This is a genomic window from Vibrio sp. Hep-1b-8, from assembly GCF_006124995.1.
Classification (GTDB): Bacteria; Pseudomonadota; Gammaproteobacteria; order Enterobacterales; family Vibrionaceae; genus Vibrio.
Genome location: NZ_QEWN01000003.1, coordinates 56,279 through 102,298 on the forward strand (window position 1 = coordinate 56,279; position 46,020 = coordinate 102,298).

Here is a 46,020-nt window from a genome sequence, read left to right on the forward strand (position 1 = left end):
GACCTGCAAATTACGTGCGTGGCGAGCAATTTCAGAGATTAAGACAAAGTAACCATCCTGATTCTGCACATAAGGGGCGTAACTCACATTCGGACGCCCATTTTCGTCGACGGTGGCGAGTTGCAATGTACGTCGCGCTTGACGAAACTCTTTAATTTCCGGTTCTAGACGACCTTGCAAACGCTCTTGTTTTACTTGTTGGTCCATTTGAGGCTCCTCAATCTGTTCTCTTTTTCTGTATTTGTTATTGGCTCAACTCGTGCTGCCAGCGTTTGAATGTCTCGACTTGAGAAGCAAACAGTTGATGTTTGTCATCACGTCCCAAATAGACTTTAAAGATATTATTACCTTGTGAGCAAAAAAATCCAAAATAATGACTTTCTCGTCCTCTAAAAGGCTTACTTACCAAAGCAATATCCTTAATATTTTCTAGCTTGAGATGACCATGTAATTCACCTTCTTTCCCCATGAGATTGTAGTAACCTCTGGCCTCTTTCCCTCTAGGAAAGGGGGCTTTGACTTCAAAAATTGAGCCAAATGAATGAACGATAGTCGTCACAGGGCCAAAACCAACCAATTGCTCCAAAACCCATTGCGCTTGTTCCCCAGAGACAAGAGTCACCATGCCATCAGGCAAAGAAGCAACAATTTGAAATTCTGATACGTTGAGTTTTTCCGCCAAATCCGCAGGCAGCAAAGCCGGCTCTTGCTCCAATAGCTGAACCACTTGTTGTTTTAATGAGGGCATACTCTTTCCATACTGTTGCTTATTCCACTGATGATTGGGATCATAAATTGTCAAAAATGAGAATGCAATTGATAATTGATCTTATTTACATTGTGAGTAATAATCTCGCCATAACTGAGTAGCGAGATTGGATAAGGAGATAAAGTGAACATTAAACGATACGTTGTTGCCGCAGGTCTATCTGTTGCTGTGCATGCTGCGTTAGTTGTTGTTACACAAGAACCCAAAGCCATGGCTATGCCTGCGGGCAGTCCCTCCAATTCAGTCTCTCTCAATCTAAAAGTGACGGCTCCACCAAGCTCGGTTCAACCTGTTGTTGAACAAAAAGCTCAAATCAAAACGCAACCTAAGTTAGTCGAATCAAGCGCAGTTAAACAAGAAAAACACTTCGCCAAGCCAAAGCCAGTGGATACCGTCAAAACTCCAGTTTCAAAGCAACAAGCTGCACAAAAAAAGCCTGAGCACACAGCAGAGAATCGACGCGTGGCAAAGCAAGAGAAAAAGCCTCTCGCTGAGCCACAACCAGAGCAGGCGTCCGATGATGCCCTACCGCAGGACGTTAACAACGGCGTAAATGCGCAGCCCGTAATGGTCACCAAGGCGTCATTTTTGACTAAACCTACTGCACCTAAATATCCGCGATTGGCGAAAAAGCGCCGCTTAGAAGGCGTGGTTTTGTATGAGGTCTGGCTTGATAAAAACGGTAATCAAGTTAAGCAAGTCCTAATCTCCTCTTCAGGAGCGACGATACTTGATCAGTCCGCTTTAGACGCCATCAAAACGTGGCAGTTCACTCCACAATCTGTTGACGGTCAGCAAATTGCACACCGCATTCAAATCCCTGTTCGTTTTAAGTTGGACCAATAATGGAACAAATAAATCAGTTGCAACAACAGCTCGGCCTGATGACTTGGCCGCTAATTCTTTGCTCTGGGCTCACCCTAATGATCATCGCCGAGCGTATTTTCCATGTCATCCTCAGTTTAGGGGCTGGCAAACACGCTATTCGCGCTGAACTAGAGCAAATCACACCAACAGACTCTCAACAGATAGAAGCACTATCAAAGGCACTGGTTGTGCGTAGACCTCTCCTTTACAAGGGCGTCGCTATGCTACTCGCACACCACTCGTTTGATAAAACACTGCGTGAAGATGCGGCAGGTATGTGGCTACAAGAGAAGCGTCACCAACTTCAATTTGGTCTGCGTTTGCTCTCTCTAATCGGTGTGATTAGCCCTCTGATTGGGCTACTTGGTACCGTACTAGGTTTGATAGAGATGTTTAAAGGCGTTGCCGCCTCAACAGGTAACATTACACCCAATGATCTTGCTGACGGTCTTGGAATCGCAATGCGGACAACCGCCGCAGGGTTGATTATTGCTCTGCCTGCCATCGCCGGAGCTCAATTGCTTGGGCTATGGGCAGATCGTGTTATCGCGAAGCTTGAGCACACCTTGAACTACGTAAATCTATGGCTTGAAGGGCTACGCCTCGGAGAGACTTCATCCAGCAAGGGCTGCGCGAGTGAAAAAGTCTCTAAACTAGAAATTCAGGCCAACTAATGATTAAAGTCTCACAGCAAGCAAACCACAACGGATTGGTACCAGACTTAACGCCCTTACTCGATATTATTTTTATCGTCATGGTGTTTTTGATGCTCACAGCAGCCGTCAAACTGGACTCCCTCGAAGTCGACCTACCTAGCGTCGATTCCCCTGTGGTTTCAGTGGTGGAAAATACCTCTCTGACCATCAATATTCTTGAACAAGCGCCCCATTGGGCCATTGATGGTAAACAGTATATCGACTGGAATAACTTCACTCTCGCCTTGCTCGAAGAGCACCGAACCAACAAACAGCCGATAGTGGTTGGTGCTGAAAAAACCGCCGATGTTCAACATTTGGTCAAATTGCTCGCTTTCTTGCAGCAAAACGGTATTCAAGCAACTCAACTACTCACGCAAGATTCTAAATAGCCGAGTCAACTATGTATAAAAATGCCTTCATTCAGCGCTTCGCCACACTTTCCCTGCTTCTCATTGCCGCTCACTCTTTCGCCGATGAAAAAGTCATCAGTGCAGGCAGTGCTGTCACCGAACTGGTCGTGGCGCTGGGACAACAAGATAAGCTCGTTGCGGTTGATGTCACGAGTGAACGTCCAACCAATTTATCGTTAGCCAATATAGGTTATCACCGACAACTATCCACAGAAGGTCTGCTTGCACTCGGTGCAACTCGTTTAATCGGTTCTGACGAGATGGGACCAGACACGACATTAAACCAACTTCGTGCAGCAGGGGTGACGGTGGATATTGTTAACACAAAACCAACCGCTGAGGGTCTGCTGCAGCGCGTAGACCAAATTGCTTCTTTACTCGATGCTCAGCAACAAGCCTCAAACTTGAAGCAAAGTATTACTAAACAGATCCATACTTTGCAAGCCAACAAAAACAATCAAGTTTCAGCGAAAAAAGTCCTGTTCTTGCTCATTCATGAAGGGCGCCCCGCCAATGTCGCTGGCCGAGATACCACGCCAAATGCAATCATAGAGTTAGCGGGAGCTCGCAATCCTGCAGCGGAGAGTGTGACGTCATACAAACCTCTTTCAACGGAAGCCCTTGTAGAGATGCAACCGGATGTGATTCTAGTCAGTGGACGTAGCTACAAACAGCTAGGGGGGGTGGACGCCATTCTCGCCAGTATGCCTATGCTGGCAGCAACACCCGCTGGACAAAATGGACAAATAATTCAAATTGATGGTCGTGCTTTGGTTGGGGGACTTGGATTGAAGAGTCTTTCAGAAGCCGAGCGGCTAAGTACAATATTGAGATAAGAGCACTACAACCATGTTTCTTCGTCGACTGGGTAATACGACAATTTGGGCACTGGGTGGACTTACACTGTTTGTGACTGCCATCAGTTCAGTGACCGTGGGGCCAATGCATATTGGCTTTTGGCAAAGTGTTCAAAGCCTGATGTTCCAATCGCAAGATCTCGCTCCTCACATCAATCTCGTCATTCATGAAATCCGTTTTCCACGCACACTTCTGTGTATGTTAGTGGGAGCGATTCTGGCACTGTGTGGCAGCGTCATGCAGGGGCTATTTCGCAATCCACTTGCCGAACCCGGAATCATAGGTGTTTCGGCAGGGGCCTCCCTCGGCGCCGCGACTGCGATAGTCCTGTTCTCAAGCGTCAGTCACAATCACCCTCAATTTATGAACTTAGCGGCCGTCCCACTGTTCGCTTTTCTGGGTGGAGCACTAACAACGGTGTTGGTCTACAGGTTAGGCACAACCAAGATGGGAACCTCTGTCACCATCATGCTACTAGCAGGAGTGGCTATCAGTGCGCTTTCAGGAGCTGGAATTGGTTACATGAGCTTTGTCGCTGACGATCAGATGCTACGTGATCTCTCCTTGTGGTCGATGGGGTCTATGGCGGGGGCAAACTGGTCTAGCATTCTGCTGTGCGCGACCACGCTGACTTTACTGATGGCGGTGTTCACTTATAAAGCGATGGCACTCAATGCTCTACTGCTTGGTGAGGCAGAGGCCGCACACCTTGGGATTCCTGTACAAAAACTAAAGCGCCAGCTGATCCTGCTTAGCGCGATCGGTGTTGGTGTGACTGTCAGTGTATCTGGCATGATCGGCTTTATTGGTTTGGTGATTCCTCACTTGGGTAGGATGATCTCAGGGCCTGATCATCGAACCTTATTGCCGCTTTCTGCATTAATGGGCGCACTGCTACTCACTCTAGCCGATATGTTTTCTCGAGTGGCCGTTGCCCCCGCTGAACTGCCTGTCGGCATTGTGACTGCCCTTATCGGCGCTCCTTTCTTTATCTATCTTCTCTTCAAGCAAAAAGGGGCAATCCTATGATCAATGACATCGTGTTGTCTGCCCAACAAGTTTCTATGTCCTATGGTCAACGTAAAGTGCTCGATAATATCAGTATCGATATCCGAGCCGGAGAAGTTACCACGCTTTTGGGACCCAATGGGGCGGGTAAAAGCAGTTTACTCAAATTGTTGTGTGGAGAGATCCCATCACGATGCAATATAAGCTATTTTGGACGGAGTAAAGAGCAGTGGCAGCCAGGTGATTTGGCACAGCACTTAGGTATGCTACCTCAACACAGTACACTCAGTTTTCCATTTTTGGTTCACGAGGTTGTTGAGCTTGGTGGGATCCCGTTAAATCTACCAAATAAGCAAGTAAAACTGTTGGCGCAAAAATATATGGAGATGACCGATGTTGGTCATCTAAGCGAACGTCTCTACCCTTCTTTATCGGGTGGCGAAAAGCAACGTGTCCACTTAGCTCGAGTATTGGTTCAACTCGCACATTCAGAGCGCGAAAAAATCCTGATGCTTGATGAGCCGACCTCGGCATTGGATTTGGCCCACCAGCACAACACGTTAAAAATTGCCCGCAGACTGGCAGATGAACATTGTGCCGTAGTAGTGGTTTTGCATGATTTAAACTTAGCTGCACAATATTCAGATCGTCTGGTTGTTTTGCATCAGGGAAAAATTGCATGTGATGAAGCACCTTGGCATGCATTAGATGTCGATTTGATTAAGCAAGTCTATGGCTACGACGCTCTTATCACGTCACACCCAACACTAGACTTTCCATTGATTTTTCCTGCATCCTAATCTGGTTCGATAGGTTAGAAAACCTTAGCTATACTCAGGTTATTGCGCTTGAGGAAATTGTATAATGCTTCGGTTTACTGACATCATTATCGCCTGTGTCATCACGTTTGTGAGCTTCGCTAGTTACGCTCATAACACTGAATTGACCCATGTAAGAGTCTGTGGTGATGCAATTGACTGGTCCCCTTATACTTACGTTGTAAATGATGCCGCTTACGGTTCCGATGTTGTCATTCTCGATAGGGTGTTAGTTCAAAATGGCGTTAGCTATGACATCACAATGACCTCCTGGTCTCGATGCTTGAGGGGCACCAAAAGTGGAGAATTTGACTTAGCGCTTAGTGCCTCATTCAGCGATACCCGAACAAAGGACTTTCTCTACACAGAGTGGTACTACAGCATAACCCCATACTATATCTACTCTTCCACTCGATTTCCGCAGGGTCTAGAGATAACCAGTGTGCAAGACCTATCCGCTTACAAAGTATGTGGTAACCATGGCTACAATTACACTGACTTTGAACTTAATAATATTGTCCGTGAAGGAAACTCGGTTAAGGACGTCCTCACCAAACTAAGACAAGGTGAATGTGAAGTTTATTTAAACTGGCTGGAAATCATTGATGGTTTAAAATCGGTGTGGGGGATCGAATACATTACTGATGACTTAGTCGCTAAAGCGATACCCAACATGCCCCCACACAAGTTCTATATGCTGATTTCGAAGCAATTTCCCGCACAAACCAAACTCAAACAGGTGCTTGATAACTATTTAATCAGTTTACAAGTCAACCAGACTGCACCATAGCCGAGCACCACTGACAAGACGATGAGAATATCATGAGCACGGTCATCGGCATGGTCATAGTCCTCGGCCATCATTTTTGACAATTACAGAAGGCGACGACGTAGTCCTGAACGCTCTAGAACACGGGTCGAGATCTCTTCTACCGATAAAGAAGAGGTATTGATATAAGGAATCGCTTCGCGACGAAATAGCGCCTCAACGGTTTGCAGTTCATGTAAACACTGTTCGTTACTCGCATAGTCACTTCCTGCTAGACGGTTTTCTCGAATCTCTGTCAATCGTTCAGGATTGATGGTCAAACCAAACAACTTATGACGATGAATTGCAAATTCAGGCAGTAATCTTAAGCGTTTCAAATCATCATCAATAAATGGATAGTTAACGACTCGCAGGCCAAACTGCATCGCCATATAAAGGCTGGTTGGCGTTTTACCACTGCGCGATACGCCAAGTAAGATGATATCCGCCTCTTCATGGGGTCTGGGCGAAATGGTCGTACAGGGCGCAGTTAACCCAGATGAGTTTTACGTTCACAAGCCGATGCTGGAAGCGGGTCAACAAGCCATTGTGAAAAAGACGTTTGGCTCAAAGCTGATCAAAATGATCTACTCGACTAACCAAGAAATTGGAAAACAAGTTGAGATCATCGATACCAGCGAACAGGAGCAAAACCAGTTTTCTCTGAGTGATGAAGAGATCAAAGAACTGGCCAAGCAAGCGATGATCATTGAAAAGCACTACCAACGTCCAATGGATATCGAGTGGGCTAAAGATGGCATCGACGGCCAACTATACATTGTTCAGGCGCGTCCAGAGACGGTTTGCTCTCAGAGCGAGCAGAATGTTATTGAGCGTTACGAGTTAAACGATAAAGCGCAGGTTCTGATTGAAGGTCGTGCCATCGGTCAGCGTATCGGTTCTGGTCCAGTACGTCTGGTCGATTCATTAGACCAAATGTCACTGGTACAAGAAGGCGATGTATTAGTCACAGACATGACTGACCCTGACTGGGAACCAGTGATGAAGAAAGCCTCTGCAATCGTGACTAACCGTGGCGGCCGTACTTGTCACGCAGCAATCATTGCCCGTGAGCTTGGTATTCCGGCTATTGTTGGCTGTGGTAACGCAACGAGTGCTCTCACTGATGGTTCTACCGTCACCGTATCTTGTGCAGAAGGTGAAACAGGTTATGTCTACCAAGGTGAGCTAGCGTTCGAAATCAAGCGCTCTTCTGTGGATGAATTGCCGATGCTGCCGACCAAGGTGATGATGAACGTTGGTAACCCAGATCGTGCTTTCGATTTTGCGCAGATTCCTAACGAAGGTGTCGGTCTGGCTCGTCTGGAATTCATCATCAACAAGATGATCGGAATTCACCCGAAAGCACTGCTCAACTTTGATGCGCAGAGCGACGAATTGAAAACCGAGATCACCCAACGAATTCGTGGCTACAAAGATCCTATCGACTTCTATGTAAGCAAACTGACTGAAGGAATCGCGACAATCGCAGCGGCTTTCTGGCCTCAACGTGTTATCGTTCGTATGTCTGACTTCAAGTCGAACGAATACAGCAACCTAGTTGGTGGACAAAGTTACGAACCTCATGAGGAGAACCCTATGTTAGGTTTCCGTGGCGCTTCACGCTATATCTCTCCAGTCTTTGAAGACTGCTTCGAGTTAGAGACACAAGCGATTAAGCGTGTTCGTAACGAAATGGGGCTGAAGAACGTAGAAATCATGATCCCATTCGTGCGCACGCCAAGCGAAGCGGCTTCGGTAATCGACTTGCTGGCTAAATTCGACTTACGCCGTGGCGATCAGGGTCTGAAAGTGATCATGATGTGCGAACTGCCATCCAACGCGATTTTGGCAGACGAATTCTTGAAGTACTTCGATGGTTTCTCTATCGGTTCCAACGACATGACTCAGCTTACACTTGGTCTTGACCGTGATTCAGGCGATGTTGCTCACCTATTTGATGAACGTAACCCGGCGGTAAAAGCGATGCTTAAAATGGCTATTGACGCGGCCACGAAAGCGGGTAAATACGTCGGCATTTGTGGGCAAGGACCATCAGATCACGAAGACTTAGCCGAATGGTTAATGGAACAAGGCATCAGCTCAGTATCCCTCAACCCAGATACGGTTATCGATACTTGGCTACAGCTTGGAAAAGCCAATAAGTAATCGTTCGTAAATGTTAAAAGGCTTCCCATGGGAAGCCTTTTTATATTCGGGTACAACTAGAACTTGTAACCGCCGCCAATCATAAATACCCATGGGTCGATGGTTACGTCAGTAGAGTACTCTTGACCACCCGCTGTGTATTTTGCTGTCGTATCGATATCGGCATACCAAACTGATGCGTTTAAGAACCAGTCATCGTTAAGCATGTAGTCAACACCTACGTTCGCAGCCAGACCCCAAGAATCATCCAGTGACAGGTTGCTTAATCCATTCGTTGTTGCGGTGCTATTTAGCTCTTCATCGAAGAAGACAGTGTAGTTGATACCGGCACCTACATACGGGCGGATAGCGCTTCCTGCTTCACCGAAGTAGTATTGCAGCATAAAGGTTGGTGGTAGATGTTTGGTCTCTGCTACTTCTCCAAGGTTAAGTAGGTTAGTAGAGATACTGTGTGAAAACGGCGTTGCCGCTAGCACTTCAAAACTGATGTTATCAGTAATCATATAACCAAGAGTCAAACCAAGCTGTACGTTTGAGTCAACTGAAAAAGAGCTTCCAGGAGTATCCAGCACATTGCCACTGCTGTCATTTGGTACAACGGCTGCTAATCCACCACGGACCACAAACTCACCTTCTTTGTGAGCAAACGCGTTAGCAGAAGCGAGAGTGGCCAGAACGGCAAGGCTTAAAAGTGTTTTTTTCATTATTGTTTCCTTTTGTAGGGTGTTGTTTTATTGAAATATTTGCGCTGGAAAGTAGCACATAAAAACCCTACAAAATTGAGGGAAATCAATTTGTGAAAGTTATTGAGTATTGATTTATCTTTTTTATTTCAGCGATCACTAAAATTTGCAACATTAATGACATTTATGTAATGCAACTTTTATGTTCATCACACGTAAAAAAAGCTCCCTAAGGAGCTTCTTGTTATGTGGTGGTCTTCGATTTAGGCTGACTTGCCAACTCAATTTCTCTTTGTTTAAGCATCGCATCCCACTCATCTCGTCTGGCTTTAAAACTCGCCATCTGATTTTTCGGCACTGAATTCGCCATGGGGATGTTTGCTTTCATCGCATTTACTGGACGGCCACGATCAATCAATTCGTAGTGAATATGTGGACCCGTCACTCGACCTGTCGCCCCTGATAAGCCAATTCGTTGCCCACGAGACACCTTCTGACCTTTACGTACGAGAATTTTACTCAAGTGTAGGTAACGAGTTTTGTAACGACTGCCGTGCTGAATAACAACATAATTACCCGCATAAGGGTGTTTACGCGTCATCACCACCACACCATCTCCCGTCGACACAATCGGTGTACCAATAGGTACGGCCCAGTCGGTACCATTGTGAGGAGAGACTCGCCCTGTCACTGGGTGCTTACGATTAGGGTTAAATTGAGAACTTAATCGGTAACGCCCGGTAATTGGTTCGCGTTGGAAAGCTCTCTGTAGGCTATCACCATTGAAATCATAATACTGACCATCACTATGCAGATAAGCCGAAAGCACACGCCCGCGGTTGTAGATTCTGATAGCCTGGATTTCGCGATTTCCCGTCAGTTGCTCATCGACGAATTGGCGTGATTGGACAACTTCAAACTTATCTCCTGCACGTAAATCACGCGCGAAGTTTACTTTGTCTTTAAGTAGATTCACGACCTGTTCAATCTCACTCTTACCCAAGCCAAGGGCATTGACTGACTGAGAAAAACTGCCGTTGATTTCACCTACTAATGCAAAAGACTTCCACTCACCTGGAATTTTTACATCCGTGAACTCGTATTCACCATCATCAACTCGTGTATAAACTGCACGCTCCACCAAGCTGAACTCTAGCTCCATTTTTGCCAGATGCTTACTCTCCTCGTCTCGCCAGAAACGTAAGGTGTTTCCTGGTTTGAGCGTATCCAGAGCAAGATAGTTGAGGTCGGTTTCCATGATTTTCATCAGTTCGCTGTAACCAAAGCCTAACTGATTAAATATGCTACTCAAGTTATCACCAGCTTGAATAACATACTCGTAATCCGGCACATCACGTGCAATATCCGTATCGATCAGCAAGCGATCAACCAAAGTTGACTCAGGTAGGGAGAGATCAATGGTGCGTTGGTATCGACCATGTTGCGAAGTACTTGCTACCGCAATTGCCGCGAGGATCGGCAAACTCAATACCATCAGCTTTTTCGGCCTCGATAGCTCTTGGAAGCGAGACTTCAAACTTCTAGTTTGCACAATTTGACCTATAAATCGAAATAAACAAAGCCCTAAGAGTACAAATTTGTCTCAGGCTTGTCACCTGTCAATTGTCAGGTTTACAACAAAAGGCGCGCTATGCGCCTTGTTGTTTTTTTGTACAAAACTTATTTTTTCCTGTCAGAACTTACTGATAAGTAGAAATTAGCCCGTTATCTTCACCGAAACCATTTGGACGATAAAGATCGGCAGCAGGATCGTTCACCCACCGTTCTTCATCGATCAAATACCGAAACTCGAATTCTTGGTCTTTAGGTAGACGAGTTTTGAATTTATATGACTTAGATTTGGCCACTTTTTTCATGGCGAGCGGCTGCCAATCAAGAAAATCCGCGACAATCGCCACACTATGCCCAACCTCATCCGCCGCAAACTCAAAAGTTACTTCAACTTCATCCTTGGTTTTAAAGAAACGCTTATTGATCATATATCACTCCATTAACACAATTAAAATCCATCTCATAACGGGTTAGGCAGTTCAATGTCTTTGATAGCACGCTTAACAAATTGATTGGTTTAGCGCAGTTCTAAGCTATCTTGCTCAGTTAACTTGAACAGTATAGTGGTTATTTGTGACGGTTCCTCAGCCATAGACTGATTCGCTTCACGTTCCAATAGCTTAATAGTAATCAATCTATCAACAGCGGAAATTTCAGCCACTTTAATTCGATCACCTAACAATGCTCCGCCGTTGATGATCATGCGTTGTCTAAACTCGTCATACTTTGAAACTGCAAGATAATAGAACACCCCTGACCCCTGATTGCTAACCGCAAGAATCACAGCATAGGTGGTGTCATTTAACTTAACGATTTGTTCTGTGTTTATCGCAACGCGACCTCGGACTGCGCCATCCTCATAACTACCTGCCGCGATTGGTCGATGTTCTAGATCTTCTATGAAGGTAAACGCATTGCTGTCAGGCACTTTGACTGTCCATGGATTGGTTGTCTTAATGCCAAAAACTTGCGCCATAATGGCATTATTTTGCGGCCCTTGATTGGGAAATTTGGCTAGAATTTCTTCATCTGTAAGGCTGAAACGATAGATGCCTGCAACCGTGACTATAATTAGCAATACAACAGGAATCAAAAGGATGAGGGGAATCGGTAATAAGCGTTTTTTCATCGGGTTATCAATTTTATTGGAATCATAGAATAATCAAACAGCATGTTAGCAGGCTACCGCAAGGAGATAAAATGGAACAACAGCATAAAATTAGAATAGCTGACTGTAGCTGTGGTCAAGATAATTTGGTTTGTCGTGGAGAACCTGAGCGTAGTTCAGTTTGTCATTGTTTTGAATGCCAGATGGAACGCTATCTTTAGTTATCTTTGATCAACTTTTGACTTCGATTTTTCCTATCGACAAACGCGAACTCGCTCTATAATTGCGCCTTAGATCTAAGGAGCAACTTTTGATTTCCAAACTTCCACGCTGGGTAGAATATGGAGCGTTTCTACTCGCCTTACTCGCAGGCATTGTAAACGCAATAGGATTGCTAGGTTTTCAACATCAGGCTGTATCGCATATTTCTGGTACCGTCACCCTGCTTGGCACCTCAATCGAAGCCTTTGATCAGCAAACAGGCCACCTTTTACTTATCTTACTGAGCTTTCTGATTGGCGCGGTGCTAAGTGGTATTTTTATTGAGAGTACGGCACTCAAACTCGGGCGACGCTATGGCGTGGCACTCTGCTTTGAAAGCTTGCTGCTTTTTGGCGCTTACATTCTGTTGCAAGAAAACATCACCGCAGGGCAATACTTAGCTTCCGCTGCTTGTGGTTTACAAAACGCGATGATCACAACGTTTAGCGGAGCAGTGGTACGCACGACGCACATGACCGGCATCATCACTGACCTTGGCATCATGATTGGCGCGAAGCTTCGGGGTGAATCATTCGATTATCGCAAAGCGAAACTCTTCATGTTTATCTTCTGTGGATTTTTATCCGGTGGCATCATCGGTGCCAAGCTGTTCGCATATTATGCAATCGGTGCCCTTGCTGCTCCAATCATACTGGCTCTATGCCTTGCAATAGCTTACTGGGTCTTTATTTCAAGCCATCCAACTCGAGCTCAACCCTAACTGACACTTGAAACATTAGAGTAAACAATTTAACATCCGCAACACATTTAGCCATCAACGGTAAAATTATTGACATTTTTCGTTGAATATTTAGCGATTTTTATTGAATAGTATTGCAAGAACTATGGAAAGCCATTAACCTTGCTCAGATTTGATAATATATGGATGTTTAGTGAATAACTATGCCAACAAGGTTGGTTTAGGTATTACACTAGTTGTAACTCGAGAAACTTATGCAAGACAGCGCACAAACGATGAAGCAAGTGAATAGTAAAGGCAATTTTTGGATGTTTTTTATTCCATCCCTACTTGGCCTTTTTGTTTTTATGGCACCGATTAGCTATCAGGGTGATATTACCATCCCTGTGGCTGTATTAGCTAAATCCATCCAAGCCGTATTTGGCGATTACCTAGTTGCTATGGTCACAACGATCATCGCATTTATGGCTGCAGCCTCAGCTTTATGTCGAATTAAGACACCCGCTTTTATTGCCAAGAGTAATTTCTTAAACAGCTTGTTTAACCCAAGCCCATTGTGGCTGGCGGTACGCTTGATTGGCGGTGCAGCTGTTGTAATGACGTTTTTCCAAATTGGTCCTAAAGCAATTTGGGAAGAGAATACTGGCGGCTTAGTACTTGAAGGTTTGCTTCCTACTCTATTTTCAGTGTTCATTTTCGCAGGCTTACTCCTTCCTCTACTCCTTAATTTTGGCCTGTTAGAGCTATTCGGCACTCTTCTTAGCAAAGTTATGCGTCCTGTGTTCAACCTACCGGGTCGCAGTGCTATCGACTGTATGGCTTCATGGCTAGGCGATGGTTCAGTAGGTATTCTTCTGACCAGCAAGCAGTACGAAAACAAATTCTACACCCAACGCGAAGCGGCAGTTGTAGGTACAACTTTTTCTGCGGTTTCCATTACCTTTAGCCTTGTTGTTATTGCTCAAGTGGAGTTGGAACATCTGTTCTTGCCTTTCTATGGCGCTATCTGTTTGGCTGGTATCGTCGCAGCGGTGATCATCCCTCGCCTTCCACCACTTAGCTACAAAAAAGATGCCTTCATCGATGGCTCTAAGCCAAGTGAAGATGCAGATGCAATCCCTGAAGGTCACACAAGTTTTTCTTGGGGTATGGAACTGGCACTTAACAAAGCGAGCCAAGTTAAGTCAGTTAAAAGTGTATTCCAAGAAGGCGTCCACAATGCTATCGATATGGTATTTGGCGTACTGCCTGTTGTTATGGGCTTGGGCACTATCGCACTAATTATCGCTGAATACACTTCGGTATTTAGCTTCTTAGGCCAACCTTTTATCCCATTCCTTGAGCTACTCGGTATTCCTGAAGCAGCCGCGGCATCCGAAACCATGGTTGTAGGCTTTGCTGACATGTTTATCCCTGCAATCCTAGCAGCATCAATAGACAACGAGATGACTCGATTTGTTATCGCAGCGATGTCTGTTACTCAGTTAATTTACATGTCTGAAGTGGGTGCTCTGCTGCTAGGTAGCCGTATCCCTGTGAATATCTTTGAGCTGTTCGCAATCTTCATTTTGCGCACTCTTATCACATTACCTGTTATTGCAGCGGTTGCTCACCTGATTTTCTAATCCGCACCGTTTCTGTCGTAATGAACAAAGCCCCTTTTAGGGGCTTTGTTGTTCATCATATCCAACAGCACCCTCGTCATCTCTCACTGTTCGCCTAAAAGCTTTCTAATTCATCAGTTCTCATAATATAATTAATGACATTTATCTAAATAGATAATCCAAGGAGAGCTTATGAGGTGGTATTGGGCTGCATTGTTGTCCTCGATTTTGAGTTTCCAAACATTGGGCTCTCAGTTGGTCATTCGTGCAGCAGATCAACAACCTATTGTTCTTACCCATGAACAAGTCACATCTCTCTTTCCACCAACGAGCTTTACCACCAGCCTCCCTTGGTTCGAAGATAAGAAAGACATTACTGGATTCAAGGTTTCTGATCTCCTAACACACCTTGGAATTAACGACGCTTTTTCTGTCTCTTTCCTTGCACTCAATGACTACGCGGCTAGCTCACAAATCAAAGATATCAAAAAGTATCAGCCTATTGTGGCGTATCAGATAGACGATCAACCCATTAAAGTTAGAAATAAAGGTCCTTATTGGCTGGTCTTTAATTTAGACCAATACCCAGAAATTGATAATGCTGTTTTCCACGCTCAAATGGTGTGGCAAATAGACGAGATACTCATACATAGAAACCAAGATGTGGCAGCGCAATAATTACAACCAATCATCCGCTATTCTCAAAAGGGCCAAGTATTTACTGCTCTTGCTCAGTCTTGTGGTCATCATCGCGAATCTCTACTTTCTTAGTGCGACTCGACAACACGCTCAGTCCTACAGCGAACAGCAAAATCAAGCTACATGGTTTTTATTCCAACTGAGTAAGGAGTTTTCGGAGCTCAATTCCATTCTTCCTTTTGCGGCAACGGATGAGGATTATCATCAACGAGCCCTGCTTAAGTACGAGCTCACTTGGAGTCGTTTTGATCTCCTTCTGACCAGTAGAGAAGCGGATACCTACATTGCGTTACCGGGAGCAAGAGTTTTCTTTTTGACACTATTTAGCCAATTCAAAGCACTCGAATCCCGTCTGGAACTTCTTAATCATCCTGATTACGTAGAGAAGGTCAGTGACGAGTTCAACATTCTTTACATGTCTATGATTCAGTATGTAAACACCAATTTTCGCATCAAGAGTCCGCTCTATCGCGATCAGATGAAGCAAGCACAGAATCTTAACGATATCCAGTTTGCCTCCTTGATGTTGCTTGTGTTGTGCGTCTGTCTAGCAATGTACATCTTCCATAAAGAGTCGGAGTACCATAAGCAACTCTCTCTCACAGATTCGCTAACAGGTATTGCTAATCGTTTGGCGATGTTTAGTGAATTAAAACGGAGAACAGATTCTGATACACCATTCAGTATTTTGCTACTTGACCTAAATAAATTTAAGCAAATCAACGATTATCATGGACACTATGCTGGGGATCAGGTACTTAAAGCAGTCACTAGGCGCTTAAGTCGTCTCGGGCTAGAATGCTACCGAATTGGTGGTGATGAATTTGCCGTCATATCAAATCAAACTGATCTGGCTGTAATAAATAAGACAATCGATACAATCCATCAAAACGTATTCAAACCAATTAAAATCAAAGATGGCACGCAATTCGAATTAACCACTAGCATCGGTATCGCTCGATATCCAGAAGATTCACTTAATGTCGCTGAGTTGTTAACCCATGCAGACCTAAGCATGTATTCCGACAAACGATCACACGAAATACATGCCGTCAGCAATCACTAATTGAGGCCTCTCGCCCTAACCAATGCTGATCTTAGGTCGTACTTTTCTATAATCCGGTAGGCGGTCGCTCTTGATATTCCTAAATATTTCGAGGCTTCTAGGACATTACCTTCATAAAGGAGTAAGGCATCACGTAAGCTTTCACCTTTATGACCGTTGTTAGGTGTAGAAAACTCCACATTGGCGGATATATCAAGATCTTGTGCTGAAATCACTCCAATGTCGTTCATCAGCACGGCACGCTTAACAATATTGATTAGTTCCCTTACATTTCCCGGCCAATGGTACCCAAGCAATCTTTGCCTTGCTCCCTCATTAAAATGAGAGACGTTACAATTATATTCAGCACTAAACTTTTTCATAAAAAATTCAGCCAAGACTAATATGTCCTGATCTCGCTCTCTTAACGCTGGTACATTAACCCGAAGCACATTCAATCTAAAGTAGAGATCTTGTCGGAAACGGCCTTCCCTAATCGCTTGTTCCAAATCAACGTGAGTTGCCGCAACCACCCGCACATTTACCCTGACCGGCTCATGACCTCCTAGTACGTCGATCGTTCCTTCTTGAAGAAACCGCAGCAAATTGGCTTGCTGAGTTAGGGGCAAGTCACCAATTTCATCCAAAAATAGTGTGCCATTATGTGCTAGCGCAATTTTACCCGTCCGGCTTGTGCTGGCTCCTGTGAAAGCCCCCTTTTCATGACCAAATAACTCAGAATGAACTAACTGTTCATTCAAAGCACCACAGTTCACCGCTACAAATGCCTCATTCGCTCGTGAGGATGCATCATGAATAGCTCTAGCAACTAATTCTTTACCTGTACCACTTTCACCACAAATTAGCGTGTTAACGTCCGTTGGCGCAACTTTGCCTATTTGTCGTTTCAGACGATGTACAACAGGAGAATCACCAATCAACGCTGTCGTCTTAACTTCAACAACATTTACTTTCGATTTTGTCAGTGAGTTGCTCTTCAAATCGAGCATTCCTAATTGATGACCTAGAGTTTTCACTACCATTTCTTTAGGCAAAGGACTGGTGTAATAATCAACACAATAGTATGAAATATAGTTGAGATCTTCACAGGTCATCAGCTCTCTTTGAGATTTGTCCAAGTAAGCAATAGTGCGAACTCCCAAGCCGATTCCATGGAGTACTTCTAATTGTTTACATTGGTATCGACCACATGAAAAGTCGAATACAACCACAAGTCTGTGTACATTCTTTAATATCTCTTTCGCAGTATCAACCGATGCTACAATTCGATAACTCCATCCCTGAGCAGACAAAATTCCTGACCATAGTTGATGATCACGCGAAATAACTAATATCGATACCGCTTGTTCTTCTCGCATAATAATACCTTCATCACCTTTAGAATCGGTAAGGGAAGCGAATGCTGATTGCGTAATCAGCAGCATCATCACTTAAACCAGAACTTACTTGTGTCACCATACTCAAGTTCTTGGTCAAAGCCATGGTTGAACCAATACCCAAAGTGGCACTATTGCCATCGCTGCCGATAACTTCTACCCAATCTCCTCCATCAAGTCTTTGTTTAGAGGTATTGCTCATAGATTGACTAAAGTTAATTGCGAGGCTCATCCGTTCGCTTATAGCAAAAGCCACTCCCAGACCATAATCCCAGCTATCACCAAGCTTAACGCTGCCAGACTGATTACCTGCTGCACTGCTGATGTCGTCAAACTGTTCTTCTAACTGGTGAGTATAATTAAGGTTTAAGAATACGATGGCAGGGTCGTAGGTTTTAACAATCGAGATCCCGGTACCTAACCCCCACACTCCATTACCCGTTGGCAGGTCATCGGGAACGTTAAGGTTGCCAGACTGGGATGATGAGGTCGCGATACCATATGGATCTTTACCGGTTGGTGCGGTCACCCGAAAGTTCCATACTAAATCAGGCGAGTCTGTGGTCTCTTTTAGAACACGGTAGTATATACCTGCACTGATATCCCCAATGCCCGAACTCGATACCTTGCCTGATTCTAAACCGTCGCTAGAGTTATTCTGACCCACAGTTTCATAATCTGACCAGCGGTAAACCGTCGGAATACTGAGTTCAGCCTGCCAGCGATCATCGATAGTGTAACGTCCAGAAAAGTCTAAGTTGAAGGTGTTAGAACGAACTCTATCTAAGTTGATGTCGCCAAGGAAAATCGAATCCAGCGCCAGAAAGCCACTTAATGCAAGATCCTTTCGATCAAAATAGCTGTAACGAAAAGCGGTTTCCAGAGTGAACTTACGTGTAAAGACATTACCCGCTTCTTGGTATACATCTTCTGCACTGCGGCTTTTCTGGCTCGACTCTTGAGGCTTAGTGGCATTAGTCGGCTTAGCTTTCGGAGTTTGAGTGTTGGCAGTCTGAGTCTCTGGGCGGGCTACCTGGGAAGAGCCAGCTGTTGCATCGATAGCAACTTTCTCAGGACGTGATAGGACGTTTTGTTGCTTATCACCATTAAGTTGAGATTTCATTTCCGCAGAAACGCGCTGGTTCTTTTTGACTAGGCTATCAATATTTCCCTGATGATTGATAAGCACTTGTTGATGGTTATTAACTGCCTGAATAACCTGCTGCATCACTTGCTGCTGTTGCTGCAACTGAGCTTTTAATGCTTCATTCGCCGCTTTTTGTTCAGCCAGTTGCTGAGATAAAGCGTCCACTTGATCATTGGCATGCAGATGCATGACAGGGCTGCTAGTTGCGATCAGGCAACTTATCGTAAGCGAGCTCCTTTTCATATTCACCTCCCGGATATGAACTCGCTTGATGTTAAGTTAATTTATGATTATTTACTGTTTCAAAAGTGAGATATCAATTAGAAGCATATGCGGTTTGCTTATAATCCCTTTAATAATGAATGAGATACCATCAAGTCTCGACTTTGCTTCCACGAGTCGGGAATCTTCACCTCCATTAACATTTGGTTCTGAACCACCAAATCGTCACCTTTGAGTTTTATACCTTGATAGGCTCCATGTGCCGATTTCAAGCTACGAATTTCTTGGATTGCTATGCTTTCTCCGATGGTCACTTTATATCCGACACGGTTCTCACCACCAGAGACTTGATAGTATTCAACTTGCGAGGAACCCGATAACGACGTTGAGGTTAACCCGCCACTATCCACCAACTTCAGCTCAGAGTCATTGCTTGCCGAGTTGCCATTCCCTGCAATTTGAACCAATTGAACCATTCCCGAACCATTGCCATGGATTCCGTTGTCATTAATGCTGTTTTGTAAATCACTGCCATCTAATGGAGTAACACTAACATTGTTGCCATTTACGACAACATCCATGCCAGCTGAACCTGATGAATTCGAATCACTCCAATGGGTGATCATTCGTACCCCAAAATAGAGATCCTCTCCAGAACGCGCGACTCGATACTTACCCCGCATCGTCGATAGTTGCTGCTCATCTACCAAGGTTGCTTGCATTGATTGCCAGTCAACCGCCGCATTAGCCTGAAAGCAGGTAAACAGACAAGCTGCCAAACATTTGATCTTCATTGTATTTCCCTTTTAGAACAACTCCGATGCATTGAAGCCAAAATCCATTAAGTTAAAGGCCGTTACCGGAGCAAACTGATCCTCCAGGGAACGTACCGTGAGCGGTGGAGAAGGCATGGCTAAAGGTGAGCTTTGATCATACCCCTGACCAACCACGGCCAGAACGACTCCTTGCCAACCCTGAGTAAACTGTTCAACAGACATAGTCAGGTTGCCGAGTGCAGGGTCTGCAATATAGACATTGCCACTCTTATCCACTCTTTTTAGCACGACAAAATGACGGTATCCTTTAATGTCTAGCAAGACGATGGTTGGAATAGGCAAGGCACTAAGCTTATCCGCCGGAATATTGTAACCTTGAACCCTCATGCCCAATCCTTGTTCGACATAGTTTTTGATGTCCAACATTGAAAAACCAAGCTTTCTCGCCGCTGTCGCATCCGATACCTGAAACATTCCGTTCATTACCTTTTGTTCATCGGTATCGATGTTGTATCCATAACGAAGCAAGGTAGCGAGTGAGGCGGCACCACAAGAAAAGTCGGTTTGTTGTCGTACGATATTTAGAAACTTTCTCTCTTTGATGCTGACCACTTCCTTCTGCATCGAACCTACCCCAGGTACCAAACCATCAAGGTAAACCGTGGCCGCTTGAGTCAGGGTCGACAGACATAATCCAACAGTCAAAAGACAAAATTTCATACTTATCCTTAAGCTTAAAAGGATGCCCTCCGAAGAGGGCATTTCGATATTTACACCATGTCGTTAGTTGCCGCGTGAAGCGACAAGCGTAACATTGTTGCTTTGCAAGTTGCCTAAGCCTGATGCTACGTTAACGCCGATAACACCTTTAGCACCTTTATAGCTGTTTGTGATTGTCGCTGTATTGCCTACGCTGACCAGGTCACTGTTACTACCAGTACCATTATCAGACACTGCAAACTTACTTAGCTGTACACTCTCAACAGCAAGACCTGCGAATTCAGCCATGCCGTCCACATTGACTGCGCCAGTTGTTGTTCTGGTTGCTGCTCCATTGGCAAACGAACCTTGAATGTTAGCTGCTACAGCCGGACCAGAGGTATTGCCATCAGCGATTTGCATTGCAACGTTATTGCTTTGACCATTCGCAACACCGACCGCCATGTTGGTACCAATCACACCCGTCGCACCGTTGAATGCATTGCTACCAAGTACTGCTGTATAAGCACCTGTGGCGTTGTAGTTCACTTCATTAATAACCGCAGCCTGGACGTTGATTGCACCAGTAGGAGCACCAGCATCGGTACCAGTTACTGAAGCCGCAACATTGTTTGCCTGAGCATTTAACTGGCCTGAAGCTATATTGACACCTAGGATACCTTTCGCGTCTTTAAATGAGTTCGACAGAGTCGCTTCACTTGCAAACAGCTTATTAGTCACAGTCATTGGATTGTTGGTACCTGTATTACCAGTACCTGAGCCATTTAGCTGCGCACCGATAACCTGAGCACTACCCGCAACCGCTACTGAGGGCTGACCATCATTTGAAGAAAGTGCTACGTTGTTGGTTTGAGCGTTTGCCTGACCAGAAGACACGTTCGCGCCAACAATGCCTTCAGTACCATTATTGAACGATTCGGTTAGTGTCGCGCTATTTTCGAAACCACTTCCTAGCGATACATCCACTTCATCGAACTCTTGCAGACTAACTGCCGCCGCTGCTAATGTGCCATCTTGCGCACCGGATTGACCGTCAGCCGCCATCGCCACATTGTTCGATTGCGCGTTAGCCTGCCCAGCAGTAACGTTAGCACCAATTACACCACTTACTTTAGCAAACGAACCTGTAAGTGTTGCAACATTTTCCGAAACCGTATCACTCGCTCCTAACGTCACATCACTACCATCAATCTCTTGAATGCTTGCCGCTAGCACACCACTAAAGCTTGATGTCGTGTCAATACCGTCCTGTTTAGAGAATGGGTTAGTTTCACCACCGCCAGAGCCATTACTAATCGCCACATTGTTAGCTTGCGCGTTAGTTTGGCCTGAAGACAGGTTAACTCCAACAACACCCGACACATCTGTGAATGAGCCTGCTAGCGTTGCTTGGTTCGAAACGGAAATGCCTTGTTGGATATCCGAAATGGTATTATTACTGATGACATCCTGATTTGATGCGGCAATAACTGAACCAGCGCCAGCACCGTCATCTGATGATTCATCTAAGGCAATCGCTACGTTATTAGCCTGAGCGTTACCTTGACCAGCCGCGTTATTCACGCCAACCACGCCAGATGCTCCATTAGTGAATGAGCTCTTAATTGACGCGGTATTACTGATAGGAGCTTCGCTACCTTGATCGATGTTATTAGTATTCCCAACAACCGATTGTTCTGAGCTAGCTTTGGCTTTGATTAAATCGCCCTGAGAGTCATCTTGCTGATTGCTTGCATATAAACCAAGTGCAACGTTGTTACTTGCTGCATTAGCTTGGCCCGACGTGACGTTCACGCCAACCACACCACTGACTCCACCCTTAAACGAACCATCAATCGATGCATTGTTATCGATATAGCCATTACCACTTGCAAAGACATCATTTGAAGTCACTGCTTGCTGACTGGTTGCTTCAACTTGAAGTGCATCTGCTGTAGATTCATTCTGGTCGTTATACGAAGCCAAGGCGACGTTATTAGATTGCACATTCGACTGACCTGACGCCACATTGACACCCATGATGCCTGAAATGTCACTCGAGAAGTTAGAACTAATAGTTGCGCTTGACGTTAAGTCCGATTCACTGTCCGGTGAAATGTTTGACTGAGTGACGTTTTGTGTACTCTCCGCCACTACTTCAGAAGAGTCGACATCACCGTATGCACTGCTCATTGCAACATTGTTGGTTTGAGCATTGCCTTGACCTGCTGCGATATTCGCGCCAGTAATACCGGTAATATTATCTAGTGCATTACCAGTTAATGTCGCGTTTGAAGTTACTTCGTAGTTCTCCTCTCCCTCTGTCGCCATGGCGTTGCCTGAAACTGTTTGTTCAGAATTAGCCTTAACAACTCCACTAGTTCCAGACTGTGAGTCTACCCAACCAGCAACGGAGGCAACACTCACCTGGTTAGACTGGGCATTGAACTGACCAGCTGCAGCGTTAGCGCCTACTATGCCTTGTGAACCAGAGAAAGAACCTTTATTAATAGTGGCATTGTTGGTCACCTGACCAAGGCTATCGTCTTGCGTCTGAGTTAATGTATTAGATGTGACAGATTGAGTTGACGATGCAACCACACTGACAGCATCAACAGGCCCGTTACCATTAGGCTCAGTCACCGCTACCGCAACGTTGTTGGTTTGAGCATTATTTTGTCCCGCGGCAGCGTTAGCACCAACGATACCATTCGCACCAACAAAACTCTTTGAAATAGTGGCATCATTGGTTGATGGGTTATTGTTGTTACCATCGTTATTGGTATAGCTTACAGAGTTGTTTTGTACACTTTGCTCGGCAAGGGCATTGACGTTAACTGTACTACCAGTATCTGGATCAGGTAGCGCCGTCACACCTAGCGATACATTGTTACTTTGTGCATTAAGATCGCCGGAAGCCACGTTAAGACCGAAAATGCCTTTCACAGCGTTAAACACATTATCGATCAGTGAAGTGTTGTTTTGGAATTGATGCGGGTCGCCATCAACAGTTACACTATTTCCATCCAGAGTCTGTTTACCTTTCGATGTCAGAGTAACGCTTGTCACTTCAGTCTGGTTATCTAAAGGTTGCTTGTTGTTAGTGTTAGCAGGTAGTCCGTCAACACCTAATGTCTCACCAATATTTGCAGCTGGATTTCCTTCAGACGGATCACCTGAACCAACAGTAACAAAGTTGGCTAAAGCGACAGAGTTCGCTTGTTGGTTAGCCATTCCTGAAGTAACGTTAGCCCCACCAATGCCATTAGCACCTTTAAACGCGTCACCCTGAACTTTTGCGACATTGTCCGCACCCAGTGAGTTCACCGTGTTTCCTTCAACCTCACCACCATCAGTGCGGGCAAGTCCAAGGTATTGTTCAGAGGCTGCTGTCAATGTTAGTTCGCTAGCATCTTCGGCATTACCCATAGCAACATTATTGGTCTGCAAGTTTGATACACCCGCGGCAACGTTTGTGCCGATAACGCCTTTGGCACCCTTAAATGCACCGTCTAAAGTTGCACTGTTGTCATTATCGCCACCAAAGTCTTTTTTCATCGACAGGTTTTCACCACTGCTCGCTTGCGCAGAACCAGCTCTAACTGAAGCAGCCTCATCTAAATTACCTTCAGCACGTGTACCCATAGAGGCTTGGTTGCTACCTTGGTTATAAAATCCCGCAGCAACGTTTGAATGCACAACCCCTGTTGCATCATCAAATGCACCACTGCTTAATGAGGCGTTATTTGTGATTCCCGTATCGGAAACAACTGGAGCATCAAATGTTACATCCACCCAGTTGTCCGCAGAGACCTGTAAATTATTGGCCTCTACTTCAAGCCCATCTGCATAGGCAGGCGCAGATAGGATCGTTCCGATGATTACCGCTAACGGTACCTTATTCCATTGTTTTTCCATGGTGTTTTTTCCTCATTTCATTGAGATTAATTTATGGTTGTTGGCATTTGGAATGTATTGCGCACGGTATTGCCACTACCGGCGATTTGGCTCATTTGAATAACTCCGCTAGCTCCGTTTAGAGCAAGTGGAGCGATGTCGACTGAAAGGTCATCACCTTTCTCTGAATATCCTCTATCAGAGATCGCTACTGACTGAGAGCTGAGATCAGCCACTTCCCAGCTCACTTCAGAACTAGGGGCGAAAATGATGATGTTGTGCTGTTGATTACTGTTACCAGCCGCTAGGTTGGCACTGATATAGCCACCAGCACTATCGAATGCAGCTGATTCAATAGACGCCGAAGCAGAAGAAGCGATCTTTGAACTTTGTGTTGAAGAGATGATAGTTAACTCATAGTCACCCTGAGCTGAGTAGACAAAGTTACTGCTTTGAACATTGTGCTCGCCAGCAGCGATATTGACGGCAATAGCCCCTTCCGCCCCTTGAAACGTAGACGGACCTAAAGTGACTAACTCTTGTGCTGAGAGTTGAAGGCTAAATAAACTTGTTATTATCAGAATTACTTTTTGCATTATCCCTAACCTGAAGCCAATTCGGATTCACATTAGGTAGAGCAACGCTCATGCCAAAAAATAAACAACTAAAAATCAACGCCTTATGATAAAAAGTTAGATATATCAGTCTCACATGAGACAGTGTAGTGAGACAGGTGAGACACATGTGAAACAGCCATTTCTTTCTTAAAGACATAAAAAAGCCCCTCAAATGAGGGGCAAAGTTCCATCGCTTATAGTTATAATTTTTGTGCCAGTAACTGGTTAGCCGAAGTCACCATTGACATAACCTCTTGTGCGGTCGTCTTTTGGCTCACTGAAAATAATCTGCGTATCATTGTGTTCTACAAGTTCACCCATGAGGAAGAAGGCCGTGCGATCTGAGATTCGACGCGCTTGTTGCATTGAGTGAGTCACGATGACAATGGTGTAGTTCTTTTTCAGCTCTTCCATCAACTCTTCTATTTTGTGCGTCGCGATTGGGTCTAAGGCTGAAGTAGGTTCATCCATCAGAATAACATCAGGTTCCATCGCAATGGTACGTGCGATACAAAGACGTTGCTGCTGACCACCAGACAAGCCAAACGCATGGGACTTAAGACGATCTTTCACTTCATCCCACAACGCCGCGCCGCGCAATGAACGTTCGACCACTTCATCAATATGCTTTTTGTCTTTAATCCCCTGAGCTCGTAAGCCATAAGCGACATTTTCGTAGATGCTCATTGGGAATGGGTTTGGCTTTTGGAACACCATTCCTACTTTTATACGTAGGTCTGCAACATCGATATTACCGTAGATATCGTCGCCATCCATCTCTAGACGACCGGTAATCTTAACCCCTTCAATCAGATCGTTCATACGGTTAAGGCAGCGTAATAATGTTGACTTACCACAGCCAGAAGGGCCAATCAGCGCCGTTACCTGACGTTCTGGTACAGGTAAGTTAATCGATTTCAGGGCTTGGTTTTCACCATAAAAAAGATCTAGGTTTTCAATATTAAATTTGTTCATTTTCTTAATCTCTTAAATTCTGTAATTCGTGTTTAACTTGTGCTGAAAGGGTTAGTACGTCGCTTTATTAAAGTAGCTCGCAATAAATTTCGTTGCCGTATTGATCAGTAAGACCACAACAATCAGCACTGTCGCTGTACCGTATGCCTGATTCCACTCATCAATAGTGAACAGCTCGGTAGTTAGCTTATAAAGGTGAACCGTCAGCGTGCGTCCCGAATCCAGTAAAGAATCAGGGATTCGCGCAACCATACCTGCGGTTAAGAAAACAGGCGCAGATTCACCAATTACACGACCAATACTCAGAATGACCGAAGTTAAGATACCTGGTGTCGCACTTGGTAAGATAAGACGCCAAATAGTGTAAATTTTTGAAGATCCCAATGCATAAGAACCTTCACGATAAGTTTGAGGCACTGCCATGAGTGCTTCTTCCGTCGTACGGATAATCACCGGAAGAATAAGAATACTTAGAGTCAAAGCACCCGATAGAATCGAGAAACCCAAGCCAAGGATCGCCACAAAGAATGTCATACCAAATAGACCAAAGATGATCGATGGAATACCTGCTAATGACTCGGTACAGAAACGAATTACTTTAACTAGACGACTTCCGACTTTGGCATACTCAGTTAGGTAGATTGCCGTCATAATGCCAAGTGGTGCAGCTACAGCGATCGATGCGATAACCATATATATGGTCGACACAATCATAGGAAAAATACCTTTCTCCTCACCCGTTGCGGTGTAGCTATCGGTAATGAATGCCCAATCTACGTGCTTTAGCCCGTTCGACAGAATGTACCAAATAATCCAAAACAGGAATCCAACGGTAAGTGCGGCAGAAGCCCAAACAAAAGCATTCAAGATATTATCTTTTGTCTGACGCGCCTTTTTCAGCTTTGCAGTGTCCATTTGCGAGACCTTTGACTGATTAGGTGATGATTTAATAGCAGACATGATTATTACCTCGCCTTCTCACGGTTCAGGTAAAGCAGAACGGCATTAAGAGACATAATAAATACCAGTAGAACAACACCTGTAGCGTATAGAGCGTTGGCGTGAACACCACTTGCGTAAGACATTTCGATTGCAATATTAGCAGTCAGTGTACGTGCTGAATCGAGGATACCTTCTGGCATCGCAGGGGCGTTACCCATCACCATAATGATCGCCATTGTTTCACCTAACGCTCGGCCGATACCTAATATCACACCTGTCATAATACCGCTACGCGCAGCTGGAACTAGTAGTTTGAAAATCGTAAATATTTTCGAGGCACCAAGTGCTAATGAGCCTTCTTTGTAGGTACGTGGAACCGCACGAATGGACGTTTCAGATACGGTGATAACTGTAGGAAGAATCATCACACCAAGTACGATAATACCCGCCAAAATCGTGTTACCCGCAGGCACATCAAAGATTTCTTGAATCAGCGGAACAATGATGACCAAACCAAAGAAACCATAAACCACAGAAGGGATGCCCGCGAGTAGCTCTACCGCAGGGCGAATAATATCCGCCACACGCTTTGGTGCGATTTCAGCAATATAGATTGCCGTTAAAACACCGATAGGAACCCCTACCACAACCGCACCTAAGGTGGAAACCACAGAGGCGACAATCATGGTTGCCACACCATACAGTGCAGGTGGTAACCAATCTTGTCCAAGCACGATGCCAGAAACACCAGCTTCCTGAAATGCTGGGATACTTTCTTTAACAATGAAGTAAGCGATAACCGCCAGAGAGACAATACCGATAACCGCACTGGTTAAAAATAAGCCGTGAAAGATACGCTCTTTCCAATCTACACGCTTTTGTGCACGCAGACCTGACTTATTAACTTGAGTCGCTTCAGTATTCATAAGCTTTTCACTATTTGCGATGGTCATATGAAAATCTCACAGTTCGAGCTGCAGAGCAGAGTCGAAATGGATTGAAAACGCTCAGCCCGAAAAGGTGGGCTGAGCAAACTTGTTAGATGGTCAACTAAGATTAGTTAACTGAGATGTAGCCTTTCTGGTCTACAAGAGTTTGTGCTTCAGGCGTTACCATCCAATCTAGAAACTTCTGAGTTTCAGCAGATGGTTTGCCTTCTTTGTAAAGCACTAGGAATGGGCGAGCGACTTTGTAAGAACCGTTCTTAACGTTCTCAACGTTTGCTTCAACACCGTCAATAGATAGCGCATTTACTGAGTTGTCTACGGTACCCAGAGAGATGTAGCCGATAGCATAAGGGTTTGAAGCAACCATTGTTTTCAGAGCGCCGTTACCGTTTGCAACTTGAGCACGTTGTGAGATTGCAGAAACTTTCTTACCAGAGATTTTCTTTTTCAGCTTCATGATGTCTTCAAAAGCACCACGAGTACCTGAAGCTGTATCACGAGTGATAGCAACGATTGGCTTATCTGCACCACCAACATCTTTCCAGTTAGTGATGTCGCCTTTGTAGATTGCTGTTACTTGCTCAGCGGTCAGTTTACCTAGCTTGTTCTTAGGGTTTACAACAACTGCGATACCGTCTAGTGCAACTGTTAGTTCTTTAAGAGCCGGCTCTTTTTCAGAATCTTTTAGGTTACGCGAAGACATGCCTAAATCCGCGCTGCCATTTTTGGCCGCTTTAACACCCGCAGAAGAACCAGGTCCTTGTACTTCAATAAAGATGTTTGGGTTTGTTTTCATATATGTTTCAGAGAAAACTTCCATCAGTGGAGTTACGCTGCTAGAACCTACAGCAGAGATCGTTTCCTTAGCAGAAACTGAAGTCACTGCCATTGCGCCTAGAAGTGCGATTGCACCGATTACTGTCTTTTTCATCACATTATCCTTAAGTGGCGTTATTGCCGTTGTGTTTAACTTGAACGCTGCCCACTTTAGGACTCAAATATGACAGTTGTGTTTCACTTAGTTGAAGCCTCTATGACAAAGGTGAAAATCTTTCAATACTCAAAATAAAATTGTAAACCTAGGTTAGCCAAACATAAGTACCCTCTCACACAAACCAAGCAACATCCTGTAAGACTATGTTAAATAATATAATTCCTTAGTGACCGTGCAGTGTTTTACAATAGCGCGAATTATTGATTGCATTATCGATACAAATCTTGGCAACATCTATGAATTAGTAAGCCAAAACGTGACATTTTCTTGTTATCTGACGGCTTATTCGTCGTCTGTTTTCGGTGCGACTTTCTTTTTCGGAATGAATACCGTATCACCCACAGCAACATTCTGATGGAAACTCTTATCGCGTTTAACGGGTTTCTTGGCTGCTTTCTTGGCTTGTGGTGCCGCTTTCTTCGCAGACTTACCTTTACCACGATAATCGGGTTTATTAGGACGTAAGCCTTTAAATTTACCTTTCAGCCCTTCAAGCTCAGAGAATGCTAAATCTTGCTGTAAAAACGCCTCTACACGCTTAAAGCTATCCCAGTCTTTTGGCCCAACCAAAGAAACTGCGTCACCTTTATTACCTGCTCGACCAGTACGGCCGACTCGGTGAACATATTCTTCAGTATGTTTCGGCATATCAAAGTTAACCACGTGCGTAACGCTAGCAATATCCAAACCGCGAGAAGCAATATCGGTTGTGACAAGAATCTTAAACACAGCACGTTCAAACTGACTCATAATCGTATTGCGCTGAGTCTGAGTTAAGCCACCGCTAAGCGCAATCGCTTTCAGCTTTTTCTCATTCAGCTTGGCGGTCAGTCTTTCCGTATCGGCACGGGTCGCCGTAAAGATAATCAGCTGCTTGTAGTTCTCTTGCTCTAAGATGCGTTCTAAAATCGCTTCTTTGTGATCTAAGTGATCACACAAGTAAAACTTCTGAGTGATATCTGTGTGCTCTGCGCTACCTGCACCAATCGCAATACGTTTTGGCGCATCAAGCATTTCGAAAGCGATGTCATTCACTTCAGCATGATCAAGTGTGGCAGAGAACATGAGAGTTTGACGACGGCGATGCTTAGCAGCGAGGTGAATACGGCGCAGTTCAGGAGCAAAGCCCAAGTCAAGCATGCGGTCTGCTTCATCAAGAACAAGTGTTTCAAGTCCATCTAAGAACAGTGAACGATGTTCTAAGTGGTCGGCTAAACGTCCTGGCGTCGCAACAATGAACTTAGGGTAGCGGCGTAGTGCTTTCACCTGATCATTAAAGTTCTCACCACCAACAATCAGAGTCGCGTCGTACGTCAGGCCACCGAGCATAGAACGTAGTTCGCCGTAAACCTGTTTTGCCAACTCACGCGTTGGTGCAAGAATCAATGCGCGAGGATCTTTTGCAGAGAATGCTTTGTTTTTTAATGACTTGTGCAACATAGGCAAAACAAAAGCCAACGTCTTACCAGAACCTGTTTTCGAAGAAGCCAACAGATCTTTACCTGCAATCGCGACCGGGATCGCTTGTTGCTGTATTTCTGTCGCCTTCTTAAAGTCAAAATGCTTTAAGTTCTTGAGTAAGCGATTGTCTAAACCTAAATCTTTAAATTGCAAAGTATTCTCCATTTGATCATTAAGTGTCGCAGGCGAAGCTTATGATGGAGCCTTACAACACGGGAATTAATAAAAACAGGCTATGATAACTGGATTCGCTCAAGGAGGATAGAGATCACATAAAATAATATCGAATGTCACTAATGCGATAAAAGTATCACTTTTATTGCCTTACATTCATTGCTCTCACCAATGAGACGTGGGTCAACTAATTCGATAATTACCTAAAATCTTGGGTTTTTTTGACTTTTTCTGACTTTTGGAAGCGTAAGATTAGGGCTACACTAATTGACGTTACTATACACAAAAAGGTATAGGACATTTTATTGATACTTATACATGCAAGGAGTTCACTTATGAACAAAATGTTGATCGCAGCTGCAGCATCTTCTGTGCTTCTACTAGCTGGTTGTGCGTCTGGTCCAGACGAAGCTACTACTGCGAAAATGGATGAACTGAGCAATCAAGTAAGCCAGCTAAGCCAAGACGTTCAAGCTCTTCAATCAGAAGTTCGTAAGTCTGGTGATGCGGCTATGGCAGCTCAAGAAGAAGCAGCTCGTGCAAATGAGCGTATCGACAACATTGCTCAGTCTTACACTAAGTAATTACGTCTTTTAAAAGAAAGGGTCTACATGCAGACCCTTTCTTTTTTTGTTCTTTAGTTGATAAAGCTTGGTGCGACGATTTCGACGGGAACACCGTTTTGAGCAAGGATTGCGGCTCGTGCCTTAACATCCGACTGGTCAAATTCTTTCAACCACCATGTCAGTTCTTGCGGCATGATTAAAGGTTTCTTGATGCCATCACTACGAGTCAAAGGCTCATGAGCTTCGAGAAAGACACTTCGATCTGGCTCTAATGCCACCTTGATAGGTTCATTGATCACACGTACCTTCTCCCCTAACTGCACCTGTGAAAACAACCACTCGATATCTTTCGGATCCATGCGAATACAACCTGAACTGACTCTAAGTCCGATACCAAAATCTTTGTTGGTCCCATGAATTAGATAGTCTCCAGCGCCGTACGCCAAGCGTAACGCGTATTCTCCTAGTGGGTTTTCAGGCCCGGCTGGTACAACCGCTGGTAGCTCGATGCCTTTGGCAAGATACTCTTTTCGAATCGATGCTGGTGGAGTCCACGTAGGATTTGGACGTTTCTGGCTGATTTTAGTCTCCATTTCTGGAGTATCACGCCCTATACGTCCAATGCCGACAGGGAAAATATGTACCTTATTGATCTCAGGTTCAAAATAGTAGAGTCGTAACTCAGCTAAGTTGATCACGATTCCCTGACGTTCAACATTAGGCAAAATGATTTGGGTCGGAATAGTCAATACGTAGTCTACAGTGGGAAGAAAGGGATCTACCCCCTTATTTGCAGCCATAAGAGAGAGAAAACCAACATCGTATTGCTTGGCGATATTCGCCAATGTGTCACCTTCTTGCACCTTATGATATTGAGTTCTGCCTACTATACTGCTTTCTTTTGCAGGCAAGTCGTAAGTAGCCGCAAATAAAGGCGAACTTATACAACAAAAGAACACGATAAACTTACGTACCATTCACATTGTCCTTAGCATCTTTATAAAGGCTTAAGGTTATCTCTCTTTCGGTCTTATGATCAACTATTGGTGACGGATATAACAATTCCTTTGCTTTACTCCACTTCCAGGGTTGATGGATAAACTGGCGAGGTACTTTGGCTAACTCAGGAATCCATTGGTAAACAAAGTCACCTTGAGGGTCGAATTTCTCTCCCTGAGAAATGGGGTTAAAGATCCTGAAATAGGGTTGGCCGTCACAACCGGTAGAAGCGCACCACTGCCAGCCACCATTATTGGCCGCATAGTCACCGTCGATGAGATGCGAGATAAAGTATCGTTCGCCGACACGCCAATCTAGATGCAGGTCTTTGACTAAAAAACTGGCCACAATCATTCTTAATCGATTATGCATCCAGCCAGTCTGGTTTAGCTGCCTCATTGCTGCATCAACAATGGGATAGCCTGTGTGTCCTGTTTGCCAAGCTATCACTGCGCTAGCTGAATCTCGCCAAGTAAGTGAGTCTCCCCATTCAACAAAGCTCTTGCCTTTACTCAACTTATCTTCAAAGTAGATCAGGTGCTGATAAAAGTCGCGCCAGACTAATTCAGTTAGCCAAACTTCTCTTCCTGCGGTGAGTGGCAATGTCTGACTATCATGGAGACGGGCCATGCACTGACGTATCGATAAGGCCCCTATAGCTAAATAGGGAGATAGCATACTGGTGCCGTTGATCGATGGAATATCCCTTTGCTGATCATACTGATCACAACGTTCAAAAACAAAACGTCGAAGTTGACCAATGATAGCATTGGTTTCGACAGAGTAACTTCCACTGCACACGCGAGGGTAATCTAGAGCACAAGCCGACGAAAACCGTTCTATGCCATCTATGGATTGAAGCTCAACTTTGCAGTCGACAGGCTTTGCTTTCAGTACGCTAATAGGCTGTTGGTACAATTTGGTAAGATATGCGCGTTTAAACGGGGTAAAAACCTTGAAGTAGTCCCCTTGTTTATTGAGCACACTGCCCGGTCTCAACGCACACTTGTCATCGACCCCTATCACTTCAATATCTGAATCGCTCAGTTGCTGTTCTAAATATGAATCGCGATTTCGCTCGTCAACTTCATACTCCTTATTGTAGAAAACGCCGCTCACTGAGTTAGCTTGTGCCAAATCAGCCACTCTCTCTGCCGCCTGTGTAAACGTCTCTACTTGCACATAGAATAGAGGGACATTGAGTAAATCGAGATCATTGCGCAATTCGCATAAGCGACGAAAGATCAAGTCTGCCTGAATAGGTGCCAAGCCGTGACGCTGCCAAGTCTTAGGAGTTGCAACATAAATGGCTGCGACAGGTTGGCCTGATGCTAATGCTAAGTTCAAGGCGCGGTTATCTTCGACACGCAGATCTCTACGTAGCCATACTAACTTCATCGTTTTACTCGCTTTCTACCATATCGGATAGCACCAGGTTGCCGCTAAAACTGAGCTTAATTCTCTCAATATGAGATTGCTGGGCTACGGTAACTGGACGTCCACTAAAAATCGCCAATGTGTCATAAACATGTAAGTCAGGGTGTTCTACTAATCCCGACAAGTCATCGACACCATCGACAATAACGACATGCAGACCTGACTGAGAAAGCGTTAATGCCCACAAGCGAGACTCGATATCGTTGGTGCTTTCATAACAAATAAGTAAGCAACGTTTAGAGCTAGATACTTTGTTTTCTGCTTCTAAAATCTCGTTAAGCCGTGCAACTAATAAGGTTCTCATCATCCCAGTTTGGAGTGATCGTAAACCGAACCGAACCACGGAAAGCGCTTTTTCAGTGGGCTGAATGAACTGCCGCTCTACAATATCAATCGGGTACTCTTTCAGCACTGTGGCGATGATAGAGTCCGCTTTGTTTTTGCTGAGCTTAGCTAAAGCCTCTAACAACAACGGCACCTCATCCAAATGATTGACAACGGTCAGCTCATTTGCCTCGCCGGCGTCATTCAGATCTAAAACCTGTTTGACCTTACCGATAGAGACTCCTTTACTCAGCCAACTCTGTATCTCCCCAATAAGCGCTATGTGCTGCTCAGTATAGATTCGGTGACCTTTTTCCGTACGGTGTGGCTGAATTAAATTGTAGCGCCGTTGCCAAGCCCGCAATGTAACGGGCTTTACACCAGTCAATTGAGACACTTCTCTAATTGCATACTGCTTTTGTTCACAATCCATATCTTAAACGTAACTCCTGAGGATGGGGTTGGAAGAACACCTGCTGAGAAAGGTACTGATCAGGATGCGCCGACAAGTAATGTTTAAGCAGAGTGAGGGGAGCGAGCAAAGGGAGTAAACCGACACGATAATCATCGATGGTCTGACGCAGCTCTTGTTTCTCGGCTTTACCTAATTGACGTTTAAAGTAGCCCTGAATATGGAGAAGAACATTGGTGTTATTCTTTCTGCTCGCTCGGTACGACATCGCTTTCATTAGCCCTTCACGATAGAGAGAGTAAAACTCATCAAGCCGATACTCTTTTATATTGGCGACTAAGCTGCCTAATTTTTTATAGGACTGAGGATGGTGCGCCATCAGTACCAACTTATATCTAGAGTGGAATGCGACGATTTTCCCTCTTGTCGGTTCATCACCCATAGACTGATAGAAATCTTGTAAGGTGTAGACCCTAGTTACAAAGTTCTCTTTGAGCACAGGATCATTGAGCCGACCGTCTTCTTCTACCGGTAGCCATGGCATTCGCTCCATTAACTCTCTGGTATAAAGCCCAACACCAATGTTTTCAGCCCCACCATTTTTGTAGACTTTGACTCTTTCCATGCCACAAGTTGGTGATTTAGCACAGACGATATAGCCGCATAACTGCTCACTCGCTAGCGCCTCTACTTTTGCTTTGGAAAAGTCGATCATTTGTTGAGTATGTTCCTTGCTTGGATCCTTCGTTTCGACCAAAGCAATTCGCTCTTCATTTGAAATTAAGCGAATCGTCGGTCTTGGTACTGGCATCCCGGCTCCCACCTCAGGGCAGACGGATACAAAATCAAAATAAGGCGCGAGCTCTTTGGTCACAAACTTACTGACTTTATGGCCGGAGTCGAATCGCACTCGTTCACCCAATACACAAGCACTGATGCCAATCTTAATCTTCTGTTCCATAGCGAGCTCCTTACGAACCTTGTGGCTATACAAGTAAAAATCCTGTACAAGTTTTAGCATAATTTTCTTCAACTGTACAAAAATAGTGTTTGTACAATCATGGGAAATGGTACGAAAAAATTGCTTATTTGGTTCACCACATAAAGCAAACGTTTTTCCGAATCGATTGCTTTACCAATTTCAACACATTTGGTTATCAATAGGTACATTTGGCACACATAGCCGCTCTTTTGTGACATACTTCTCATGGAGTATTGGCAGATATAGCTAGTATTGCCTCAACAGATTTTTCAAAATCAACACAATTAGTAATCAACACCGTGATTGACTAATAAATTTGGAGTAATAACTATGGCAACCCCACACATTAACGCTCAACCTGGTGATTTCGCAGAAACAGTACTTATGCCAGGCGACCCGCTTCGCGCTAAGTACATCGCTGAAACTTTCCTAGAAGATGTCAAGCAAGTTTGTGACGTTCGTAATATGTTTGGTTTTACTGGTACTTACAAAGGTAAAAAAGTATCGGTTATGGGCCACGGTATGGGTATCCCTTCTTGCTGTATCTACGTGCACGAACTTATCGCTGAGTACGGCGTAAAGAACGTAATTCGTGTAGGTAGCTGTGGCGCGGTACGTGACGACGTAAACCTAATGGACGTTGTGATCGGTATGGGTGCTTCTACTGACTCTAAAGTTAACCGCATTCGTTTCAACAACCATGATTTCGCGGCGATTGCTGACTACGGTCTACTTGAAGAAGCGGTGAACCAAGCGCGTGCTCAACAAGTTCCTGTAAAAGTAGGTAACGTATTCTCTGCAGACCTATTCTACACACCAGAAGCGGACATCTTCGAGAAGATGGAAAAGCTAGGCATTCTAGGTGTTGATATGGAAGCAGCAGGTATCTACGGTGTTGCTGCAGACTTAGGGGCGAAAGCACTAACTATCCTAACTGTATCTGACCATATCATCCGTGGTGAGAAGCTAAGTTCAGAAGAGCGTCAGAAGTCATTCAACGACATGATGAAAGTGGCTCTAGAAACAGCGATCAACATCTAATTCTATTCTTATTGCCGCCAAAGTTGTCTTTGGTGGCCTGAATATCCCGAGGGGGAGATAGTGACTACTGGCAAACTGCCACAGGAAGCAGACGGGTTACAGCTCAACTTTTGTAAAACATTGGCGTGTGACAACTTTGGATTGAGTGAAGCGCATCGTTACGTTGTGCAGCATGCTAACCCTAAGCGACCTGCGATGGTATGTCGGGAGTGTGGTGCTTTCCCCCCCTTACTTAATAACCGTGAAGTTTTAAATGAACTTCACCGCCTTAGACATCTCCACAGCGACGGCCTACCCGCCTGTCGTAATGACGACTGTCAAAACTTCGGACTTTCTGTCCACACCCATAAACATCTATACCATGCCTTTGGCTATAGCGGTGACCGTCAGCGTTACCGTTGTAAGTCATGTCAGTCGACGTTTGTCGATAAATGGTCAGGTGCCAATAAAAAACTGCACTTCCAAGAAAACCTACTTGGTTTGCTCTTTATGGGCTATTCCGTACGCGAAATATGCCGCAAGTTAGAGATCAATCCAAAGACGTTTTACGATCACCTCGATCACATCGCAAGTCGTTGTCGTAGAAAACTGGCCATGTTTGATGCCCGTTGGGTAAACCACGCTCAAGACTATCAGCTTGCCTCTCATTACGTGTCTCTCCAGCCCAAAAGCAATAATGGCGTCTTGTGGATAGCGACTGGTGAAGCGCACAGTGGTTACATCTTATGTCAACACGTCAATTATTCTGCTGACGAAGAACCTAGTGGGAGTGTCGATCACGATCCGTATCAGTTTCCGGCACGATTCGTTTCGCGTGAACATTCATCCGAAGCCAATATGCCAGCGCCAACCCCTTCTCCGTTCTTAAGGGAGCGCATTGATCAGCAATATCAAACCATTTTGGCTCGCGGTAACGTTGAAGATCCAATGGGAAATCTTACGGTATTTAACTACCCGTCGAAGGGGGCGTTGATTCGTCCACCCTATACTTCCTACGCGCATTTTCTGCACGTGATGGATATGTGTCACAGTGAGCGTCAAGTTTCCATATATTTGCCACAAGATCCGGTACTACGTTCTGCGGCCTTGAGTGTTTGCCTGCCGAGAATACAGCGTCAAAATATCGACCTTATGTACGTTGAGGAAGATAAAGCGTGGCGAGAAGAAAACCCAATCGACAAAATCGATATTGTTCACATGGGATGGTGGCGCGATAGGTGGGCAATAGTGTCTGGCGAACAAGCCTCTAAAGGTATTTGTTACCTAGCTGGAAATAATAACCAACCAAAACAGTGGCTTCGTAAGGCTTCAATCCGCCAAACAGAGTTTTATCAACATCGTTTTCAAACTTTGTTTGAGAGCTTTATCAATGAACCTAGGCGCAAGTTACGTCCAGGTGGACTGATGCCAATGCTTGATATATTCAGAGCATGGCATAATTTATGCTATCAGGATAAGACAGGAAGGACAGCCGCTCAAACTTTAGAATTGACTCAATCACCTTTGACTTTGCGCGAACTACTTTCATAATTCTCAGTAATGTGACGAATGCCCGTAAACAGTTTCTGTTTTAGCACTTTTAGTAGTGTTCATTCTTTAGCAATTAATATAATACCAGTAAGTATGTGAACACTGATGCAGTAAAGGATTGATTCATTGGATAAAAGCCAGCGACTGTTAGAAGTCGAAATTGAGCAACTCAAAGGGCGAATTGAAACGGAACCCGATAAAGTGTGGGCGATTGCTGAGCAATGCGCCGCTCGCTCATCGCAGATCCTTTTCCCTGAAGGTGAAATCCAATGTCTAATCATAATGTCTCGTTGTGCTTGGTGCACAATGGAGTACCGCAAGGGCTTAAAGTACATAAAAGACGCCCATAGTAAACTCAATGCACTTGATACTGACGACCTCCTTCCAGAAATCTTACACATTCACGCCCTGCATTACTGGGGAGAAGCCAAATACTACTCCGCACAGCAATTTTGGATCAACGCGCTAGAGCAGTCTGCCCTAGTTGATGAAACAGAAATCCAACTCGAAGCACTGATTGGCCTTGGTAATGTCTGGCGTATCACCCACGAATACCAACTTGCCAAATCTACCCATGAATTAGCCCTTAAGGTGGCCAATAACAGCCGTATTGGCTGGCTCGAAGGTAAGGCACGAATCTTACTCGCTTGGGATCTGTATTTACTCAACAACTATGTGGAAATGCTCTCGGTTCTCGATGGTGCGATGGAAGTGTTAAAAGACCATCAAGATAAAACATGGCAAGCAGAAGTGTGGGATTTTAGAGGATTAGCCCTGCTAGGACTTGAGCGCATCGAGGATGCAGAACAAGCCACCAGCAAAGCTCACGAACTCGCCCTGCGCCACGATCTCATTTGGATGAAGGCGCACTCATTCATTAGCCGAGCGCGAGTCGAACTTCTCCGTAAAAGACCCGAAAAAGCCGCAGAATTACTCATACAGGCAGAACAGTCTGCCATTTCCTTCGACAATGGCGAGTTGCTATCGCAAATCTGTTTCCAACAATCTCGTGTCGCTGAAGAGTCGGGCGACTACCAAACTGCCCTTCAAGCGTTTCAAAAATATCGTAAACACTCTATTGCTATGCTCCGCGAGCAAACAGCAAGAGTCAGTAACGACAAAGCGCGCGCGTCTAAACGACAGCTCGAACAACGCGCCCGCAAGCTGATCAACCGAATTCGTGGTCAACATGAATTTGACCCAGACAAACAGTTAAGTCAGATGGTATCGGAAACCTATTGGTGGGAGCAGTTAGTTCTATTCAAGACTGAACTGAAACGATCGAACCATGCCGTCATTACCATCCAACACCATGACTCCAACTGCCTTGATGTCTGTGCGGAACTGACACACTCGATTTGTAATAAACAAGATCTGCTGGCTCGACTGAGCAGTGAACGCATCGGATTACTTCTGGCCGACAAAGGTGAAGAAGCGCTTAACGTTTTCCATATCCTTGCAAAAATGATTGAAATTTACCCATGGCACCGTCGTGGGCTCAACCAAGATTTACCTAAGGTTGTATACCAAGATATCCTCTCTTTCCCTTTCACATTAGAGCAGCTCGAAGACAGCCTGCAACAGGAAGATCATGATGGAAGCATTGTTTAAAAAGATATCTGACTCCGGTTTAGATGCAGCTTCCGTGTCCGGTGAAGAGGCATTGATATTTTGGGATCATGTCAGACTACATGTAGCAACCACATCGCAGGAAAAAGCACAGTGTTTAATCATTAGCGCTGAGTTTCGTTTTGAGCTGAAGCAGTTGCAAGCCAGCATAGATGAACTTAGACAAGCGTTAAGGTATCTCTCTCTGCCTGAAGACGCTGAGCTCATTTTAGAGATACGTAACGCACTTGCAGATAAACTGGTAGAAAATGGGGATTACCATGGCGCTCTTGGTGAATACAGCAGTTCATCGACGATAGCGGTCGATAACAGCTTCATTGATGCTTATGTTCTTGCGGTCATAGGTATGGGCAACTTATGCGATGCCTATGGCGATCACAACCGCGCACTGCGTTATTATCAAAAAGTTGACAGTATCGACCATGCCATTAGTAGTCGTTCGCTCCGTTTGCGTTACAAACTCTATATGTTGGCCTGTTATATCGAACTCAATCGAACCACCGCTGCAAGCGATCTGATTAAAGAGTGTGAAGAGTTAAGCATCCTAGTCAGTGACAAAGTTCTGTCTGGCCAAATTCTTCTCTACCAAGCAAAGTTATATCGACAAAGCAGACAACTAGACTCAGCGATGCGTTGTCTTGGCAACGTACAGTACACGACAGGTAACATTCACTCGACTTGGCTGTCTAACATGATCCGTTTAGAACTTGCTGCCTGCCTGTGTGAAGTAAATAAACCTCATATTGCAAATTGGGTTCTAGAATCAACCCGAAAACGAATCAAACAATACGCGTCTCCGATCCTCAACCTTCAGCTATGTAACTCGCTGGCGGAAATTAGCGCACAGAGAGATGATTTCAAAAGTGCCCTAGAATACCAAAAAAGCGCCTACCGGATTGAGAGTGATCTAATGAAGAAGATCCCAATCGGGGAGTTAGGCGCCAGTCAACTACGTCGACTTTCTCGTTTTGAGTTGCAATTAAAACTGATCTTGTCGGAGCAAGAGAACCGAGAGCTGAAAGAGACTACAGAAAGCCAAAAACATACCGTAGCTCAGCTTCAACAAGATGTGTTTACCGATCCTTTGACCTCTCTACACAACCGCCGTTGGTTAGATGTCAAACTGAAAGACTTGCTGTTGCATGATGTGCCATTTGCTTTGATGGTCGTCGATATCGATCACTTTAAGTCGATCAATGATGAGCTGAGCCATTTGGTTGGAGACAAAGCTATTGTTAACGTCTCCCACGAACTTTCAACCTATTTCAAGTTTCGTGGTGCTTCATGTGTGCGTTTTGGTGGAGAAGAGTTCTTGGTGATTCTCGAACGTTCTACACTCGAGCAGGCTGAATTGCATGCCGAAAACTACCGTGAGCGTATTTTCAATTTTGGTTGGCAAAATATTCTTGGCGAACGCGGACTAACCGTGAGTATTGGCATTACGCTCCATCGCGAGGGTGAAAACACCCAGCGCACATTTTACCGAGCAGATAAAGCACTTTATCGAGCCAAAGCAAATGGGCGTAATCAAGTCTGCACTGAGTAGTCAACTACTGAATAAAGAACAAGGAAAGTACCAACAAACCGAAAGCTACGCCTGACCAAGACATATTACGGCAATCTCTCCCTGAAAACCCATCATTCCTCGCATAACGTCGCTGTGCTTTAACTTTCGACAAAATTGTAACCAATTAATCGCTAATTTGTTGTTTTTATTTCTATACTTTATTTCTCAACCGCCGTACGATTTAAATTTAGAAACACAACTACAGGGACTTAGCTATGTTTTTAGACTACTTCGCCTTAGGGCTGTTGGTCTTTGTTGCCCTAGTTATCTTCTATGGCATTATCGTTATTCACGATATTCCCTATGAAATAGCTAAAGAGCGCGGGCATCCCCACCAAGACGCCATTCACTACGCGGGCTGGGTTAGCCTCTTTACTCTTCATGCCATTTGGCCATTTTTGTGGATTTGGGCCACCATTTGGCGAAAAGAGCGGGGCTGGGGATTTCAAAAGCTCGAAGAAGAGCAACATGATATCCACCATCGAGTTTCCACCCTCATCGATCAGGTTGCTCAGTTAGAGCAGGAAATTGCAACCCTCAAAGCAACCCAAAGCCAGAAAAAGCCTGATGATAACAATAAGCAGGAGGAGCAATAATGGATTTACTACTCATTCTGACTTATGCCGCGCTGTGTATTACCATTTTCAAAGTATTCAATATCCCATTGAATAAGTGGACTGTCCCAACAGCAGTGCTTGGGGGCGTGGTTTTGATCGGTACGCTGATTCTATTAATGAACTTCAACCACCCATTTACTCAGATCGGCAATCAGGTTTTCTCTTCAACACCGATCGTGTCTGGCGTGCGTGGTAAAGTCATTGAGGTCCCTGTCGAAGCAAATAAGCCATTGCAACAAGGCGATATTTTGTTTCGAATTGATCCCGCCCCTTATCAGGCCGAAGTGGCTAAGTTAGAAGCTCAAATCAAAGAAGCAAGCCAGGGAGCCCTTGGCTTAGAGTCTAAGCTTCAGGCCGCCAAAGCCTCAGAAGTACAAGCGATTGCTGAACGAGATAAAGCACAAAGAGAGTTCTCGCGCTATCAACGTGGTTACGATAAAGGTGCGTTCACCGAGCAACAACTTGATACTCGCCGCCAAGCCTACAAAGCGGCGCAAGCAGCCGTTGAGTCCGCAGCAGCGGGCGTTGAACAAGCTGATCTAGCGCTAGACTCTGTGATAGGCGGTGAAAACACCACTGTTGCTCGCCTTTTAGCTGACCTTCGCAAAGCCGAGTTTGATTTAGAGCAGACCGTCGAGAGAGCGCCCACAGATGGCTTTGCCACACAACTTGCGCTGCGACCTGGTGTGATGGCCGTACCGCTACCGCTGGCACCGGTTATGACTTTCGTCCATACCGAAGAAAAAATCTATACCGCCGCGTTTCGCCAAAATTCGCTACAAAGACTAAAACCAGGTTTTGAAGCTGAGTTTCTATTCAGAGCGCTACCAGGAAAAGTGTTTAAAGGCGAAGTGATAGAGGTTCTACCCGCCATAGGCGAAAGCCAGTTCCAAGCTCGTGGTAGCTTACTTGGTACTGAAGCATTGAGAACCAGTGGACGAGTCTTTGTGACGCTTAAAATTACTGACGACCTCACTGAGTACCAACTTCCTTTAGGTACTGCAGTTGAAGTGGCCGTCTATTCAGATAGGTTCAGCCATGTTTCTATCATGCGTAAAGTCCTGATTCGAATGAAGAGCTGGCAAAACTACCTCTATCTCGATCATTAACCCTACCAATCAACAGGCCTCCACCATAGAGGCCTTTTTCATTGGCAGGATTAAGAACGGCATTTTTAATCAGTAAAAGAACCAGCTACTTTTTAGCCATCCAGATAGTTAGCTTTCCAAGCTCAAACTCTGAAGGTATAATCTGCGCCTTACGAACTTAGGTGTATAAAACTTAATCAAATAAAGCACCTATCATTGCGTTCTTTTACAACTTCATTGCCATTCATTCGCTCGTTGTTCATCGCTAAAAGCACGGATGAAAGGATGTAATACAAAAGGTTATCTATGAACTTTTCAGCAAAAACAGTCGTGGTCATTGCGATCGGCGCTGCACTCTACGGTATCGGCGGCCTGCCTATGTTTGGTATTCCAGTTTTCGCCAATACAACACTTAAACCAGCAATGGCTGTATTAGCTCTTTTCTCTGTACTATTTGGCCCTATCGTTGGCTTCCTAGTTGGATTTATCGGCCACTGGGTGACCGATTTATTTGCTGGCTGGGGAGTATGGCTAACTTGGGTTCTGGGCTCAGGCATTGTCGGCTTGGTGATCGGCTTCTTCCCTATCTTAACCAAACAGCGTATCTCTCAAGGCCACTTCGATAACAAAGATTTTATTCTCTTCGTTCTCCTTGCTTTGGTTGGCAATGTATTTGCCTACGGCTGTTCAGCCTTGCTCGACACCGTTCTCTACGCAGAACCATTCACCAAGGTCTTTACTCAGTTGACGATCATCGCTGCGGGTAACACCGTTCTGATCGCCGTTGTGGGTTACTTTATCCTTAAATCTGTCGCAAAACGCAACAAACAAAGCCGCAATCTTTCTGAGGCTTAAACGATAATGACCATTGAATTTTCTGACTTCTCTTTTAGATATGAGTCACTGGATAAACCGACGCTTAAACATATCAATCTAAGGATAGAGAAAGGAGAGAAAATCGTCATTATAGGGCCAAGTGGTAGCGGAAAGTCGACACTTGGCCAATGCCTGAACGGTCTGATCCCCCACGCCATCAAGGGCGAGACTTCAGGTCAATTGCTTTTAAATGGCAACGCGGCGACTCAATTGGATCTTCACCAATACACAGAGCAGATTGGTACGGTGTTACAAGACACCGATAGTCAATTCGTTGGGCTGAGTGTAGGCGAAGACATTGCCTTTGCATTAGAGAATCAACTGGCCTCGAACATCGAGATGTACCCTATCGTCAAGTCAACAGCGCAAATGGTAGAGCTCGGTGACATGCTTGATCGTTCGCCACACGATCTATCTGGAGGCCAGAAACAACGTGTATCGCTTGCCGGCATTTTAGTAGATGATGTTGATACTTTGCTGTTTGATGAACCACTTGCCGCTTTGGATCCAAAGACAAGCCGAAAAACCATCGAGATCATTGACCAGTTGCATCGTGATTCGGGTAAGACAGTCATCATCATAGAGCATCGACTAGAAGATGTTCTACACCGCCCCGTAGATCGAGTCATTCTAATGCAACAAGGAGAAATTGTTGCAGACATGACACCCGACGCATTACTGGCGTCAACTCTACTCGAAACTCATGGAATTCGTGAACCACTCTACTTAACGGCTCTAAAAGCGGCCAATTGTCCGTTGGAACAATTGAACACTTACTCCTCTATTAAAGAGATGCCTATCACTGGCTATAGGCCGCACTTTGCCAACTGGCAGAGTCCAACCAAAACGCTTACTCGCTCAGAAGATTGTCTACTTACCATCAACGAGTTAACCTACTCTTACGACGGTGAGAAGAATGCGTTAGAAAACGTCTCTTTTACTATTTCTCACGGCGAATTTGTGTCTGTACTCGGCAAAAACGGTTCCGGAAAATCGACGCTTACCAAATTAATTATGGGTGTGATCGAGCCAGATTCAGGTTCTATCTGTTTAGAGGGAGAAGACATTGCTACTCTTTCTATCTTTGAGCGCAGCCAGCAAATTGGTGTGGTGTTACAAAACCCAAATCATATGATTTCACACCACATGATCTTTGATGAAGTTGCCTTTGGTTTGCGCAACAAAGGATTGTCAGAACAAAAGGTTGAGAAGAAAGTGCTCGATACCCTTGAACTCTGTGGTTTGAGCAAGTACCGAAACTGGCCAATTGAAGCGCTAAGCTATGGACAAAAAAAGCGTGTGACCATCGCTTCAATCCTTGCTTTAGAGCCTAAGCTGCTGATTCTTGATGAACCTACCGCAGGACAGGATTATTGCAACTACACCTCTATGCTGAACTTTGTTCGCAAACTAAATTCGCAGTTGGGTATTACTGTCATGATCATATCCCACGATATGCATCTTGTGCTCGAATACACTGACCGCTCAATTGTTATTTCTGACAGCCGCTTGATAGCAGATGCGCCGATGACTGAAGTTTTCAGCCAGCCCGAGCTACTCGACAAAGCCAATCTAACCACCACTAGCCTATATGATCTGGCAGAGCGTTTAGATGTCGCCGATATCAATGCGTTTATGCAGTACTTCATCCAACTAGAGAATCACGCAGCATGAAAGCTTCTAAAATGAAGTTTGGTATCAGTTATGTCGATACCAAGTCGCCTTTGCATGCACTAAATGGCATTACCAAGTTCGCCTTATTTATGGCTTGGGTCACTGTAGTACTGACCACTTTCGATATCCGATTGATTGGTTTACTGATTGTGGCAGGCCTATACTTACTAAAAATCACAAAAGTACCTTTCAAAGTTTACAAACCTTTGCTCATTGGTACAGCCAGTGTCTTAACACTCAACGCACTATTTATGTTTTTGTTGGCTCCCCAGCAAGGCAGTGAATACATTGGATCAAGTACTGTTGTGTTTAATCTTCCTGGCCACTATTCGCTAACTCAAGAGACTCTGTTCTATTTGGTTACGGTCACTCTCAAATACTTCAGCATGTTCCCAATTGCCTTGGTATTTGTCTTTACTACTCACCCGACAGAGTTTGCAGCCAGCTTGAACCGCATTGGCGTGCCGTACAAGATTGCGTATGCCGTCAGTCTGACATTGCGCTACCTTCCTGAGGTCAAGAACGATTTCGTCAATATCATGCACGCTCAACAGGCCCGTGGCCTTGATATATCAAAAAACACACCTCTAGTGCAGCGTCTACAAAACGTGGCGAAGATCCTTGGTCCTCTCATTTTCTCAAGCTTGGACCGAGCAGATGAAATATCCAACGCGATGACGTTAAGAGGATTTGGACGCCACAATACCCGTTCATGGTATAGCTCAAGACCACTAGGCAACACGGACAAACTCTGCCTGCTAGCCATTGCGGTCATCGTCATATTGGCGGTAGCTAAGCGCTATCTAGAAACCGAATTGTTCTGGTATCCGTTCTAGTAAATTACCACCTTCTAAAGAAGGTGGCTTTGTGTGAGCCCCCTAAAAGGGGGCCTTTGTTTAATCCAACGCCAACTGGTGCTGCTCTACTCGCTCTTGCTTCTCTTGATGTCTTAC

42 protein-coding genes and 3 pseudogenes (1 of these 45 running past the window's edge) are annotated in these 46,020 nt (G+C 44.9%); 23 read left to right on the plus strand and 22 right to left on the minus strand.

The window, feature by feature from the left end:
- Together hutZ and hutX are read right to left on the minus strand one after the other, a co-directional pair.
- A protein-coding gene (gene hutZ / locus DA100_RS01640) for a heme utilization protein HutZ (RefSeq protein ID WP_138970562.1) crosses the window boundary here: on the minus strand, positions 1-207 show its 5' portion. Its footprint begins 324 nt before the window's first position; 207 of the gene's 531 nt are visible here — the first part of the coding sequence; its start codon is at positions 205-207; the stop codon falls past the left edge of the window.
- 37 nt (positions 208-244) lie between these two features.
- Positions 245-748 carry a heme utilization cystosolic carrier protein HutX gene (gene hutX, locus DA100_RS01645; protein WP_138970563.1) on the minus strand — a complete coding sequence of 168 codons (504 nt, stop codon included), beginning with the start codon at positions 746-748 and terminating at the stop codon, positions 245-247.
- 144 nt (positions 749-892) lie between these two features.
- On the opposite strand from hutX, the gene DA100_RS01650 reads away from it, so the two are divergent.
- From DA100_RS01650 to DA100_RS01680, 7 genes are all read left to right on the plus strand, one after another.
- Positions 893-1,615: an energy transducer TonB gene (locus DA100_RS01650; RefSeq protein WP_138970564.1), complete on the plus strand. Its 723-nt coding sequence runs from the start codon at positions 893-895 to the stop codon at positions 1,613-1,615.
- Positions 1,615-2,310: a MotA/TolQ/ExbB proton channel family protein gene (locus tag DA100_RS01655; RefSeq protein ID WP_138970565.1), complete on the plus strand. Its 696-nt coding sequence runs from the start codon at positions 1,615-1,617 to the stop codon at positions 2,308-2,310. The genes DA100_RS01650 and DA100_RS01655 overlap by 1 nt, the downstream gene beginning before the upstream one ends.
- Complete coding sequence (locus tag DA100_RS01660; protein ID WP_138970566.1) at positions 2,310-2,723, plus strand: biopolymer transporter ExbD; 414 nt, start codon at positions 2,310-2,312, stop codon at positions 2,721-2,723. The genes DA100_RS01655 and DA100_RS01660 overlap by 1 nt, the downstream gene beginning before the upstream one ends.
- Positions 2,724-2,734: 11 nt before the next feature.
- Positions 2,735-3,580 (plus strand): ABC transporter substrate-binding protein, encoded by an 846-nt coding sequence (locus DA100_RS01665; RefSeq protein WP_138970567.1) that lies wholly within the window; start codon positions 2,735-2,737, stop codon positions 3,578-3,580.
- 13 nt (positions 3,581-3,593) lie between these two features.
- Positions 3,594-4,631 (plus strand): iron ABC transporter permease, encoded by a 1,038-nt coding sequence (locus DA100_RS01670; protein ID WP_138970568.1) that lies wholly within the window; start codon positions 3,594-3,596, stop codon positions 4,629-4,631.
- Positions 4,631-5,410 carry a heme ABC transporter ATP-binding protein gene (locus DA100_RS01675; protein WP_138970600.1) on the plus strand — a complete coding sequence of 260 codons (780 nt, stop codon included), beginning with the start codon at positions 4,631-4,633 and terminating at the stop codon, positions 5,408-5,410. The genes DA100_RS01670 and DA100_RS01675 overlap by 1 nt, the downstream gene beginning before the upstream one ends.
- A 64-nt stretch (positions 5,411-5,474) precedes the next feature.
- Positions 5,475-6,218, plus strand: a complete 744-nt coding sequence (locus DA100_RS01680) for a transporter substrate-binding domain-containing protein (protein WP_138970569.1) — start codon at positions 5,475-5,477, stop codon at positions 6,216-6,218.
- 83 nt (positions 6,219-6,301) lie between these two features.
- Here DA100_RS01680 and DA100_RS01685 read toward each other — a convergent pair.
- Positions 6,302-6,691: pseudogene (locus tag DA100_RS01685) on the minus strand (kinase/pyrophosphorylase); the annotation flags it as partial.
- On the opposite strand from DA100_RS01685, the pseudogene ppsA reads away from it, so the two are divergent.
- Positions 6,687-8,405: pseudogene (gene ppsA, locus DA100_RS01690) on the plus strand (phosphoenolpyruvate synthase); the annotation flags it as partial. The pseudogenes DA100_RS01685 and ppsA sit on opposite strands and share 5 nt — an antisense overlap.
- 56 nt (positions 8,406-8,461) lie before the next feature.
- On the opposite strand, the gene ompW reads toward ppsA, so the two are convergent.
- From ompW to DA100_RS01710, 4 genes are all read right to left on the minus strand, one after another.
- Positions 8,462-9,109 carry an outer membrane protein OmpW gene (ompW, locus tag DA100_RS01695; RefSeq protein ID WP_138970570.1) on the minus strand — a complete coding sequence of 216 codons (648 nt, stop codon included), beginning with the start codon at positions 9,107-9,109 and terminating at the stop codon, positions 8,462-8,464.
- 223 nt (positions 9,110-9,332) lie between these two features.
- A complete protein-coding gene (locus tag DA100_RS01700; protein WP_171052113.1) occupies positions 9,333-10,583 on the minus strand; it encodes a peptidoglycan DD-metalloendopeptidase family protein in 1,251 nt (416 codons plus the stop codon).
- A gap of 205 nt (positions 10,584-10,788) precedes the next feature.
- A complete protein-coding gene (locus tag DA100_RS01705; RefSeq protein WP_138970571.1) occupies positions 10,789-11,088 on the minus strand; it encodes an isoamylase early set domain-containing protein in 300 nt (99 codons plus the stop codon).
- Positions 11,089-11,177: 89 nt separating this feature from the next.
- Positions 11,178-11,789, minus strand: coding sequence for a hypothetical protein (locus DA100_RS01710; protein ID WP_138970572.1), 612 nt, complete (start codon positions 11,787-11,789; stop codon positions 11,178-11,180).
- A gap of 71 nt (positions 11,790-11,860) precedes the next feature.
- Between DA100_RS01710 and DA100_RS21215 the strand changes: the two are divergent.
- The 5 genes and pseudogenes from DA100_RS21215 to DA100_RS01735 all read left to right on the plus strand — a co-directional run.
- Positions 11,861-11,971 (plus strand): annotated as a pseudogene (locus DA100_RS21215) (aldehyde-activating protein); the annotation flags it as partial.
- A 107-nt stretch (positions 11,972-12,078) separates the two neighbouring features.
- Complete coding sequence (locus DA100_RS01720) at positions 12,079-12,750, plus strand: YoaK family protein (protein ID WP_138970573.1); 672 nt, start codon at positions 12,079-12,081, stop codon at positions 12,748-12,750.
- A gap of 233 nt (positions 12,751-12,983) precedes the next feature.
- Entirely contained in the window at positions 12,984-14,354 is a 1,371-nt protein-coding gene (locus tag DA100_RS01725) for a YjiH family protein (protein WP_138970574.1), read from the plus strand.
- Positions 14,355-14,525: 171 nt separating this feature from the next.
- The gene (locus DA100_RS01730) at positions 14,526-15,011 is read left to right on the plus strand and encodes a hypothetical protein (RefSeq protein WP_138970575.1); all 486 of its coding nucleotides are present in this window, start codon (positions 14,526-14,528) and stop codon (positions 15,009-15,011) included.
- Positions 14,995-16,098 (plus strand): GGDEF domain-containing protein, encoded by a 1,104-nt coding sequence (locus DA100_RS01735; protein ID WP_138970576.1) that lies wholly within the window; start codon positions 14,995-14,997, stop codon positions 16,096-16,098. Before DA100_RS01730 ends, DA100_RS01735 begins: the two co-directional genes overlap by 17 nt.
- Here DA100_RS01735 and DA100_RS01740 read toward each other — a convergent pair.
- The 11 genes from DA100_RS01740 to DA100_RS01790 form a co-directional block, all read right to left on the minus strand.
- Positions 16,095-17,525, minus strand: coding sequence for a sigma-54 dependent transcriptional regulator (locus DA100_RS01740; protein WP_138970577.1), 1,431 nt, complete (start codon positions 17,523-17,525; stop codon positions 16,095-16,097). The genes DA100_RS01735 and DA100_RS01740 overlap by 4 nt on opposite strands.
- On the minus strand, positions 17,476-18,864 hold the full coding sequence (locus tag DA100_RS01745) for a transporter (RefSeq protein ID WP_138970578.1): 1,389 nt from the start codon (positions 18,862-18,864) through the stop codon (positions 17,476-17,478). Before DA100_RS01745 ends, DA100_RS01740 begins: the two co-directional genes overlap by 50 nt.
- Positions 18,865-18,962: 98 nt before the next feature.
- Positions 18,963-19,637: a hypothetical protein gene (locus DA100_RS01750; RefSeq protein ID WP_138970579.1), complete on the minus strand. Its 675-nt coding sequence runs from the start codon at positions 19,635-19,637 to the stop codon at positions 18,963-18,965.
- Between the two features lie 12 nt (positions 19,638-19,649).
- Entirely contained in the window at positions 19,650-20,339 is a 690-nt protein-coding gene (locus DA100_RS01755; RefSeq protein ID WP_138970580.1) for a C39 family peptidase, read from the minus strand.
- Between the two features lie 63 nt (positions 20,340-20,402).
- A complete protein-coding gene (locus DA100_RS01760; protein ID WP_138970581.1) occupies positions 20,403-24,236 on the minus strand; it encodes a hypothetical protein in 3,834 nt (1,277 codons plus the stop codon).
- A gap of 26 nt (positions 24,237-24,262) precedes the next feature.
- The gene (locus DA100_RS01765) at positions 24,263-24,811 is read right to left on the minus strand and encodes a hypothetical protein (protein WP_138970582.1); all 549 of its coding nucleotides are present in this window, start codon (positions 24,809-24,811) and stop codon (positions 24,263-24,265) included.
- A 246-nt stretch (positions 24,812-25,057) separates the two neighbouring features.
- The gene (gene pstB / locus DA100_RS01770; protein ID WP_138970583.1) at positions 25,058-25,807 is read right to left on the minus strand and encodes a phosphate ABC transporter ATP-binding protein PstB; all 750 of its coding nucleotides are present in this window, start codon (positions 25,805-25,807) and stop codon (positions 25,058-25,060) included.
- A gap of 51 nt (positions 25,808-25,858) precedes the next feature.
- Positions 25,859-26,722: a phosphate ABC transporter permease PstA gene (pstA, locus tag DA100_RS01775; protein ID WP_138970602.1), complete on the minus strand. Its 864-nt coding sequence runs from the start codon at positions 26,720-26,722 to the stop codon at positions 25,859-25,861.
- Positions 26,723-26,772: 50 nt separating this feature from the next.
- The gene (gene pstC, locus DA100_RS01780) at positions 26,773-27,702 is read right to left on the minus strand and encodes a phosphate ABC transporter permease subunit PstC (protein WP_138970584.1); all 930 of its coding nucleotides are present in this window, start codon (positions 27,700-27,702) and stop codon (positions 26,773-26,775) included.
- A 103-nt stretch (positions 27,703-27,805) separates the two neighbouring features.
- Complete coding sequence (locus DA100_RS01785) at positions 27,806-28,627, minus strand: phosphate ABC transporter substrate-binding protein (protein ID WP_138970585.1); 822 nt, start codon at positions 28,625-28,627, stop codon at positions 27,806-27,808.
- A 345-nt stretch (positions 28,628-28,972) separates the two neighbouring features.
- A complete protein-coding gene (locus DA100_RS01790) occupies positions 28,973-30,316 on the minus strand; it encodes a DEAD/DEAH box helicase (RefSeq protein ID WP_138970586.1) in 1,344 nt (447 codons plus the stop codon).
- A 344-nt stretch (positions 30,317-30,660) separates the two neighbouring features.
- On the opposite strand from DA100_RS01790, the gene DA100_RS01795 reads away from it, so the two are divergent.
- On the plus strand, positions 30,661-30,909 hold the full coding sequence (locus tag DA100_RS01795) for an Lpp/OprI family alanine-zipper lipoprotein (protein ID WP_006880552.1): 249 nt from the start codon (positions 30,661-30,663) through the stop codon (positions 30,907-30,909).
- A 53-nt stretch (positions 30,910-30,962) separates the two neighbouring features.
- On the opposite strand, the gene DA100_RS01800 is transcribed toward DA100_RS01795, so the two are convergent.
- The 4 genes from DA100_RS01800 to DA100_RS01815 are packed head-to-tail and all read right to left on the minus strand — an operon-like array spanning position 30,963 to position 35,024.
- Positions 30,963-31,868, minus strand: a complete 906-nt coding sequence (locus DA100_RS01800) for a L,D-transpeptidase family protein (RefSeq protein WP_138970587.1) — start codon at positions 31,866-31,868, stop codon at positions 30,963-30,965.
- Complete coding sequence (phrB, locus tag DA100_RS01805) at positions 31,858-33,288, minus strand: deoxyribodipyrimidine photo-lyase (protein WP_138970588.1); 1,431 nt, start codon at positions 33,286-33,288, stop codon at positions 31,858-31,860. Before phrB ends, DA100_RS01800 begins: the two co-directional genes overlap by 11 nt.
- A 4-nt stretch (positions 33,289-33,292) precedes the next feature.
- Positions 33,293-34,084: a MerR family transcriptional regulator gene (locus DA100_RS01810; protein WP_138970589.1), complete on the minus strand. Its 792-nt coding sequence runs from the start codon at positions 34,082-34,084 to the stop codon at positions 33,293-33,295.
- Positions 34,074-35,024, minus strand: coding sequence for a DUF523 and DUF1722 domain-containing protein (locus tag DA100_RS01815; RefSeq protein ID WP_138970590.1), 951 nt, complete (start codon positions 35,022-35,024; stop codon positions 34,074-34,076). The genes DA100_RS01810 and DA100_RS01815 overlap by 11 nt, the downstream gene beginning before the upstream one ends.
- Positions 35,025-35,375: 351 nt before the next feature.
- Between DA100_RS01815 and deoD the strand changes: the two genes are divergently transcribed.
- The 9 genes from deoD to DA100_RS01860 all read left to right on the plus strand — a co-directional run bounded on the left by deoD (position 35,376) and on the right by DA100_RS01860 (position 45,903).
- Positions 35,376-36,086: a purine-nucleoside phosphorylase gene (deoD, locus tag DA100_RS01820; RefSeq protein ID WP_005394915.1), complete on the plus strand. Its 711-nt coding sequence runs from the start codon at positions 35,376-35,378 to the stop codon at positions 36,084-36,086.
- Between the two features lie 60 nt (positions 36,087-36,146).
- The gene (locus tag DA100_RS01825; protein WP_138970591.1) at positions 36,147-37,616 is read left to right on the plus strand and encodes an IS1 family transposase; all 1,470 of its coding nucleotides are present in this window, start codon (positions 36,147-36,149) and stop codon (positions 37,614-37,616) included.
- Between the two features lie 126 nt (positions 37,617-37,742).
- Positions 37,743-39,227 (plus strand): hypothetical protein, encoded by a 1,485-nt coding sequence (locus DA100_RS01830; protein WP_138970592.1) that lies wholly within the window; start codon positions 37,743-37,745, stop codon positions 39,225-39,227.
- Positions 39,211-40,791: a diguanylate cyclase gene (locus DA100_RS01835; RefSeq protein ID WP_138970603.1), complete on the plus strand. Its 1,581-nt coding sequence runs from the start codon at positions 39,211-39,213 to the stop codon at positions 40,789-40,791. The genes DA100_RS01830 and DA100_RS01835 overlap by 17 nt, the downstream gene beginning before the upstream one ends.
- Before the next feature lie 236 nt (positions 40,792-41,027).
- Positions 41,028-41,408, plus strand: coding sequence for a DUF3302 domain-containing protein (locus DA100_RS01840; RefSeq protein WP_138970593.1), 381 nt, complete (start codon positions 41,028-41,030; stop codon positions 41,406-41,408).
- Positions 41,408-42,538: an HlyD family secretion protein gene (locus DA100_RS01845; protein ID WP_138970594.1), complete on the plus strand. Its 1,131-nt coding sequence runs from the start codon at positions 41,408-41,410 to the stop codon at positions 42,536-42,538. The genes DA100_RS01840 and DA100_RS01845 overlap by 1 nt, the downstream gene beginning before the upstream one ends.
- A 285-nt stretch (positions 42,539-42,823) precedes the next feature.
- Positions 42,824-43,372 (plus strand): ECF-type riboflavin transporter substrate-binding protein, encoded by a 549-nt coding sequence (locus DA100_RS01850; RefSeq protein WP_138970595.1) that lies wholly within the window; start codon positions 42,824-42,826, stop codon positions 43,370-43,372.
- Positions 43,373-43,378: 6 nt separating this feature from the next.
- The gene (locus DA100_RS01855) at positions 43,379-45,067 is read left to right on the plus strand and encodes a DUF3744 domain-containing protein (protein ID WP_138970596.1); all 1,689 of its coding nucleotides are present in this window, start codon (positions 43,379-43,381) and stop codon (positions 45,065-45,067) included.
- Positions 45,064-45,903 carry an energy-coupling factor transporter transmembrane component T gene (locus DA100_RS01860; protein ID WP_138970597.1) on the plus strand — a complete coding sequence of 280 codons (840 nt, stop codon included), beginning with the start codon at positions 45,064-45,066 and terminating at the stop codon, positions 45,901-45,903. Before DA100_RS01855 ends, DA100_RS01860 begins: the two co-directional genes overlap by 4 nt.
- The last annotated feature ends 117 nt before the right edge of the window (positions 45,904-46,020 follow it).

Coding starts and splice junctions, on each gene's coding strand:
- DA100_RS01810 (WP_138970589.1), bottom strand. CDS start 34,084: ATGGATTGTGAACAAAAGCAGTATGCAATTAGAGAAGTGTCTCAATTG.
- DA100_RS01785 (WP_138970585.1), bottom strand. CDS start 28,627: ATGAAAAAGACAGTAATCGGTGCAATCGCACTTCTAGGCGCAATGGCA.
- DA100_RS01815 (WP_138970590.1), bottom strand. CDS start 35,024: ATGGAACAGAAGATTAAGATTGGCATCAGTGCTTGTGTATTGGGTGAA.
- DA100_RS01700 (WP_171052113.1), bottom strand. CDS start 10,583: ATGGTATTGAGTTTGCCGATCCTCGCGGCAATTGCGGTAGCAAGTACT.
- DA100_RS01655 (WP_138970565.1), top strand. CDS start 1,615: ATGGAACAAATAAATCAGTTGCAACAACAGCTCGGCCTGATGACTTGG.
- DA100_RS01705 (WP_138970571.1), bottom strand. CDS start 11,088: ATGATCAATAAGCGTTTCTTTAAAACCAAGGATGAAGTTGAAGTAACT.
- DA100_RS01710 (WP_138970572.1), bottom strand. CDS start 11,789: ATGAAAAAACGCTTATTACCGATTCCCCTCATCCTTTTGATTCCTGTT.
- DA100_RS01735 (WP_138970576.1), top strand. CDS start 14,995: ATGTGGCAGCGCAATAATTACAACCAATCATCCGCTATTCTCAAAAGG.
- DA100_RS01665 (WP_138970567.1), top strand. CDS start 2,735: ATGTATAAAAATGCCTTCATTCAGCGCTTCGCCACACTTTCCCTGCTT.
- DA100_RS01855 (WP_138970596.1), top strand. CDS start 43,379: ATGACCATTGAATTTTCTGACTTCTCTTTTAGATATGAGTCACTGGAT.
- DA100_RS01755 (WP_138970580.1), bottom strand. CDS start 20,339: ATGAAATTTTGTCTTTTGACTGTTGGATTATGTCTGTCGACCCTGACT.
- DA100_RS01725 (WP_138970574.1), top strand. CDS start 12,984: ATGCAAGACAGCGCACAAACGATGAAGCAAGTGAATAGTAAAGGCAAT.
- DA100_RS01840 (WP_138970593.1), top strand. CDS start 41,028: ATGTTTTTAGACTACTTCGCCTTAGGGCTGTTGGTCTTTGTTGCCCTA.
- DA100_RS01740 (WP_138970577.1), bottom strand. CDS start 17,525: ATGATGCTGCTGATTACGCAATCAGCATTCGCTTCCCTTACCGATTCT.
- DA100_RS01790 (WP_138970586.1), bottom strand. CDS start 30,316: ATGGAGAATACTTTGCAATTTAAAGATTTAGGTTTAGACAATCGCTTA.
- phrB (WP_138970588.1), bottom strand. CDS start 33,288: ATGAAGTTAGTATGGCTACGTAGAGATCTGCGTGTCGAAGATAACCGC.
- hutX (WP_138970563.1), bottom strand. CDS start 748: ATGCCCTCATTAAAACAACAAGTGGTTCAGCTATTGGAGCAAGAGCCG.
- DA100_RS01795 (WP_006880552.1), top strand. CDS start 30,661: ATGAACAAAATGTTGATCGCAGCTGCAGCATCTTCTGTGCTTCTACTA.
- deoD (WP_005394915.1), top strand. CDS start 35,376: ATGGCAACCCCACACATTAACGCTCAACCTGGTGATTTCGCAGAAACA.
- DA100_RS01760 (WP_138970581.1), bottom strand. CDS start 24,236: ATGGAAAAACAATGGAATAAGGTACCGTTAGCGGTAATCATCGGAACG.
- DA100_RS01850 (WP_138970595.1), top strand. CDS start 42,824: ATGAACTTTTCAGCAAAAACAGTCGTGGTCATTGCGATCGGCGCTGCA.
- DA100_RS01670 (WP_138970568.1), top strand. CDS start 3,594: ATGTTTCTTCGTCGACTGGGTAATACGACAATTTGGGCACTGGGTGGA.
- DA100_RS01680 (WP_138970569.1), top strand. CDS start 5,475: ATGCTTCGGTTTACTGACATCATTATCGCCTGTGTCATCACGTTTGTG.
- DA100_RS01745 (WP_138970578.1), bottom strand. CDS start 18,864: ATGAAAAGGAGCTCGCTTACGATAAGTTGCCTGATCGCAACTAGCAGC.
- DA100_RS01860 (WP_138970597.1), top strand. CDS start 45,064: ATGAAAGCTTCTAAAATGAAGTTTGGTATCAGTTATGTCGATACCAAG.
- DA100_RS01845 (WP_138970594.1), top strand. CDS start 41,408: ATGGATTTACTACTCATTCTGACTTATGCCGCGCTGTGTATTACCATT.
- DA100_RS01765 (WP_138970582.1), bottom strand. CDS start 24,811: ATGCAAAAAGTAATTCTGATAATAACAAGTTTATTTAGCCTTCAACTC.
- DA100_RS01730 (WP_138970575.1), top strand. CDS start 14,526: ATGAGGTGGTATTGGGCTGCATTGTTGTCCTCGATTTTGAGTTTCCAA.
- DA100_RS01660 (WP_138970566.1), top strand. CDS start 2,310: ATGATTAAAGTCTCACAGCAAGCAAACCACAACGGATTGGTACCAGAC.
- ompW (WP_138970570.1), bottom strand. CDS start 9,109: ATGAAAAAAACACTTTTAAGCCTTGCCGTTCTGGCCACTCTCGCTTCT.
- DA100_RS01800 (WP_138970587.1), bottom strand. CDS start 31,868: ATGGTACGTAAGTTTATCGTGTTCTTTTGTTGTATAAGTTCGCCTTTA.
- pstC (WP_138970584.1), bottom strand. CDS start 27,702: ATGACCATCGCAAATAGTGAAAAGCTTATGAATACTGAAGCGACTCAA.
- pstA (WP_138970602.1), bottom strand. CDS start 26,722: ATGGACACTGCAAAGCTGAAAAAGGCGCGTCAGACAAAAGATAATATC.
- DA100_RS01835 (WP_138970603.1), top strand. CDS start 39,211: ATGGAAGCATTGTTTAAAAAGATATCTGACTCCGGTTTAGATGCAGCT.
- DA100_RS01750 (WP_138970579.1), bottom strand. CDS start 19,637: ATGAAGATCAAATGTTTGGCAGCTTGTCTGTTTACCTGCTTTCAGGCT.
- pstB (WP_138970583.1), bottom strand. CDS start 25,807: ATGAACAAATTTAATATTGAAAACCTAGATCTTTTTTATGGTGAAAAC.